Source organism: Pseudomonas sp. GW821-FHT09C09, from assembly GCF_059418105.1.
In genome coordinates this window covers 1-57,671 of record NZ_JBWKPF010000008.1, presented here as the reverse complement: position 1 = coordinate 57,671, position 57,671 = coordinate 1, and the positions used below count along the sequence as shown (strand labels likewise).

Here is a 57,671-nt window from a genome sequence, read left to right as displayed (position 1 = left end):
GCGCAGCAATACGGCCGAATTCGATGGATTCGATCTTTTCTTCGACGACGTCACCGACCTTGGCACCAGGATGCGTTTCGGCAACCTTGCTTGGCCAGGTTTCGATGGCCGGATCATCGAGATCATTCTCTTCGACGACCGTCCAGCGACGGAAAGTTTCGTAAGAACCGGTGTGGCGATTGATTTCCACACGCAGATCAACTTCGTCTTCAAAACGCTTTTTGGTAGCAGTGGCCAGAGCCAGCTCCAGCGCTTCAAAAATTACGCTTGCCGGTACGCCCTTTTCATTGGATACCGACTCAACAACCAGCAGTACTTCTTTGCTCATCGTACGCCTCGCCTTTCGCAAGCCATTGGATCCGCGGGATCCGCGTCTCAGTCAAAACTGGGAATAATGTTGGCCTTGTCGATCAAATCGATCGGCAACAGGAACTCATGGTCATCTACCTGCACCACGACATCCTGTTCTTCTACACCGCGCAGAAGGCCCTGAAAGTTGCGTCGTCCTTCAAAAGGCGAGCGCAGCCTGATCTTTACTTGTTCACCGGCAAATTTGGCAAACTGCTCAAGAGTGAACAGTGGGCGTTCCATGCCAGGCGAGGAAACTTCAAGGGTGTATTCAACGGAGATCGGATCTTCAACATCCAGCACACCGCTGATCTGACGGCTGACGATGGCGCAATCGTCCACCAGTACGCCGCCTTCCTTATCGATATAAACGCGCAACATTGAGTGACGACCTTGAGCCGAGAACTCAATACCCCAGCATTCATAGCCCAGGGCCACGACCACCGGGGCCAACAAGGCCTGCAACTCTTCTAGCTTGCTCGACACCTGAACCCCCTCGTGCATGTATGTGCATGCTTTGCAAAATAAAAAAATGGGCGAAACGCCCATCCTTGAAACGCCGTCGAACAGCGGCGTTGAAAGTGTCCAGCTAACAAAAAGCCCCTTAAAAGGGGCTCCTTAAACTGGTTGCGGGGGCCGGATTTGAACCGACGACCTTCGGGTTATGAGCCCGACGAGCTACCAGACTGCTCCACCCCGCGACAAAGCTGGGGCGGAAGTATACGACCGATCCCCAATAGGGTCAATGTAACCTTCCACCTGCAAGAAAGCCCGCAACAGCGGGCTCTCCTGACTAATTGGTACCGAGAAGGGGACTCGAACCCCTACACCCTATGGGCACAACCACCTCAAGGTTGCGTGTCTACCAATTCCACCACCTCGGCAATACTACGTTTGAAACTCTTCTTACTTCTGCTCTTGAGCTGGAGGCACGTCAGTCGCTGGAGTAGCCGACTTTTGCTCTTGAAGCACCGGGACATCATCAGAAGCCGGTTGTTGCCTTGGAACTTCCAACACTGCCGGATTTGGCAAACCTGCTTGAGTCAGCTGATGAGCCTTCTCTTTAGCAAAGTATCCTAACCCCAAGCTGGTTATGAAGAAACCGGCGGCAAGTATAGCAGTAAACTTACTAAGAAAGGTAGAGGAACCTTGGCTTCCGAACACAGTATTTGAAGCACCTGCTCCGAAAGACGCGCCAGCGTCCGCACCCTTACCCTGCTGCAGCAAAACCAGAGCAACTACGCCCAATGCACCCAGCAGATGAAAAACGACTACGACTGTTTCCAGCATTTTTTCAGTTTCCCGCGGCGCGACAGATCGCACCGAACTCATCTGCATTCAGGGAAGCTCCACCAATGAGCCCCCCATCGATATCCGGCATGCCGAACAGTTCGACCGCATTGGCCGCCTTCACGCTGCCGCCGTATAGAAGCCGCACACCTCGCGCGACTTCAGAATTCTCTGCCGCCAACTGCTCGCGAATGGCTTTATGCACATCCTGAGCCTGCTGCGGCGTTGCAGTCAGCCCGGTACCAATGGCCCAGACCGGCTCGTAAGCGATCACTGCATTGGCAAAAGCACCGACACCCAGCTCCTCGATGATGCTGCCCAGCTGACGCCCGACAACCTCAAGAGTTTTTCCGGCTTCGCGCTGCTCCAGGGTTTCCCCTACACACAACACCGGAATCAAGCCACATGCCTGTGCCGCTGCGAACTTGCGATTCAGCATTCCGTCTCGCTCGCCCATGATCTGGCGGCGTTCGGAGTGCCCGACAAGCACCAGGGAACAACCTGCATCCACCAACTGACTCGGTGCAATTTCACCGGTCAACGCACCTTGCATCGATTCCACCGCAGAATTCTGCGCGCCGACCGAAATCGACCTTCCTTTCAAGCCATCAATCACTTGATTGATATGCAGGCAAGGCGGGAATACCGCGACATCAACACCGCTTGGCAAGGCCAGATGACGAAGGCCGTTGATCAGCTCAGCGACGCTGGCGCGGGTACCGTGCATCTTCCAGTTACCAGCTACCATAGGGCGACGCATGCTGTACCTCGTCGGTCAAAGTGGGCGCAGATGTTACCCAACACAATCATGGCTGGCAAGCCGTATCAGGCAGAAACTTCAGTTACCAGTTTTGCCAGTTCTTCGGCATAGCTGCGAACCTGGGTTTCGTCCTCGCCTTCGACCATGACACGCACCAGAGGCTCTGTCCCGGACTTGCGCAGAAGCACACGCCCACGACCCGCCATCGCGTCGGTAACACGCTTGCTGGCTTCCTTGACAGCCGGGTGATCGAGCGGACTGTCGCCGCCACCGAAACGGACATTGATCAACACCTGAGGACACTTGCGCAACGCCTGACGGGTTTGCGCCAGGCCCTCGTTTCGGGTTTTCAGCGCCATCAACACCTGCAGGGCCGCGATGATCGCATCACCTGTCGTGGTGTGATTGAAGCAGACAACATGCCCCGAGTTTTCACCACCCACCAGCCAATCGCGCTCAAGCAGCTCGGCAATCACATAACGGTCGCCGACATTTGCACGCACGAAAGGAATACCGAGATCCGCCAGCGCCAACTCCAGGCCAAGGTTGCTCATCAGCGTACCGACCACGCCACCCTGCAATTTGCCACGCTCATGCAGGTCACGCGCAATAATGAAGATCAGCTCGTCACCATCAACAATTGCACCCGTGTGATCGACCATCAGTACCCGGTCGCCATCACCGTCGAATGCAATCCCCAGATCAGCGTGCTCGGCCAGCACCGCCGCCTGCAACGGCCCCATATGAGTGGAGCCGCAGTTGTCGTTGATGTTCAGACCGTTCGGCTGCGCGGACAGCACCACGACGTCAGCGCCCAGCTCGCGGAACACACTTGGCGCGACTTTATAGGTCGCTCCGTGTGCACAGTCGATCACGATCTTGAGACCTGCAAAACTGGTATTGGTCGGCACACTGCTCTTGCAGAACTCGATGTATCGGCCAGACGCGTCGTTGATTCGCGAAACCTTGCCGATCTTGCTCGACTCGACAACGGTCATTGGCGTATCGAGCAACTCCTCGATCATCAGCTCCAGCTCATCCGGCAACTTGGTGCCTCTGCCGGAGAAAAACTTGATGCCGTTATCGTCGTGAGGGTTGTGCGATGCACTGATCACAATGCCGGCTTCAGCCTGGAAGGTTCGCGACAAGTAGGCGATAGCCGGCGTCGGCATCGGACCGAGCAGCATCACATCAGCACCCGCCGATGTCAGGCCGGCTTCCAGCGCCGATTCGAACATGTAACCGGAGATTCGCGTGTCCTTGCCGACGAGCACCTTGCAGGCACCCATTTTTCGGAAGGCCATGCCCGCAGCCCAGCCGAGCTTGAGCATGAAGTCAGGAGTAATCGGGTATTCACCGACACGACCACGAATGCCGTCGGTACCAAAGTATTTCTTGCTCATAAGTGCTCCATCATTCTTATTCGGCTGATTCCACGGCGGCGATCATCCGCACAACATCCACCGTCTCCGCCACGTCATGGACGCGCAATATACGCGCCCCCTTGACGGATGCCAGCGCCGCCAGGGCCAAACCACCATGCAGACGCTCGCCCACAGGGCGATTCAGGGCCTGTCCAATCATGCTTTTTCGCGAGACACCAACCAGCAGAGGCCGCCCCAATGCATGAAGGGCATCCATGTGCTTGAACAAGCTTAGATTGTGCTGCAGGGTTTTGGCGAAGCCGAAGCCAGGATCAAGAATGATCCGCTCGGCAGGAATGCCAACCGAAGCGCATCGCTCCATACGCTCGGCGAGAAACTCACTCACTTCCCGGGTGACATCCTGATATTGCGGATTGTCCTGCATGTCACCTGGCTCACCCAGCATGTGCATCAGACAGACCGGCAACCCGGTGGCTGCAGCGGCATCCAGTGCACCGTCACGCTGCAGCGACCTCACGTCATTGATCAACCCGGCACCCAGTCGCGCAGTTTCCCGCATGACCGCCGGAGTCGAGGTATCGACAGAGATGATCACATCCAGCTCGCGATTGATCAGCTCCACGATCGGCGCCACACGCTCCAGCTCTTCGAGTGGCGAAACCGCTCGCGCACCAGGCCGTGTGGACTCTCCGCCAACATCGATCAGCGTCGCACCGGCCAACACCATTGCCTCGGCATGACGCAGGGCCGCATCAAGCTGGCTGTATCGGCCACCATCGGAGAAGGAGTCGGGAGTGACATTGAGAATGCCCATGACATGCGTCCGGGCCAAATCAAGAACCCGGTTGCCGCAAGGCAACCGGGTCAGGGACTGTACAGAAGTCATTTCAAACCTTAAACGTCAGCAGCCGGACCGCCAATCGGTGTTTCCGGACGCTCATCCTGAACCACCGGAGGAGGCGTGCCAGTTCCGGTACCACCCGACCAGTCACGAGGTTCGCGAGGCGTGCGACCCGCCATGATGTCGTCGATCTGCTCGGCATCGATCGTCTCGTACTTCATCAAGGCATCTGCCATGGCATCGAGCTTGTCACGATTGTCGGTCAGGATCTGCTTGGCGGTGCCGTAGCACTGATCGATGATGCTGCGCACTTCCGAGTCGATCAGCTTCGCGGTTTCGCCCGAGAAGCTGGCGTTCTGACCGCCACCGCCACGACCGAGGAACACCTCGCCCTCTTCTTCTGCATACATCAACGGACCGAGTTTTTCAGACAGGCCCCACTTGGTCACCATGTTCCGTGCAATCTGGCTGGCACGCATGATGTCGTTGGAGGCGCCGGTGGTCACACCGTCGAAGCCCAGGGTCATTTCCTCAGCGATACGACCGCCATACAGCGAGCAGATCTGACTGATCAGCGCGCGCTTGGACAGGCTGTAGCGATCCTCTTCCGGCAGGAACATGGTCACACCCAACGCACGACCGCGCGGGATGATCGAAACCTTGTAGACCGGATCATGCTCGGGCACAACGCGACCGACGATAGCGTGACCCGCTTCGTGATAAGCGGTGTTCTGCTTTTCCTTCTCGGACATGACCATGGATTTGCGCTCGGCGCCCATCATGATCTTGTCCTTGGCCAGCTCGAATTCCTTCATCTCAACGATGCGTTTGCCGGCACGGGCAGCGAACAGCGAGGCCTCGTTGACCAGGTTGGCCAGGTCAGCACCGGAGAAACCCGGAGTACCACGTGCGATAACGGCCGGAGCAACGTCATCACCCATTGGCACTTTACGCATGTGCACCTTCAGGATCTGCTCGCGACCACGGATATCCGGCAGACCGACCACTACCTGACGGTCGAAACGGCCCGGACGCAGCAGCGCCGGGTCCAGCACGTCAGGACGGTTGGTTGCAGCGATGACGATGATGCCATCATTCATTTCGAAGCCGTCCATCTCCACCAGCAACTGGTTGAGGGTCTGCTCGCGCTCGTCGTGACCGCCACCCATGCCGGCGCCACGATGGCGACCAACGGCGTCGATCTCGTCGATGAAGATAATGCAGGGTGCGTGTTTCTTGGCTTGTTCGAACATGTCGCGAACACGGCTGGCGCCGACACCGACGAACATTTCGACAAAGTCGGAACCGGAAATGGTGAAGAACGGCACCTTGGCTTCGCCGGCAATCGCCTTGGCCAGCAAGGTTTTACCGGTGCCCGGAGGACCAACCATCAGCACGCCGCGAGGAATGCGGCCGCCCAGACGCTGGAACTTGCCCGGATCACGGAGGAACTCGACCAGTTCGCCCACTTCTTCCTTGGCTTCGTCGCAACCGGCAACGTCAGCCAGGGTGGTTTTCACCTGATCTTCGGACAGCAGACGCGCCTTGCTCTTGCCAAAGCTCATCGGCCCGCCCTTGCCGCCCGCACCGCCCTGCATCTGGCGCATGAAGAACATGAACACCGCGATGATCACCAGGATCGGGAAGCTGGCCACCAGAAGCTGGGTCCAGATGCTTTGCTGCTCGGGCTGCTTGCCTTCGACCACGACGTGATTGTCGACCAGGTCGCCGATCAGGCCATTGTCCTGGATTGCCGGACGAATGGTCTTGAAGCTGTCGCCATCGTTGCGCTTGCCGGTAATCACGTAGCCGTCGACGGCAACGCGCTCGACCTTGCCATCCTTGACCTGCTGGATGAAGTCGGAATAGTTGAGGGTCTGCGGCTCGTTAGGGCTGGAGAAGTTGTTCATCACCGTCACCAGGACAGCCGCGATGATCAACCACAGGATCAGATTCTTTGCCATATCGTTCAATTAACTACCCTCTGAAGCAAGCTCCGCTACTGGCGCGCGCTTCGCATGATATTCACCGGCCTAACTTACTACATTACCTACAGCTCTGGCAGGCGCCGTCTGTAACCCTTTGTGAAACACTTTCTACACAATATTCGCTTATGCACGCGGGGCGAAATACGAAAAACCTATCACCCCGCCAAAAAACTTCGCTTTACTCGTTACCACCGCGATAACCCCAAGCCAGCATGTACTGCTCGCGGGAACTGTCTCGGGAAGAGTCCGGCTTGATCATCTGGACCTTGTCGAATTTCCGACGAGCGTCCTTCAGGTAAACATCGAACCCCTCACCCTGAAATATCTTGATCAGGAAATTACCGCCCGGCTTGAGAATCCGCTCGGCCAGGTCAAGCGCCAGCTCGCAAAGAAACATGGCTTTCGGCATATCTACGGCAGGCGTACCACTCATATTGGGGGCCATATCGGAAATCACAAGGTCTACCTGTGAATTACCCACCGCCTCAAGGATTTGAGCGAGCACTTCATCCTGAGTGAAATCCCCCTGAATGAAGGTCACGTCCGGAATGCTGTCCATTTCCAGGATGTCCGAGGCGATCAGACGCCCCTGGCCACCGATCAGCCGACTGGTGACCTGAGACCAGCCGCCGGGCGCCGCGCCCAAGTCGACCACGCTCATGCCTGGGCGGATCAGTTTGTATTTCTCCTGGACTTCCAGAAGCTTGTAACTCGCACGCGAGCGGTAGCCATCCTTCTGCGCCTGCTTCACATAAGGATCGTTGACATGTCGTTTCAGCCAACCAAGGCTTGTCTTGGAACGCGCCATTGGGCACCTCGTTGATTAGGGTCGTGATTAATTGGGCGGATCCACGAGCCCTCGGGTAAAATGGCCGCCATTTTACAGAATCCAGACGAAAGGGTCAGATTATGCCGCTCACTCCAGAGCAGAAGAAACAGTACAAATCCATCGGCCACCACCTCAAACCAGTTTTGACGGTAGCTGACAACGGTTTGACTGAGGGTGTTTTAGCCGAACTCGAACGCGCATTGGCGGACCACGAGCTGATCAAGATCAAGCTCAATATCCTTGATCGCGAGGCGCGCCTGGCGTCCGTTGCAGAACTGTGCAAGGTCGGCAAGGCCGATCTGGTTCAGGTCATCGGCAAGATGGCACTGATCTACCGCAAGAACTTCAGCGTCAACAAGCAGCTGTCGAACGTTCATCGCTTCAAGTGATGAAAAGGGTCAAGGGTGTGCTTCGCGCACCCTGCCACTCCACCCCGGCACCGGTTGCATCACCAGAACCAGCCCGGAAAAACCCAGAACAAGATAACTGAACACCTGCCAGCGCTGCGCATCCGGCCAGCCGACACGCACTGCGACATACATCGCACTCGCATACAACGCCATCAGCAGCACTTGCCCGCGAAAATCCCGCCATAGACTGGCAAGGCCTTCGGCCCGTACCAGCACCAAAGCCTGAAAAACCACGCATACGGCAGCGAAACCCACCACCGGTACTTCAAACGCACTGGCGATTTCGTCGATCAGCAGCGGCGCCAGGCCAATCTGGCCCAGCACCGGCCGCAGACCGAGGTGCACCAGCCATAAACCGCCGACCCACAACATCTGGGTCAGCTGCCAGAGCATGGCGCCCGCCTGCAGCGGGCGCCCTGTTTCAGATGTGACGGACTTCGACAATCTCATACTCGATATCGCCGCCCGGCGTTTTCACGACGACCGTGTCGCCCTCTTCCTTGGCAATCAAGGCGCGGGCGATCGGCGAGCCGACCGAAATCTTGCCGAGCTTGATGTCAGCCTCGTCTTCACCAACGATCTGGTAAGTCACGCTTTCATCAGTCTCGACGTTGGCGATTTCGACGGTAGTGCCGAAAATCACCTTGCCGGTGTGCGGAATGGTCGTCACATCAATGATCACGGCATTCTGCATGCGACCTTCGATGTCACGGATCCGCGCCTCGACCATGCCCTGCTGTTCGCGGGCGGCATGGTATTCGGCGTTTTCCTTCAAGTCACCCAACTCGCGGGCAGTACCGATGTCCTGGCTGAGCTTCGGACGAACGACCTTGGTCAGATGAGCGTGTTCCTCTTCCAGGGCTTTCGCGCCCTGGACGGTCATTGGGTATTTATTCATGCCTTCAATCCTGCGTGTAGATCCTGCAAGCGGCGCACGGTCTTCTCGGGACCGAACTTCAGCGCTTCGCAGATGGCTTCGCCAGCAGCAATGGTGGTGGTGCAGTAGATCTTGTGCTGCAAGGCGTTACGACGAATGGAGTAAGAGTCAGCGATCGACTGACGACCTTCGGTGGTGTTGATGATCAGGGTGACTTCGTCATTCTTGATCATGTCGACCACGTGCGGACGACCCTCGGTCACCTTGTTCACGCGACGCACTTTCAGGCCTGCAGCCTCGATCAGCTTGGCAGTGCCGGCAGTGGCGACCACTTCGAAGCCCAAGTTGATCAGATCACGCGCCACACCTGCAACCAGCGGCTTGTCGTCATCACGTACGCTGATGAATGCAGTGCCGCCGGTCGGCAGCACTTCGCTCGCGCCCATCTGGGCTTTGGCAAAGGCTTCGCCGAAGGTGTCGCCGACGCCCATTACTTCACCAGTGGACTTCATCTCTGGGCCGAGGATCGGGTCAACGCCAGGGAATTTGGCGAACGGGAACACCGCCTCTTTCACGCTGTAGAAGTTCGGGATAATTTCCTTGGTGAAGCCGATTTCCTTCAGGGTTTTACCAGCCATCACGCGAGCCGCGATCATGGCCAGGGAAACACCGATGCACTTCGACACGAACGGTACGGTACGGGAAGCACGCGGGTTGACTTCGATGACGTAGATGTCTTCGCCTTGCAGCGCCAGCTGAACGTTCATCAGGCCGACCACGCCCAGCTCCAGGGCCATTTTCTTGACCTGCTCGCGCATCTCGTCCTGGATGTGCGCCGGCAGCGAGTACGGCGGCAGCGAGCACGCGGAGTCACCGGAGTGAACGCCCGCCTGTTCGATGTGCTGCATGATCGCGCCGATCACTACGTCCTTGCCGTCGCAGACCGCATCCACATCCATCTCGATGGCGCAGTTGAGGAAGTGGTCGAGCAGCACCGGGCTGTCGTTCGACACTTGCACCGCGTCACGCAGGTAACGCTTGAGCTCTTCTTCTTTGTAGACGATTTCCATCGCACGGCCGCCCAGTACGTAGGACGGACGAACCACCAGCGGGTAACCGATCTTCGCGGCAGCGCGCACGGCTTCGTCTTCGCTGCGCACGGTGGCGTTTGGCGGCTGACGCAGATTCAGACGCTCAACCATTTGCTGGAAGCGCTCACGGTCTTCGGCACGGTCGATCGCGTCAGGGCTGGTGCCGATGATCGGCACGCCGGCCGCTTCGAGGGCACGAGCCAGTTTCAACGGAGTCTGGCCGCCGTACTGGACGATCACGCCTTTCGGCTTCTCGACGCGGCAGATTTCCAGCACGTCTTCCAGAGTGACCGGCTCGAAGTACAGACGGTCGGAAGTGTCGTAGTCAGTGGAAACGGTTTCCGGGTTGCAGTTGACCATGATGGTTTCGTAGCCGTCTTCGCGCAGGGCGAGAGCGGCGTGTACGCAGCAGTAGTCGAACTCGATGCCCTGGCCGATACGGTTCGGACCGCCACCCAGAATCATGATCTTGTCGCGGCCGGATGGCGCGGCTTCGCACTCTTCCTCGTAAGTCGAGTACAGGTAAGCGGTGTCGGTGGCAAACTCGGCGGCGCAGGTGTCTACGCGCTTGTAGACCGGGAACACTTCCAGCTTTTGACGGTGAGTGCGCAGGTTCTTCTCGGTCACACCCAGCAGCTTGGCCAGACGCTGGTCGGAGAAGCCTTTGCGCTTGAGCTTGAACATCAGGTCGCGGTCGATAGCGGACAGACCGAGGGTCTTGACCTTCTCTTCGTCCTTGATCAGATCTTCGATCTGCACCAGGAACCACGGGTCGATCATGTTCATGCCGAAGATTTCTTCGACGGTCATGCCGGCGCGGAAAGCGTCCGCCACGTACCAGATACGCTCGGCGCCCGGCACGGTCAGTTCGCGCTTGAGCACGCTCATGCTTTCAGGGTTGCTCAGGTCGACTTTCTCGTCCAGACCGCAAACGCCCACTTCCAGACCGCGCAGGGCTTTCTGCAGGGATTCCTGGAAGGTACGGCCGATGGCCATGACTTCACCAACCGACTTCATTTGAGTGGTCAGGCGAGCGTCAGCGTTGGCGAACTTCTCGAAAGCGAAGCGCGGCAGCTTGGTCACGACGTAGTCGATGGACGGTTCAAAGGACGCCGGGGTCTTGCCGCCAGTGATGTCGTTCGACAGCTCGTCGAGGGTGTAGCCGACTGCCAGTTTGGCCGCAACCTTGGCAATCGGGAAACCGGTGGCTTTCGAAGCCAGGGCCGACGAACGCGATACACGCGGGTTCATTTCGATCACGACCATACGGCCGGTGTCCGGGCAGATACCGAACTGAACGTTGGAACCGCCGGTCTCTACGCCGATCTCGCGCAGTACCGCCAGCGAGGCGTTACGCAGGATCTGGTATTCCTTGTCGGTCAGGGTCTGAGCCGGGGCAACAGTGATCGAGTCACCGGTGTGCACGCCCATCGGGTCAAAGTTTTCGATCGAGCAGACGATGATGCAGTTGTCCTTTTTGTCGCGGACAACTTCCATTTCATATTCTTTCCAGCCGATCAGCGATTCGTCGATCAGCAGTTCCTTGGTCGGCGACAGGTCCAGACCACGGGCGCAGATTTCTTCGAACTCTTCACGGTTGTAAGCGATACCGCCACCGGTGCCGCCCATGGTGAAGGACGGACGGATGATGCACGGGAAGCCCAGGCGTTCGAGCACCGCGTTGGCTTCTTCCATGCTGTGGGCGATACCGGAACGCGGGCATTCCAGGCCGATGGCTTTCATCGCCTTGTCGAAACGCGAACGGTCTTCAGCCTTGTCGATAGTGTCGGCGTTGGCACCGATCATCTCAACGCCGAACTTCTCCAGAACGCCTTCACGCTCCAGGTCCAGGGCGCAGTTCAGAGCGGTCTGGCCGCCCATGGTTGGCAGCACCGCATCCGGACGCTCTTTTTCGATGATCTTGGCAACTGTCTGCCACTTGATCGGCTCGATGTAGGTGGCGTCGGCCATGTCCGGGTCGGTCATGATGGTGGCCGGGTTGGAGTTCACCAGGATGACGCGGTAACCCTCTTCGCGCAGGGCTTTGCATGCCTGGGCGCCGGAGTAGTCGAATTCGCAGGCCTGGCCGATAACGATCGGGCCAGCGCCGAGAATCAGGATGCTTTTAATGTCTGTACGTTTTGGCATGGGTTTGTCACTCAAATCCGCAGGTCAGTCGGCAAGCCGTCTTGATCGATTTCTGAAGTCCCGAGGGGGCCGCCGGTTTCGGGGCCGCCCTCGAGGGGCTTCTCGCTACAGTCTCAAGGCGAGCGCTTAGCGTCGCTTGGCCATCTCGTTGATGAAGCGGTCAAACAGAGGGGCCACATCGTTCGGGCCCGGGCTCGCTTCAGGGTGACCCTGGAAGCTGAACGCGCTCTTGTCGGTGCGCTCGATGCCTTGCAGGGTGCCGTCGAACAGCGATTTGTGGATCGCACGGACGTTGGCTGGCAGGGTCGCTTCGTCAACCGCAAAACCGTGGTTCTGGCTGGTGATCATCACGACGCCAGTGTCCAGATCCTGAACCGGGTGGTTGGCACCGTGGTGACCGTGGCCCATTTTCAGGGTCTTGGCGCCGGAGGCCAGAGCCAGCAGCTGGTGACCGAGGCAGATGCCGAACACCGGAATTTCGGTTTCCAGCACTTCCTTGATCGCCTTGATCGCGTAGTCGCAAGGCTCCGGATCGCCAGGGCCGTTGGACAGGAACACGCCATCCGGATTCAGGGCCAGCACGTCGGCAGCCGGGGTTTGCGCCGGCACTACGGTCACGCGGCAACCGCGCTCGACCAGCATGCGCAGGATGTTGACCTTGACGCCGTAGTCGTAGGCAACCACGTGGTATGGCAGCTCGGAGGCTTCGATGGTCGCGTGGCTGTCGGTTTTCAGATCCCAGACAGTGGAGCGCCATTCGTATTGGGTCTTGGTGCTGACGACTTTCGCCAGGTCCATGCCCTTCAGGCCCGGGAAGCCTTGCGCAGCGGCGATGGCCGCTTCTTCGGAGATGTTGTCGCCGGCCATGATGCAGCCGTTCTGTGCGCCTTTTTCACGCAGGATGCGGGTCAGGCGACGGGTGTCGATACCGGCGATTGCCACAACATTGTTGGCTTTCAGGTAGTCGGACAGGGACATCGTGTTACGCCAGTTGCTCGCTACCAGCGGCAGGTCACGGATGACCAGGCCAGCGGACCAGACGCGATTGGACTCGGCGTCTTCCGGCGTAGTGCCGGTGTTGCCGATGTGCGGGTAAGTCAGGGTAACGATCTGTTGGGCGTAGGAAGGATCGGTAAGGATTTCCTGATAGCCGGTCATTGCGGTGTTGAACACCACCTCACCAACGGTCTGACCGTCGGCTCCAATGGCTTCGCCGCGAAAAATGCTGCCATCAGCAAGGGCGAGTATGGCTGGCTTAGTCAAGAAGACCTCCCGTAAATAACGCATGAAAGGGCAATCGCAGGTTGTAAAAAAGCGGAGTGACGTATGGACACGTCACCCCGCTTCTTCACTGAATTATTCTGCGCGCTTTTAGTGGACACACTAAAGCTGTAGCTTACAGAAAAAGGGATTTTTGGTCTACCGCCAATGAGCCCGAAAGGCCGGAGAATGCGACAGGGCGTCGCCAGGCGGAGCAAAACCGGCACAAACAGGGCGTTTGCGCCGGGTTCAAACAAGGCTCAACGCAGGTCGAGCACGTCCTGCATGTCATAAAGACCCGGTTCGCGAGCATCCAGCCACAACGCCGCACGCACCGCACCCTTGGCGAATGTCATGCGGCTCGAAGCCTTGTGGGTGATTTCCAGACGCTCGCCCTCGCAGGCGAACAGCACCGTGTGATCACCTACCACATCACCACCGCGAACAGTGGCGAAACCGATGGTTTCACGCTCACGCGCACCGGTGTGGCCTTCGCGACCATAGACCGCGACCTTCTGCAGATCACGATCCAGTGCACTGGCAATCACTTCACCCATGCGCAGGGCCGTACCCGACGGCGCATCGATCTTGTGACGGTGATGGGCTTCGATGATTTCAATGTCCGCATCATCACCCAGCACCCGTGCAGCCATGTCGAGCAGCTTCAGCGACAGATTGACGCCAACGCTGAAGTTGGCGGCGAACACGATCGGAATATCCTTGCCCGCCTCGGCCAGCAACTGCTTCTGGGCAGCGTCCAGCCCGGTCGTGCCGATCACCATCGCCTTGCCGGCCTTGCGGCAGAAGGCCAGGTTTTTCAGCATGACTTCCGGCAGGGTGAAGTCGATCAAGACATCGAACTCTTCTGCGACCGATTCCAGATTCCCGGACAACGGCACGCCGATTCGACCGAGCGAAGCCAGCTCACCGGCATCCACCCCGATCAGCGTACTGCCAGGGCGGACAATTGCAGCCGTCAAACCGGTCAGCGGCGCGCGCTGCTGCACGGCCTCGACCAGAATCTTGCCCATGCGCCCGGCGGCGCCCATCACAGCTATACGTCGCATGCCGACTCCTTACAGATCGCCGAAGAAGCGCTTCACGCCATCGAACCAACCGGTGGTTTTCGGCGAGTGGCTGTTGTCATCCGCCAGAGAGCTGCGGAATTCTTCGAGCAATTCACGCTGACGACGGTTCAGATTGACCGGGGTCTCGACCGCCACACGGCACATCAGGTCGCCCGCACCACCGCCACGCACCGGCGCCACGCCTTTGCCGCGCACGCGGAACTGCTTGCCGGTCTGAGTCCCTTCCGGAATCTTCAGCTTCACGCGACCGTCGAGGGTCGGGATTTCCAGCTCGCCACCCAGGGCAGCATCGACAAAGCTGATCGGCACTTCGCAGAACAGATGCTTGCCGTCACGCTGGAAGATCGCGTGCTCGCGCACATTGATCACAACGTACAGGTCGCCGGTCGGGCCACCCTGAGTGCCCGCCTCGCCTTCGCCGGACAGACGAATGCGATCACCGGTATCGACACCGGCCGGTACTTTGACGGAGAGGGTTTTGTATTCTTCGACGCGACCGTCACCGTGGCAGGAGTCGCACGGATCGGAAATGATCTTGCCCTGGCCATGGCAACGCGGGCAGGTCTGCTGCACCGAGAAGAAGCCTTGCTGCATGCGCACCTGGCCGATGCCGCCGCAAGTCGGGCAAGTCGATGGCGACGAGCCTTTCTTGGCGCCCGAACCATCGCACGGTTTGCAGTTGACCAGTGTCGGAACGCGGATATTCACGGTGGTGCCGCGCACCGCTTCTTCCAGGTTCAGCTCCAATGTGTAGCGCAAATCGCTGCCACGCTGGGCGCCACCACGGGAACCGCCGCGACCGCCACCGAAGAAGTCACTGAAGACATCACCGAAAATATCGGAGAAGTTCTGACCGCCGAAACCGGCACCGCCGCCACCCATGCTCGGGTCGACACCGGCATGGCCGTACTGATCGTACGCCGCACGCTTGCTGGAATCGGACAATACTTCGTAGGCCTCGTTGGCCTCTTTGAACAGTTCTTCCGACGCTTTGTCATCGGGATTACGGTCCGGGTGGTGCTTCATCGCCAGACGGCGATAGGCCTTTTTCAGGTCCGCTTCGCTTGAGCCGCGCTCAACACCCAACACTTCGTAATAGTCACGCTTTGCCATAAGTCTTTGCACTCTTAAGGACGTTCGGCAAACCCCTCCTGAGCTTCGCCAAACTCGTTGAGCCCCAATACAGGCCCGGACCCAACTCACGTCAATTCAACGATCCTGGTCTTTGATTCATGCGGTATTTGCGGCGCGAAAAGCAGGAGCATTTCCGGCCATACCGCCAACACGCGAAGCTTGTCGCATGCTGTAAAAATTCGCGTATTCCAGATACGCCAACGCGGGAGCAAGCTCCCGCGCGGCGACATCCTACCAGTCAGTGCCCAAAGGCAGTCAACCGGCCGACCAACAACTTACTTGTGGTCTTTGACTTCTTCGAACTCGGCATCGACAACATCGTCAGCCTTTTCAGCTTTCTCTGCGTGCGGTGCCGCGCCATCGGCAGGCTGAGCCTGTTCGGCGTACATCTTCTGGGCAACCGGCGCGGAGACTTTCGACAGCTCTTCAACCTTGGCGTCGATGGCAGCCTTGTCGTCGCCTTTGACGGCAGCTTCCAGGGCAACCACGGCTGCTTCGATTGCAGTCTTCTCTTCTGCAGTCACTTTGTCGCCAGCGTCAGCGATCATCTTGCGAGTCGAGTGAACCAGTGCATCACCCTGGTTACGGGCAGCGGCCAGCTCTTCGAACTTGCGGTCTTCCTCGGCGTTCAGCTCGGCGTCGCGCACCATCTTCTGGATTTCTTCATCCGACAGACCGGAGTTGGCCTTGATGGTGATCTTCTGCTCTTTACCGGTCGCCTTGTCTTTCGCGCCGACGTGCAGGATGCCGTTGGCGTCGATGTCGAAGGTCACTTCGATCTGTGGCACACCGCGTGGCGCTGGTGGAATCTCGGCCAGGTCGAACTTGCCCAGGGACTTGTTCTGTGCGGCTTGCTTGCGCTCACCTTGCAGGACGTGAATGGTCACGGCGCCCTGGTTGTCGTCGGCAGTCGAGAACACTTGCGATTTCTTGGTAGGAATCGTGGTGTTTTTCTCGATCAGCGCGGTCATCACGCCGCCCATGGTTTCGATACCCAGGGTCAGCGGGCTGACGTCGAGCAGCAGAACGTCTTTCACGTCACCGGCCAGAACGGCGCCCTGGATGGCAGCACCCATGGCAACGGCTTCGTCCGGGTTCACGTCTTTACGAGCTTCTTTACCGAAGAAATCGGTAACTGCCTTCTGCACCAGAGGCATACGAGTCTGGCCACCGACCAGGATCACGTCGTCAATTTTGCTGGCGTCGATGCCGGCGTCTTTCAGAGCGATGCGGCATGGCTCGATGGTACGGTTCACCAGATCTTCGACCAGCGACTCGAGCTTGGCACGAGAAATCTTCACGTTCAGGTGCTTAGGACCGGTTGCATCTGCAGTGATGTACGGCAGGTTGACGTCGGTCGACTGAGAAGAAGACAGCTCGATCTTGGCTTTCTCAGCGGCTTCTTTCAGACGCTGCAGGGCCAGTGGATCGTTCTTCAGGTCCATGCCGGACTCTTTCTTGAACTCGTCGACGAGGTAGTCGATCAGACGCATGTCGAAGTCTTCACCACCCAGGAAGGTGTCACCGTTGGTGGCCAGTACTTCGAACTGGTGCTCGCCGTCAACTTCAGCGATTTCGATCACGGAAACGTCGAAGGTACCACCACCCAGGTCGTAAACGATCACGGTGTGATCGCCCTTGGCCTTGTCCATACCGTAAGCCAGAGCAGCTGCGGTTGGTTCGTTGATGATACGTTTTACGTCCAGACCGGCGATGCGACCGGCGTCTTTAGTCGCCTGACGCTGGCTGTCGTTGAAGTAGGCCGGAACGGTGATCACCGCTTCGGTCACGGCTTCGCCGAGGTAGTCTTCAGCGGTCTTCTTCATCTTCTTCAGGACTTCGGCGCTGATTTGCGGCGGAGCCATCTGCTTGCCGGAAGCCTCGACCCAAGCGTCACCATTGTTGGCCTTGACGATCTTGTAAGGCACCAGCTTGATGTCTTTCTGCACGACTTCTTCGTCGAAGCGGCGGCCGATCAGGCGCTTCACCGCGAACAGTGTGTTGTGCGGGTTGGTCACAGCCTGACGCTTGGCGGACTGGCCGACCAGGATTTCGCCATCGTTGGCGTAAGCGATGATCGACGGCGTGGTACGCGCGCCTTCGGCGTTTTCAATAACTTTGGCTACGCCGTTTTCCAGTACGGAGACGCAGGAGTTGGTAGTCCCCAGGTCGATACCGATAATTTTGCCCATGTTCACTCTCCCGAAACTTTGGATTTGGTTGCCGCAGCAGTGGTGGCTAACTGCGGTAATACTTAAACGCTTGACTTCTAAATGGGGGCCTTGCGGCTAATTTCAAGCCTTCTCGTCAATCGAAGGCGAAACTGGCGCCGGCGCCTTGCTGACCACGACCATCGCCGGACGCAGCAGGCGACCGTTGAGCTGGTAACCCTTCTGGAACACCTTCAGAACGCTGTTCGGTTCCAGGTCAGCACTTTCCTGCATGGCCATTGCCTGATGTTCCACGGCGTTGAACGGCTCGCCTTCCTGCGGACTGACGGCTACAAGCTGATAGCGCTTGAGGGTGTCCTGGAACATTTTCAGGGTCAGCTCGATACCTTCACGCATCGGACGGATGCTTTCGTCGTCCGGGCTCGACAGCTCAAGGCCGCGCTCCAGACTGTCGACGATCGGCAGCAGGTCGCCGGCGAATTTTTCCAGTGCAAACTTGTGAGCCTTTTCGACGTCCTGCTCGGCGCGGCGGCGGACGTTCTGCAGATCGGCAGCTACGCGCAGAGATTGATCCTGCGCGGCGGCCAATTGCTCTTCGAGCACTTGTACACGGGTCGCCAGGTCATCACCCGAAGCCTCGGGCGCCTGATTGGCTTCTGGATTTTGCGTATCTACTGTCTGTTCGTCAGCCATAGAATTCTCCTTTCAATATCGTCCGCGAGTTCGATTCGCGCTTCTGCCCCGGTATATGGGGCCGCAAAATCAGGCTTCAAGGGCTGACAATAATTAACCCTACAAAAAAGTGCTGCATTGTCATTCCCGGGCGCGATAAGCATTTGATCGGATCAAGCCAATCGAGCTAAGCGAGGGCATTGTCAGGCCGAAACAAAACACTGTATAAATAACCAGACCTAAAGCCTGGGAGCGGCCTTTATGCTGGTGCACCTGTCCGTACACAACTACGCCATCGTTGAACATCTCGATCTCGAACTTGATCGCGGGATGAGCGTGATTACCGGGGAAACCGGCGCCGGCAAGTCGATCATGCTCGACGCCCTCGGCCTGACCCTTGGCGATCGTGCCGACAGCGGCGTGGTTCGCCCGGGCGCCGACAAGGCCGATATCCTGGCGACCTTCGACCTCATCGACATTCCCGAAGCGAGCGCCTGGCTGGCCGAACGCGACCTGGAAATCGACGGCCCGTGCATCCTGCGCCGGGTCATCACCTCGGAAGGCCGCTCCCGCGGCTATATCAACGGCACGCCCTGCCCGCTCGGCGACCTCAAGGCCCTCGGCGAGCTGTTGATCGACATCCACAGCCAGCACGAACACCAATCCCTGCTCAAGACGGACACCCACCGCCGCCTGCTCGACGAGTACGCCGGCGCCACCGATCTGGCCCGACAGGTACAACTGGCTGCCCAGCGCTGGCGCCAGACCCGCCAGGAGCTGGAGCGCCTGTCCAACTCCGGCGACGAGCAACGCGCACGTCATCAACTGCTCAGCTATCAGCTCGAAGAACTGGAAAACCTCGGTCTCGGCGAGAACGAACTGGAAGACCTTGAGCAGGAACACAAGAACCTGACCAACGCCGAAACCCTGCTGGGCATCTGCCGGCAAGTGGTCGAACAATGCAGCGAAAGCGATTCCGGCAATGTGCTGAATGCGCTGACCGCAAGCCTTAATCGCCTGTCCAGCGTGAACAACTCGATTGGTGCCCTGGGTGAAGCCAGCAGTTTGCTGACCAGTGCGCAGATCCAGGTCGAAGAGGCTGTCGGTGAACTCAATCGTTTCCTCGACAACTTCGACGCCGATCCGGCGCGCCTGCAGTATCTGGAAGAACGCCTGGACGCCATTTACACCCTGGCGCGCAAGCACCGGATCCAGCCGACCGAAGTCGCCGAGATGCAGCAAAAACTGCTGGATGAAATCGAAACCCTGAATGCCAACGATGAATCCATCGAGCGTTTGGGCGAAGAGCTTGCTTCGTATGCCCGTCATTATCAGGAAAAGGCTCGCGAGCTGAGCGATCTGCGCCATCAGGCTGCGGGCAGTCTGGCCAGCGCAGTCGAACAGGAGATTCAACGCCTCGGCATGCCCGGCGGACGCTTCACCATCGAACTGCGCCCCAACGCCAGCGGCGAACTCCTGCCCAACGGCCTCGAACAGGTCGAACTGCTGGTCAGCGCCAACCCTGGCCAGCCATTAAAGGCCTTGGCCAAAGTGGCCTCCGGCGGTGAACTCTCGCGGATCAGCCTGGCGATTCAGGTCATCACCGCCCAGACCTCACGCGTGCCGACACTGGTATTCGACGAAGTGGACGTGGGCATCGGCGGCCCGACGGCCGAGATTGTCGGCCAGTTGCTGCGACGTCTGGGCGAACGTGGCCAGGTCCTGACCGTTACTCACTTGCCGCAAGTGGCCGCGCAGGGTCATCAACATTTATTTGTGCACAAGGTGCGGGGCGATCAGGCGACTCACACCGCTGTCTCGAAGCTGAGCAAGAATGACCGTATAGAAGAAGTCGCACGAATGCTCGGCGGCATCGATCTGACCAAAGAGTCTCTGGCACACGCCAAGAAGATGGTCGTTACCGCAAAGGTTTAGGCACGACAGAAAGCACGAAGGCGACCCTTGGGTCGCCTTCGTTCGTTTCGCGAACCTGAAATTCGCGCGACATGCTTACTTTTTCTTGCGTACGTACAGCACCAGGTTGTGATCCACCAACTCGACACCGTGCTCTTCGGCAATTGCCTTCTGGAGCTTTTCGATTTCGATGCTGACGAATTCGACAACCTCACCGGTTTCCACGTTGACCATATGGTCGTGGTGGCCACCGTCGGCCAATTCGAATACCGCGTGACCGCCGTCGAAGTTGTGACGGACCACGAGGCCAGCCGCTTCGAACTGGGTCAGAACACGGTAAACCGTGGCCAGACCGACGTCCTCGCCAGCTTCCATCAACGCCTTGTAGACGTCCTCGGCACTCATGTGACGCTGCTCGGTAGAGTCGAGCATTTGCAGGATCTTGACCCGTGGCAGGGTCACTTTGAGGCCGGCTTTGCGTAGTTCGCTATTTTCAACCATGGTCAGCTTTCTCGCGATGCTGCTTCGCAGCTTCTCTTAATGCGGGTATGATCGGCGTTTACGTTGTCCCAGCCAAGATAGTGGAAGTCGCCCACCGATGCAAAACACCAAGCTCTTGCTAACCAGTTTCACCTTTGTGGGACTGCTCGCACTCGCCGGTTGTTCATTCCCCGGGGTTTACAAAATCGACATCCAGCAGGGCAATGTCGTCACGCAGGACATGATAGACCAGTTACGCCCGGGAATGACCCGGCCGCAAGTACGGTTTATCATGGGCAACCCTCTGCTTGTCGACACGTTCCATGCCGATCGCTGGGATTATCTGTACAGCCTGCAACCTGGTGGCGGTGAACGCCAGCAGGAACGCATGAGTGTCATTTTCGACTCTAACGACCGCCTTGTCAGCCTGTCCGGTGACTTCATGCCGGGCGTGAGCCGTGACGAAGCCATTCTCGGCAAGGACAGTGGCACCAGCGTGACCGCTCCTGCCGAAAACGCCGAGAAGCCAAAACCGGAAAAACCGGTCAAGCCAGGTTCCCTGCTGGATCAGATCCAGAAGGACGTCGATGGTGTGGAAACCGTTCCGGTTCCGACACCAGAGCCGCTGGACACCTCGCCGCAATAATTTGCGACGCAATAAAAAACCCGGAAATTCCGGGTTTTTTATTGCCTGCAGATCAGCGCAATCACTGTTTTCCGGCTTTAGCCTCGGCAGCCTTGGCGGCCCGCAATCGGCGCACCTCTTTCGGATCAGCCAGCAGCGGTCGGTAGATTTCGAGGCGATCCCCCGCCTGAACAACCCGCACATCCGGATCGGCAATCACTTTGCCGAAAATCCCGACCGGACAACCCGCCAGATCCAGCTCGGGAAAGTCGGCATCGATGCCGCTGGCCGACAGCGCAGCACGCACCGTCGAACCTTCTGCCACGCTGATCGTACGCAACACCTGACGATCAACCGCCGCGTACACCACTTCTATTTCGATCACCGGCTCAACCATGCATCTGCTTGGCGCGCTGGCAGAAAGCATCCACCAGAGTGTTCGCCGCCTGATTGAACAGCGGCCCGAGCGTGGCGCGTACCAGCGGGCCGGCATAATCGAAGGACAGATCGAGGCTGATCTTGCAGGCCTTCTCGTTCAGCGCCTTGAACACCCAGACCCCGTGCAATTGATTGAACGGACCTTCCTCAAGGTTCATCTCGATCGACTGCCCCGGCACCAAGGTATTGCGCGTCACGAAGTGCTGGCTGAGGCCGCCCTTGGCCACACCGACACTGGCGCGCATGTGTTCAGGCGAGCTTTCCAGGACTTCCGCGGACGAACACCACGGCAGAAACTCCGGATAACGCGCCACGTCATTGACCAGGTCGTAGAGAAATTGCGCCGGATAAGGCAGCAGCGCTGATCGTTGAATATGTGTCGTCATGTAAGCGTCACTTCCAGAGCTGGGTGGCAAACACTACAAGAATGCCGATGGGCGCCACATAGCGCATCAAGAACAGAGACAGGGCGAACAGCGCCGGGCTGCGAATCGACAATTCGTCACGCACCGCTTCACGCCCCATCACCCAACCGGCAAACAGTACAAAGCACAGCCCGCCGAGCGGCAGCATGATCCGCGAGGTGAAGAAGTCGATCACACCAAAGAAGTCCAGACCGCCTGCGGCACCCCATTGGTAGAGATGGAACATCCCGCCTTCGTTCACGAAAAATTTCGCTTCCTTCCAGATATTGAAGGAAAACACCGTGCCCAGGCCGACAAACCAGCAGGTGAACGCCAGCCAGAATGTCACCCACGCACGACTGATTTTAGTCCGCTCGACCAGATAGGCGACCATCGGCTCCAGCAGGGAAATCGCCGAACTCCAGGCAGCGATCGCCACCAGAACGAAGAACACCACGCCCATCAACTGGCCGAACAGCACGTTACCGAACGCAAATGGCAGGCTGACGAACATCAGCCCCGGACCTTCGCTCGGGTTCAAACCGCCGGCGAACACAATCGGAAACAACGCCAGACCGGCGACCAGCGAAACGAAGGTGTCGAGCAGCGCCACCCCCACGACGGTGCCGGAAAGCGAGGCTTCCTTGGTCATGTAGGCGCCGTAAATCATGATCGAGCCCACGCCCACGCTCAGGGAGAAGAACGCGTGCCCCATGGCCGGCAGCAAGCCGTCGAGGACTTTCTCCGGGTGGAAGTCGAACATGAAGTGCACGCCCTCCATGAAATGCCCGGTGGTCATGCTGTAACCCAGCAACACCAGCACCATCACGAACAGCAACGGCATCATGATCCGCAGGCTGCGCTCAAGCCCGGCGACCACGCCTTTGGCGATCACCACCGCCGACAGCAGCATGAACACTGTGTGCCACAGTGTGATGCGCCAAGGGTCGGCGATGACATTACCAAAGTAGGCGCCCACCTGATCGGCCGTCGCCCCCTGGAAATCCCCACGCCCCATATCGATGATGTAATCCAGCGACCAACCGCCGACCACACTGTAGAAAGACAGGATCAGCAACGCCGTGATCATCCCGGCGAACGCGCCCCACGACCACTTGCCCGAGTGCCCGGCCTCCAGCGCCAGCACCTTCAGGGCATTCGCCGGACTCTGGCGGGCACGCCGGCCGATCAGGGTTTCGGCGAGCATCACCGGAATGCCGATCAGGGCGATACAGGCCAGAAACATCAGCACAAAGGCGCCGCCACCGTAGACCCCGACCATGTAGGGGAACTTCCAGATGCTGCCCAATCCCACGGCCGAACCGGTCGCGGCGAATATGAAAACCCAGCGGCTAGCCCAACTGCCGTGGACAGAAACCTTGTCTGTCGACATCGTTTATCACGCCCAAGCGTTAGAAAAAGAGGCCGCATTGTCCGGGATTCACTCAACCTGCTCAAGCACGCAGCATCACCGTAGCCGACAGCCGTTTATCTCCATATAATGCCGCCCCTATGGCTAAACAGAAGAAACACCCAACAGGGACCATCGCGCAGAACAAAAAGGCGCGACACGATTACTTCATCGAGCACAAGTTCGAGGCTGGTCTGGTCCTGGCCGGCTGGGAAGTAAAAAGTCTGCGGGCAAGCAAGCTGCAACTGGTCGACAGTTACGTCCTGCTCAAGGACGGCGAAGCCTGGCTGCTCGGCAGTCACATCACGCCGTTGATGACTGCCAGCACCCACGTCATCGCCGACCCGGTCCGCACCCGCAAGCTGCTGCTCAACCGCCGCGAGCTGGACAAGCTGGCCGCCGCCGTGCAGCAGAAGGGTTATGCCTGCGTGTGCCTGTCCTGGTACTGGAGCAAGCACATGGTCAAGTGCGAAATCGCTCTGGGCAAGGGCAAGAAGGAATACGACAAGCGTGATACCGAACGCGAACGCGACGCTGGTCGCGAGCTGCAGCGTGCGGTGCGCAACAAGGGCAAGGAAGACTGATTCCTCTGCCTGAATGACCGTTCCCGCGCCCGGCACGGGAACGGTCATGCTTACATCCCTTTGCGCCGCTCGGCCCGAGCCATGCGCTGTACTTCCTGACGCACTTCTTCCAGCACTTCCTGTACATACAGAATGTGTCGGCTGGACACCTCTCGCGCCTGCTCCGCACGCCCTTCGATAATCGCCTGATACAGTTCCCGATGCTGCGTGATCAGCATGTCGCGGGTTTCCGTGCGCTGTTTGTACATGCCGCCGATGTTGGTCACCACGTTGCGCTTGAGCAAGTCGAACAACCCGCGAATGGTGTGCAGCAACACAGCGTTGTGGCTGGCCTCGGCGATGGCCAGGTGAAATTTAGCGTCCGCCGCGCCCTCTTCCGCCCGACTCACTTCGTCATGGCGCGAGTAGCAGTCCTGTAGCTCTTCGAACGCGGCGGTCAGTCGCTCGCGATCCACATCCGTGGCACGCAATGCTGCGTAATAAGCGCACGATGCCTCCAGTGTGTGGCGAAATTCCAGCAGATCGCGCTGGGCTTCAGGATTGCTTTCCAGCAGTTGCAGCAACGGATCGCTGAAGGTCGAGCCCAGGCTTTCCACCACGTAATTGCCGCCGCCCTGCTTGCTGACCAGCAACCCCTTGGCCGCCAGTTTCTGGATTGCCTCGCGCAACGAAGGTCGGGAAACACCGAACTGCTCCGCCAATGTGCGCTCGGCCGGCAGGCGCTCGCCAGACTTCAGCGTGCCTTCGAGGATCATCCCCTCGAGCCGCTCGACAATATCGTCAGACAAACGGCGCTGACGTATCTGATCAAACCCCATCACTCAATTCTCCACGAGCCCGACCACTCGCCGGGCTCTCTATTCTGGCCTATCGGCGCCTTGCCGACACCTGCCAGATGAAACGCCCCGGACCGGATCAGATCGAGTCTGCACCGGTGATTCGACGAAAGTTTCAGGGCGGCAAATTGACACACCGACATCAAGGCTTTTACCCTAGCCAACAGCGATTGTAAATTGGTCTTACCAATTAACCAAGAACGCTGACAGTGCCTGACCAACAACAATTAGGGGCCACCCCATATGCAAACCTGGCAACAGCTCTACAGCCCGCTCGGCAGTCTCGGCGTGTCCGCACTCGCGGCCGTCATTCCTATCGTTTTCTTCTTCCTCGCCCTGGCGGTGTTTCGCCTCAAAGGCCATGTCGCCGGCAGCATCACGCTGGCGCTGGCGATTCTTGTGGCGATCTTTGCGTTCCAGATGCCGGTGGACATGGCGTTCGCCGCCGCCGGTTATGGTTTCGCCTATGGCCTGTGGCCGATTGCCTGGATCATTGTCGCGGCGGTGTTCCTCTACAAACTGACGGTCAAGAGCGGTCAGTTCGAAGTCATCCGCAGTTCGGTGCTGTCGATCACCGACGACCAGCGTCTGCAGGTGCTGCTAATCGGTTTCTGCTTCGGTGCGTTCCTCGAAGGTGCGGCCGGTTTCGGCGCGCCAGTGGCGATTACCGCTGCACTGCTCGTAGGACTGGGCTTCAACCCGCTGTACGCCGCCGGCCTGTGCCTGATTGCCAACACCGCGCCGGTCGCGTTCGGTGCCTTGGGGATTCCGATCATCGTCGCCGGGCAAGTCACCGGTATCGACGCGTTCAAGATCGGCGCCATGACCGGCCGCCAACTGCCGCTGCTGTCGCTGTTCGTGCCGTTCTGGCTGGTGTTCATGATGGACGGCCTGCGCGGCGTGCGTGAAACCTGGCCAGCGGCGCTGGTTGCCGGCCTGAGCTTCGCCGTGACCCAGTACTTCACTTCGAACTTCATCGGCCCGGAACTGCCGGACATCACCTCAGCCCTGGCCAGCCTGATCGCACTGACCCTGTTCCTGAAAGTCTGGCAGCCAAAACGCACTGCGGGCGCACAGATTGCCGGTGCAACGTCGAACGTGGCGGTCACTGCCAGCGTCGGCGGTTTCGGCCAGAAACGCACCACCATCGAATCCCCTTACAGCCTCGGGGAAATCTTCAAGGCCTGGTCACCGTTCCTGATCCTCACCGTGCTGGTCACCATCTGGACCCTCAAACCGTTCAAGGCGATGTTTGCCGCTGGTGGTTCGATGTACGCCTGGGTGTTCAACTTCGCGATCCCGCACCTGGATCAACTGGTGATCAAGACTGCGCCTATCGTCGCCACACCGACGGCCATCCCGGCGGTGTTCAAACTCGACCCGATTTCCGCCACCGGCACGGCGATTTTCTTCTCCGCGCTGATCTCGATGGTCATCCTGAAGATCAACTTCAAAACTGGTCTGACCACTTTGAAAGAGACCTTCTACGAACTGCGCTGGCCAATTCTGTCGATCGGCATGGTGCTGGCGTTTGCCTTCGTGACCAACTATTCCGGCATGTCTTCGACCATGGCTTTGGTGCTGGCAGCGACCGGCGCGGCGTTCCCGTTCTTCTCGCCGTTCCTCGGTTGGCTGGGGGTGTTCCTCACCGGTTCCGATACCTCGTCCAACGCGCTGTTCAGTTCGCTGCAAGCGACCACCGCGCACCAGATCGGGGTCAACGACACCTTGCTGGTGGCGGCCAATACCAGCGGCGGTGTGACCGGCAAAATGATTTCGCCGCAGTCGATTGCCGTGGCCTGCGCCGCGACCGGGCTGGTGGGCAAGGAATCCGATCTGTTCCGCTTCACCCTCAAGCACAGCCTATTCTTTGCAACGATTGTCGGCCTGATCACTTTGGCTCAGGCCTACTGGTTCACCGGCATGCTGGTGCATTGATAACGACAAGAAGACTACCAGAAGCATGGAAATAACCGACGCCGGTTCGTGATTCCGGCGTCAGCAATTCACGACCCGGTCTGTAAGGCTGCTGAAAGCAACACGCTCTATATTCGGCAGCCTCACAGACGGATAACCGGGCCCACCCGGAGACACGCCTGATGAGCGAGCTTTTTTACAACGCAGTGCCCAACGCCACTCGCGTCGCACCGCCACTGCCAGAACCCCGGCAGTACCCGAACGAGAAACCGTCGCGGGTCTACCTGTTCGGCACTTGCGTGGTCGACCTGTTCTACCCGGAAGCCGGGATGGACGCGATCCACTTGCTGGAACGCGAAGGCATTCGGGTCGACTACCCGCAAGGGCAGAGCTGCTGCGGACAACCGGCCTATACCTCGGGTTACACCGAGCAGGCGCGGACGGTGGCGCGCTCGCAACTGGCGCTGTTTGCCGGGGATTATCCGGTGGTGGTGCCGTCGGGTTCCTGCGCGGGAATGATCCGTGAGCATTACTCCGACTTGTTCAAGGACGAGCCGGAAACGTTGAAACAGGTTCAGGCCCTGGCGGCCCGCACCTATGAGCTGGCCGAGTTCCTGCTGTTCGTCTGTAAGGTGCAGCTCAAGGACAGCGGCGAACCGGTGAAAGTGGCGCTGCACACCTCGTGTTCGGCGCGGCGGGAAATGAACACCCACCTGCACGGCCGCGAGTTGTTGGCGCAGTTGAGCAACGTGGAACGGGTCAACCATGACCATGAAAGCGAATGCTGTGGCTTCGGTGGGACATTCAGCGTCCGTATGCCAGACATTTCCGGCGCGATGGTGGCCGACAAGACCCGGGCGTTGAAGGAATCCGGCGCGCATCAGGTACTCAGTGCCGATTGCGGCTGCTTGATGAACATCAACGGCTCGCTGGAAAAACAGCAGGAAGCGCTGCGCGGGCAACACCTGGCAAGTTTCCTCTGGCAACGAACCGGAGGTGCGCGATGAGCACTTCCACGATTATTCCTACGATTGCCGTAGAAGAAGATTTCCGCACCCGGGCGCACAACGCCCTGGGCGATTCGCAGTTGCGGAACAACTTCCGCACCGCGATGGATTCACTGATGACCAAGCGGGCAGCGGCTTTCAGCGATGCCCACGAAAGAGAACACCTGCGTGAGCTGGGCAATGCAATCCGTGCCCGCGCGCTCTCCAAGTTGCCCGACCTGCTCGAGCAACTGGAACAGAACCTGACCCGCAACGGTGTGAAAGTGCACTGGGCGGAAACGGTGGACGAGGCCAATGGCATCGTCCTTTCGATCATCCGTGCTCATGAGGCGCGGCAAGTGATCAAGGGCAAATCGATGGTCAGCGAAGAGATGGAGATGAACCATTTCCTCGAGGCTCGGGACATTGAATGTCTGGAGTCCGACATGGGGGAGTACATCGTCCAGCTCGACCACGAGAAGCCTTCTCACATAATCATGCCGGCAATCCACAAGAATGCCGGTCAGGTCGCGTCCTTGTTCCACGACAAACTTGGCGTGGAATACACCAAGGACGTTGACCAACTCATTCAGATCGGTCGTAGGGTCCTGCGGCAGAAATTCTTCGAAGCGGATATCGGCGTCTCCGGTGTCAACTTCGCCGTGGCCGAAACCGGCACCCTGCTGCTGGTGGAAAACGAAGGCAACGGGCGCATGACCACCACCGTGCCGCCGGTGCACATCGCCGTTACCGGCATCGAAAAAGTCGTGGAAAACCTGCGCGACGTGGTGCCGCTGCTGTCGTTGCTGACCCGCTCGGCGCTGGGCATTCCGATTACCACCTACGTCAACATGATCTCCGGCCCGCGCAAGGAACACGAACTCGACGGCCCGCAGGAAGTGCATCTGGTGCTGCTCGACAACGGCCGCAGCCAGGCGTTTGCCGACAGCGAACTGCGCCAGACCCTGAATTGCATCCGCTGCGGTGCCTGCATGAATCATTGCCCGGTCTATACCCGCGTCGGCGGCCACACCTACGGCGAGGTCTACCCCGGCCCGATCGGAAAAATCATCACCCCGCACATGGTCGGCCTGGCGAAAGTCCCGGATCACCCGAGCGCCTCTTCGTTGTGCGGCGCCTGCGGTGAAGTGTGCCCGGTGAAGATTCCGATCCCCGCGTTGCTGCGTCGCCTGCGCGAAGAAAACGTCAAAGCCCCCGACAGTCCTCACCAAGTGATGCGCGGCCAGGGCAGCAAGTATTCGCGCAAGGAACGCTTTATCTGGAACGCCTGGGCGCAGCTCAACAGCTCGCCGACGTTGTATCGACTGTTTGCATTTTTCGCCACGCGCCTACGCGCCCTTGCGCCGAACAACATCGGCCCGTGGACGCAGAACCACAGCGCTCCCAAACCCGCCGCCCGCTCACTGCATGACATGGCTCGCGAGCACCTGGCCAAACAAGGAGACCGTTGATGAGCGCCAAGCAAAACATCCTCGGCAAGTTGCGTAAAAGTCTGACGGGTACCACACCGATTGCCGACAACTTCGATGTCGATCTGGTGACGCAGCCTTACACCTACAGCGCCGAACAACGGATCCCGCAACTGCGCAAACTGATGGAAGCGGTGCACACCGAAATCCATCTGACGTCCGCTGAAGCGTGGCCGGCGGTGCTCGCGCAATTACTGCGCGACCGTCAGTTGCCGAGCCTGTTGATCGCACCGACTACGCCTCACGGGCAGCGCATCACACAACACTGGGCGAACAATCCTGATCTACCGACACTGAAATCCTACGACCGACCGATGGAAGACTGGAAAGCCGAGCTGTTCAATGACACCCCGGCCAGCCTCACCGGCACCCTCGGTGCCATTGCCGCCACCGGCAGCCTGATTCTCTGGCCGACCCGCGAAGAACCACGGCTGATGAGCCTGGTGCCGCCGGTGCATTTCGCCCTGCTCAAGGCCAGCCAGATCCGCGACAACTTCTATCAAGTGCAACAGGAATTCGAGTGGGCCCAGGGCATGCCGACCAACGCGTTGCTGGTATCCGGCCCGTCGAAAACCGCCGACATCGAACAAGTGCTGGCCTACGGCGCCCACGGCCCGAAAGACCTGGTGGTGTTGATCCTGGAGGACCAATGACCCTACCGGCGACTTTCCTGCGCGATGCGCAGCAACTGATTCCTGCCGAACGGCGGTTCGACGATCCATTGTCGACCCTGGCCTTCGGCACCGATGCCAGTTTCTACCGGCTGATTCCACAACTGGTGATCCGCGTCGAATCCGAAGATGAAGTGGTGGCGCTGCTGAAACTGGCCCAGCGCGATCAGGTGCCGGTGACCTTCCGCGCCGCCGGCACCAGCCTGTCCGGCCAGGCGATCAGCGATTCGGTGTTGATCGTGCTTGGGGATAACTGGAATGCCCGTGAAATTCGCGGCCAGGGCACGCAGATCCGCCTGCAACCGGGCGTGATCGGTGCCCAGGCCAACGCCTGGCTCGCGCCATTCGGGCGCAAGATCGGTCCGGATCCGGCGTCGATCAACGCCTGCAAGATCGGCGGCATCGTCGCCAACAACGCCAGCGGCATGTGCTGCGGCACCGCGCAAAATACCTATCACACGTTGGCCGGGATTCGTCTGGTTTTGGCCGACGGAACCCGACTCGACACCGAGGACGCTTCCAGTGTCGCGGCGTTTCGAACGAGCCACGCTGAACTGCTGGAACGCCTGGCGACATTGGGCCGAGAGACCCGCGCCAATGCCGAACTGGCCGCACGAATCCGCCACAAATACCGTCTGAAAAATACCACCGGCCTATCACTCAATGCGCTGGTGGATTTCGATGAGCCTGTGGATATCTTGAGTCACTTGCTGGTTGGCTCCGAAGGCACACTCGGCTTCATCAGCGCGGTAACGTACGACACAGTGATCGACCACCCGAACAAAGCCTCGGCACTGATCGTGTTCCCCGACGTGGAAACCTGCTGCAACGCCGTCACCGTGCTGAAAAATCAGCCCGTGTCCGCCGTGGAACTGCTCGACCGCCGCAGTCTGCGCTCGGTGCAGAACAAACCCGGCATGCCCGATTTCGTACAGCACCTGTCGAACAACGCCTGCGCGTTGTTGATCGAATCCCGCGCCGCCTCTTCCACGTTGCTGCAAGAGCAACTGGCGCAGATCATGGCCTCGCTCAGCGACTTCCCGGTGGAAAAACAGGTCGATTTCACCGAAGACCCGGTCGAGAACGCCCGCCTCTGGGCCATCCGCAAGGACACCTTCCCCGCCGTCGGCGCCGTGCGCAAGACCGGCACCACGGTGATCATCGAAGACGTCACCTTCCCGGTGGAACAACTGGCAATCGGCGTGAACCGTCTGATCGAGCTGTTCGACAAACATCACTACGACGAAGCGATCCTTTTCGGACACGCGCTGGAAGGCAATCTGCATTTCGTCTTCACCCAAGGCTTCAACAGCCCGGAAGAAGTCGCACGCTATCAGGCGTTCATGGACGACGTGGCGCAACTGGTGGCCGTGGAGTTCGGCGGCTCACTGAAGGCAGAGCACGGCACCGGGCGCAACATGGCGCCGTTTGTCGAGCTGGAATGGGGCAGCGACGCCTATCAATTGATGTGGCAGCTCAAGCGCCTGCTCGACCCCAACGGCATTCTCAATCCGGACGTGGTGCTCAGCGAAGATCCGCAGATTCACCTCAAGCACCTGAAGCCGCTGCCGGCGGCCGACGAGATTGTGGACAAGTGCATCGAGTGCGGTTTCTGCGAGCCGGTTTGCCCATCGAAAGGCCTGACCCTGAGTCCGCGTCAGCGCATCGTGATCTGGCGCGATATTCAGGCGCGAAAACGCGCCGGGATCGACACCACCGAACTGGAAAAAGCCTACGAATACCAGGGCATCGACACCTGCGCCGCGACCGGTTTGTGCGCGCAGCGTTGTCCTGTAGGCATCAACACCGGCGAGTTGGTGAAAAAGCTTCGCAGCCGTCACGCCACGCATCAGAAAGCCGCCAACTGGATCGAAGGAAATTTCGCCACCACCCTGCAAGGGGCGCGCTTCACCCTGCACGTGGCTAACGGTGCGCGGATGTTGCTGGGGGCCCCGCGTCTGTCGAAACTTTCGGCGACGCTGACGCGCCTGTCCAAGGGCCAGGTGCCGCAGTGGACCAATGCCATGCCTCAGCCGGAAAAAGCCATTCGCCTCAGTCCGACCGTCTCGGACGAACGCCCGCGCGTGGTGTATCTGGCAGCCTGCGTATCGCGGGTGATGGGACCGGCAGCGAGCGACAAGGAGCAAATGTCGCTGTACGACAAAACCCGTGGCCTGCTGGAAAAGGCCGGTTATCAGGTGGTGTTCCCGGACAATCTGGACAACCTCTGCTGCGGTCAGCCTTTCGCCTCCAAAGGCTACGCCGAACAGGCCGAGCACAAGCGTCAGGAACTGATCGGCGCCTTGCTGCACGCCAGCCGTGGCGGGCTCGATCCGATCTATTGCGACACCAGCCCCTGCACCTTGCGACTGGTGCAGGATGTGGGAAATGTTCGCCTGGATCTGTATGACCCTGTGCGTTTTATCCGTACGCATCTGATGGATCGTCTGGATTTCACGCCGCAGGAAGCACCGATTGCCGTTCATGTGACGTGCAGCACTCAACACCTGGGGGAAAGCCAGGCGCTGATCGAACTGGCGCGCAAGTGCAGCAAGAACGTGGTCATCCCCGAGGGCATTCATTGCTGCGGCTTTGCCGGCGACAAGGGTTTCACCACGCCGGAGCTGAACAGCCATTCCCTGCGCACCCTCAAGGATGCGGTTCAGCATTGCAGTGAAGGGATTTCCACCAGCCGCACCTGTGAGATCGGTCTGACACAACATGGCGGCATCGACTACCACGGACTGGTCTATCTGGTGGATCGAGTGACCCGGGCCAAACCCCGTGAAACCGCCATCTGAAGAAAAATAGAACCCCTGCGAACGAGAGCAGTCCACAGAACAGGCCCCGAACAATCGGGGCTTTTCCTCCATTCGGTTGCCCGTCCTGACGGCCAGCGAAGTCGGGATCCCTCAGTTCAAGGAGATTCATATGAAACGTTCTGTACTGTTAGGTCTGTTCGTTACTGCCTCGATGATGGCTACCACGTCCTTTGCTGCAGACAAGCCTGCCGACCTGTGCGATGCCAACATCCAGACCATCAACAATGCCAAGGGGCAGCTGTCATCGTCGCCCGAACTGAGTCAGCGTGCTGAAACCAGCGTGCAAAAGGCTCAGGCGCTCAAGGCCCAGGGCAAGATCGATGACTGCGTTGCGGAAACCTCGCAAACCATTCTGGAACTGCGCAAATCCAGTGGCACCAACAATTGATCCAGGCCCGGCCAACCTTCGGGTTGGCCTTGCGGGCCGTTTGGCGTACACTGCGCGTGCTTGTTGCTCGAACAGATGTACCGGGCAATGAGTTCGGGGCCGTTTAGGATTCGACGCCGGTTGCGAAACTCTAGGTGCATGCCGACTTGGTAACAGAAGTCGTAAATCCACTGTTGCAACTTCTTATAGTTGCCAATGACGACCAATACGGTGCTGCTCTCGCTGCTTAATTGCAGCTGACATGCACTCCTGGTGCCTTCGGGCCCAGCAATCATCAGGGGATGTCTGTAAACCCGAAATGATTGTCATATAGAACAGAATCGCCGTGCAGTACGTTGTGGACGAAGCGGCTAAAACTTACACAACTCGCCCAAAGCACCCTGCCCGTCGGGTCGCTGAGGGTTAACTTAATAGACACGGCTACGCATGTAGTACCGACAGCGGAGTACTGGCGGACGGGGGTTCAAATCCCCCCGGCTCCACCAACTCTCAACGACAAGGCCCGCCAAGTGCGGGCCTTGTTGCATCTGGGGATTTATATCCGGAGAGCTCATGCGCCAGGCCCTGCTGGTCATAGACGTCCAACCCTGCTTTTCCCCGCCGCTATGGCTGGTCGAAGGCATCCGGCCGCTCATCGGCACGCTGCCCAGCATCGCCACGGTCGAGCGCCATGATGAAACCCGCACACCGTTCCAACGCCAGCTCGGCTGGCACCCGGCGGCAGACGATGAATGCCTTATCGCCGCAGACCGCATCTTCATCAAATATGGCTACGCGCCCTCCCCGGACACAATTGAATACCTCAAAAGCCTGAACCTGGATCGCGTGCTGGTCTGTGGTCTGCAGACCGAGACTTGCTGCCTCGCCGCCGGTTTTGCGCTGTTTGATGCTGGGTTGCAGCCGACGTTGCTGACGGATCTGACGATGGGTTCGTCGCTGGATCGTTCGGGTGGGCTGGGTGTGCGGCTGTGGGAACACCACTTCAAGCACACACTGACGTCGAGCGAACTTCGCTCCTGTTTGCAGGCGTCCTAGGAAATTTCCCACAGCACGCATCGACTTTTATGAATTGGTTCAGGATGCTTCCGAGCTCCAGTCTTCGCGCTCCACTGCAATCAGGAAGATGGTTTACCAAAGGAGCTCGCCGGGAGCCTGAAATCATGGAGCCTCGTCATAAGAACGACACTCGAAGACAAATGGGAAAGGGGTCCTCACAAGATTTCAGCTTTTCGATCGGCGCCGATTGGGGTTTCTCGAGATTTCGTACAGAGCCTAGTCCGCAGCAAGGATGTGATGGCATTATGTCGAGTTGGAGGGAAGCCCCACCTTACCAGACGTGACTTCTTTGAGATGGCTCGGGCGCAGCAAGGATGAGGCTCAGAGAACGGGCTGATATCTCAGAAGCGTAAAGACACTTTGGAAATTGCTATCTGCTGATGTCCTACACGATGATCTGGCAGACACCCTTACAAGCTTGTGAAGGTAGGTCTGAGGAGCTTCTTGAGCATGAGTCCCAAGGCAGATTACTGGCGAATGTGGAAGAAACTCGGACAAGTGTAGATTTAGGGCTTGTTTATGGATTGGGGGTTTATATGGCTACTAGGCAAACCGGCCTATGTGGTAACACGGATAAAAAATCAGCAGAGCTGCGTCGTCGATTGTCATCACGGACTGACTGCGATAGCAACTTTTGGGCATTTTCTGAGCTGAGAAGCAGATCTGGAAATCATGCTCTCTTTCAGTATCCCGCTATGATGGTTCCTGAGCTGCAAGGAGCACTGCTGGATGACTTGATCGCTGTGGAAAACGATATTTCTCTAGTGTACGACCCCTTTTCGGGCTCAGGCACTGTTATGTTAGAGAGCTTATATAGAGGGATTAACTATTACGGAAGTGATATTAATCCAATGGCCATATTGCTGTGCGAGGTAAAATCTACTCCGCCGGATGTTGATACCGCCTCGAAAGCTGTTTCTCTTGTAGTCACTTTGGCAAAAGCTTCGCCGTCTTGTGCTTTTGACTTTCCCAACATAGACAAGTGGTTTAAACCTGAAATAAAAGATGGCTTGAGCAGGTTGCGCAAATCAATAGTTGAGCACCCTAGCAAAGCTGTTCGGAAGTTTCTATGGGTGTGCCTTGCTGAAACCATAAGATTGGTATCAAACTCTAGGGTTTCAACTTTCAAATTACACACATATAGCCAGGAAGATATCGCAAAGCGAGAAACTGATGCTATTAAAGTTTTCAAGATAGTCAGTGAACAAAATCTCTCTCGATTAAAGTTGCACTGGTCAAGGATTTCGACAAGGCCAAATCAAGAAGTATTTCCTCAGGCCGTGCTAACATCCGGCCCAGTTTCGGGCATATGCAAAGCCCCAAAGCTTGCAGATGTATTAATGACTTCACCACCATATGGAGACAACAAAACCACAGTTCCATATGGACAGCATAGTTACCTTGCACTTCGCTGGATTGATCCGATTGATCTACATGATGGATTTGATCCTTTTCTATTGGGCTCTACATCGCGAATTGACACATTAAGCCTGGGTGGTTCGTTGAGGTATGCTGATCTTGCAAGAGACGAACTTTGCACAGCTTCGCCTTCACTGAATAGCTTTATAACCAAAATCGAGCATACTGATCACCTTAGGAAGAAAGCTTTATCTTTTTGCCGAGACTATCGCGAATCACTAATGATGATTAGCCCTAGACTAAAGCTTGGTGCATTCTGCTTTTTCACCCTCGGAGAAAGAAGAATAGGAGGTAAAACTTTTCCCCTGGTAGATATAACTAAAGAATTTCTTACCGCGAATGGGCATGAAATAGTTACCATTATAGAGCGTGTGCTGCCCAGCTCCCGTAAAAGGATGGCATCGAAAAACAGTGAAGGCTCAACTATGGCTACCGAGTGGATTTTAGTAACTCGCTCATGGGGAGGCGTATGAGAGTTGCGGGTAAAAAGGTGTCGCCCAGGGCAGCCACCGTCGGTAAGGTTCTGCTTGAGGCTCGCCCCTCCATGTTACTTAAGTTAGATTCAAATCTGATAGCTGACGGCGATGAGTAAAGAGAAAGGTTGACCTGACAAGCCTCAGAGCAACCACCCACCGTCCATGAATGTGCTCTCATCTGTAAAAAAGGAATTTAATATGTCGGAAGCCTCTTTGAAATTTGGCGGAAAGTTAATCGAAGAGTTGTCACAGAAAATACCGTCAACACTGTTCGCACTTAATGAACTGATAAAAAACTCTTATGATGCCTTTTCGCCAGACATTACAATAAAAGTGGAGACTTCAAAAAACACTGTAACCATTATTGATAATGGGAACGGAATGGGAGTTGATGAAATTGAAAACCTTTTCCATATATCACAAAGCTCTAAAAAATACGGCCACATTATTAAACAAAATGGCTATAGCAGAATCACTCAAGGCTCTAAAGGCTTAGGCTTTCTTGCAGCATTTAAGTTTGGCAATGAAGTTCAATGGATTACGTGCAAGGATGGAGTGCAGAGCAACTTTTCTCTGAAAAAATCAGACTTGGTTAGTAAGCAGGATCTTTCAGGGACTAGGATACCCATTATAACGAAGGCTCAAGAAGGGAAAGGAACAACGATCATTATTTCCTCAAGCCAAAAAGAAATTGAGGTATTGCTTGAAGATCTAAACAGTGAAAAGGTTTCGGAAAAACTTGCTGCTGCCATCGTAGATGAAAACTTTGACATAAAAATCCAGATAGAAAACCAGGCAACTAACTATTCGACCAGAAACCTCAAAAGCTTCAAGCTAGAAAGTGACAACGATCAACTGTTTTATGTTTCCTTTGATTCAGAAGACAACAATATTGAATTTTATCACAAAGGAGAGTTAGTAAAGTCTATTCCTGGCCTACCTGAGCCCATGCGTAGAACTGACTACTCAATAAATCTAGAGCTGATTATTTTTCATTTTGAAAGAGGCAGGAATTCAAAATCTATTTCCCCACTGAATAAAAGGGTGCATGATGACGCTCTGTACCCCCTTGTCTATTTCAATCGAAACCTCTTTAATAACATTGTCATTTTCGATCCGGAGCTGCTCAGAAAAACCAGCTCGGGAAGTTCGTTGCCTCAGATGATCGGACGGGTTAACTTAAGAAGCCAAAGTGAAGAGGTTGAATTCAACTCGGACAGAACAAATTTTGTCGAAAACTCTCTAACTAAAAGCCTGATCAAAAACCTCAAGACCCTCAACGAACTTATTCAAACTAACGGCTCTGAATTAAAGAGAGAGTTGCAGAAGGAAGGCTACAAGCAAAAAGTCCCCACAGGCAAGGCTGCCCCAGCTTCGAAGCCGGGCGAACAGAAAAAAATGGCGGCATCAATATCAATCAACAGAAAGATGCCTTTGGAAATCTATACACCCTCGAATCAAATTGAGTTGGATAAGTATATTTTTCAAGTTAAAAATAGCCTTGGTTTAGAAATCAACAAAAGTGAAGTGGAAATTTTTGTTGATGGCACACCATCGAACAATGGGGTCTTGCATTCAATTGAAGAGCCCTGTGAGAAGACAATCGGCTTTCGATATCGAGACCCTCATACAAGCTTGGTGTCTACTGAGATAAAGTTGCAGTTTAGTAAGAAAATCTCCAATGTCACTGGCTCACCACAACGATCTATTTTTACTATTGAATCGGAAACTGGGTATCGTATTAGCCAGGGTGTTATTTCAAACCTAATTCATGCGATAGACAAAGCCTATCAATCTCGCAATAGAGATGAGTATCTACCTTTAATAGCTTGCTCTATCAGGTGCATTTTCGATGTTTCTTGGATAAAAATATCCAAAACTAAAAAAAGTTGGTTTAACAAAATTGACAAGGGAAGTATGAGTACTGGATTAAAAAAGGAACTAAATTCGACATTAATGCTTGGAGTCATGCACGTCTTAATTCTTTTAAAAAAGAATCAAAATCTTCTAAGCGAAGTTTCCAATGCCTCTGGAATCACATTCAACACAATCAACAACTTACTGGATCTAGCGGCTTTTGGAAACGCTGTAAAACTTTCAAATGTTGGCGCCCACTCCTCTTCCAGCTATTTATCCAAGCCCAAGCTAGAAGAGTGCGCCGATAAGTGCGGATTATTTGCAGTAATATGTGACATACTAATCAATCTAGATACCAATAAAGCAAGCACTCTAAATATCGTAAAACTTGAAGAAAGTGACTTTGAGAGCTACATGGGTCGATAACTTACATCAATAGATTCTTGACATATAAACTTGCAAAACCATCACACTGATAAATGAAAGGTAAAGCAAGGTTGTTAGATCGATTACAAGCGCGGGTCCATAGCGTGGCTATCACGCGAGTTTTTACTGGTATCCAATAAAAACAAGATATGAGCATTTACCATAATAATCATAGTGTAATAGGCGAATTCAGATTACCCCCCTACTCTCAACGACAAGGCCCGCCTAGCGTGGGGCCTTGTCGTATCTGGAGACTCACTTCAGTAGAGTGCCTGTGCCAAGCACTCCTAATCATCGACATCCCCCCCTGCTTCTCCCCGTACAATGGCTAATCAACGGTATTCAATCGTTCCCAGCATCGCCACGGTCGAGCGTCATGACGAATCTCGCCCACCGTTCCAGTGCCTGCAGGCGTCCTAGGAAATTTCCCGCAACCCGCGTCGACTTTCATGAACTGGTTCAAGATGCTTCCAAACGCTAGTCTTCGCGCTCCGCTGCAACCCGGCAGATGGTTTACCAAAGGGATTCGCCGGGAGCCTGAAACCATGGAGACTCGTCATGAAAAAAGACACCCGAAGCCTGCCTGATCAAACACCGTCTCACGAAACCGAATCGAAAGAGCCGGCTGTGCTCGCCCAGCCTCTGGAATACGTGAGAAAGCCGCGTCGAACCCTGCCTTTCAACGAGATTTTCTCCGTGCGCACCGATGTGGACACGGCCACCCTGCTGACCCATGCCTGCGAAACCCTGGCGGCGCTCAACATGGTGACGGCCAACATCGCCGATGATTTCACAGGCTCTCAACGCAGCCGATTGCTGGCGATCCGGCAGCTGTCGATCATGACCGAAATGCTGGTCAATCGTGCCCTGGAGAGCCTGGATCCGGCGAACCTCGTGCCCCGTACGACGGAGCCTGTCGTGCACTGAAAAACGGCCGCTCGTCGATGACGCAAGTCGTTCATCGACATGAACTTTTCTTCACCCCGGCGGCGGTGATGGCCGTGTACATTGCCCTCGCTCATTCAAGAAACTACGGTTCGCCCGCTCTCCTGCGGGCTTTTTTTTGCCCGGGATTTGGCGGCGAAGCGATACACATAGGTGTCTTGCACGCCGTGGTGCAGCGAATGCCGGGCCTGTGGATGAATCCTGACCAACACGAAGCCAGCAGCAGCGGCCAGACGCTGACTACGCCGGTTGACGGAAGACGTGGTCAGGTAAAACGTGGCATCGGGAAATCGGCCCAGCACTTCAGTCAGCGCGGCAGACATATAACCCTTACCCGAATGTTCACTATTAGCCCAATAACCAACGACGTAACGATTACGCCCCCGCGGTTTCAAGCCGATGCAACCGATGATCGCCGCCCCGTCGGCGGTAACAATGAAAAACCTGCGTTCACCGGTTTCGCTGTCGAACTCATCACGAGCCTTGTGCAAGAACTCCAGCGCCTGCTCCTCGGTCGTGTGCGCACGGGCCCAGGACAAAAACTCCGAATGCTCCGGATAGCTGACGTTCAGCGCTCGCTGAAACGCAAGGTACAACGCCGGATCCGGGGATCTGACCCTCAGTGGCTCGCCCCCTGTCATAAACGCAAACTCCATCGCATCCTCCTTGAATAGGCCCTTAAAACACGGCAACCAATACCTGTTTGTGCAGCGGATAGCGCAAATTTATAGATCGAGCCAAACCACCCGCGATTTGTGTTTTCCCACCCACCGCGCAATTCTGGCGATCAACCCCGCCCCCCGGAGCCCCCAATGCCGCTGTTGACCCTCCCCTGCCAACGCCTGACGCTCGCGGTGCTCGACCCGGATCAGGCGTCTTTGGAAAGCGACTTCTACCAACGCAACCAACGCCATCTCGCCCCCTGGTCACCGATTCGCACCACCGATTATTTCTCCACCGAACAAATCCGCCGACGCCTCGAAGTCCAGGCCAGCGCCTTCGAAGCCGGACTGGCGGTGCATATGGCGCTGCTGACTCCGGACGGTCAGCAAATGATCGGCGCCTGCAATTTCAGCGGGATCATTCGTGGCGCGTTCCAGGCGTGTTATCTGGGTTATCACACCGATGCAGTCCATCAGGGTCAGGGTTTGATGCAGGAAGCGCTGGAGTCCGCAATCGCATATATGTTCGAGGCCCAGAACCTGCACCGGATCATGGCCAATTACATTCCCGGCAATGAACGTAGTGCGCGGCTGCTTGAGCGCCTTGGGTTCGAGAAAGAAGGCTACGCCAAGGCCTACCTGAACATCGCCGGGCGTTGGCAGGATCATGTGCTGACGGCTCTGGTCAACCCGGGGTTTGAAGCGCCGGATCAGCGCTGGTCGCGACGACTCGCGTGAGTTTCACAATTTGTTAAGCATTGACGAAGTATGCTCACGCCTCTCGCCCCTTCCGGTTAACTGAAACCTATGTCGTCGCGTGCCGTCACTTCTCTGTTCCTGCTTGCCGCCCTGCTGTTTTTCTTCGCGTTGGGTAACCATCAATTGCAAGGCTCCACCGAGGCCCGCGTCGCCGGGATCGCCATGGAGATGCATCTGGACGATGACTGGGTGACGCCCCGTCTGTTCGGTGAACCGTTTCTGGAAAAACCACCGCTGAGTCTGTGGCTGGACGCCGGTGCCATGCGCGTGTTCGGTGTTTCGCCGTGGGCGGTGCGGCTGGCGTCGGCGGTGGCCGGCCTGCTCAGTGTGATGATTCTGTACGGCATGCTGCGGCGCTTCGGACGGCCGAAAGCGATTGCGTGGACGGCAGGGATTCTGCTGGCGACCATGGCCAGTTACTGGAGCAACGTGCGCGGGGTTGGCGAGGATGCGTTGCTCGCGCTCGGCGTGACCACGGCGTTGCTGGCGTTTTTCCAGGCGCAACGCGCTTCGACGCCGGGTAATTCGTTGCTGTTTATCGTCGGGATTGCCATCGCTACCCTGAGCAAAGGCGTGCTCGGTCTGGCGATGCCGGGGGTGGTGATTTTCGCTTATCTGCTGGCGGACAACCTGATGGACAAGCGCTTCAAGCTGACCGAGTGGTTGCGGCCCGGTTTGTTGACCGCGCTCGGGCTGATTCCGCTGCTGATCTGGCTCGCGGTGCTCTATCAGCACGGCGGCGCCCAGGCGGTCAGAGAAGTCTTGCTGACCAACAGCGTCGGGCGCTTCAGCGGTTCCTTCGTCGAGGCCGGGCACTATGAGCCGTTCTACTACTACATCGCCAAACTGCCTGAAGCGTTCCTGCCCTGGAACATTCTGGTGTACCTGGGGCTGTGGCATTTCCGTAAACAATTGAAGGCCAATCGTTACCTGCTGTTTTTCAGCCTGTGGATCGTTGCGCAGTTCATCATGCTGACTCTGGCCTCGAGCAAGCGCACGGTGTACCTGATGTCGATGACGCCAGCAGCGGCAGTGATTGCGGCGGAATATGCGAGCGTACTGTTCGACAGGTTGAAGGACCGTAACAGCGGTTTTGTAGGATGGATCGCCCGTCATCGTCAGGCATTGGCGGCAGGGATACTGACGGTGGTGATCGCCAGTTACCTCGGTGCCGCACAATGGGCGCTGCCGAAGGCGGACAAGGAATTGTCGTTCCTGCCACTGACCGAACATATCCAGAGCCTGCAAGCCAGCGGCCATCAGGTCGCGCTATTCCAGGCCAACGAACGCGTTGGCGGCGCCAGCGTGTTCTACACCCAGAGCGTCCTCAAGGGACTGGATACCGATGCGCAATTGAAGGATTTCCTCAGCGCCTCTCCTTCGAACATCGCGGTGATGTCGGGGGACAGCGAGCCCGCCGCCCCGTTGAAAGTCCTCAAGACCATGATGGTCGGGCGCCAGGCGTACTACTTCGTAGGCTATTGATACAGCGATGCACCAACAAAAAACCCGCCAGTGATGGCGGGTTTTTCATTTCAATCGCGACGCTTCAGAGAGCAGCCTCAGGCTGTCCACTGAACACCTGTCGCTCACGCTTGCTCAGCACCGGCAGTTCCAGACGCGCCCGTCCATAAAACGCCAGCGCCGTCAGCAAACACGCCAGCCACACGAAGATACCGGCCCAGAACGTGTGGGACATGTAGTGCCAGCCCTGCAGGACGCGTGTGGTGCCGTAGACGAAACCGAGCAGCAGCGAGCCCCACAACAAGGCGCTGGAGAAGCGCCACTGATAACGCCGCGCTACGAAATACAACGCCAGCATGGTGAAGCCGCCGGAAGCGTGCCCACCCGGCCAGCAACGGCCGTCACCGGCTTCATGGAACAGCTGGAAATTGTTGTACCACTCGATGTGCGCCATCTTGCCGCCGTACAGCGTCGTCTCGATCGGGCAGTAAACGCTGGTGTGGGCCTTGAGGAAGTGAATCACGCCGGTACACACCGCGAACGCCACCACCACAAACAGAAAATCCCGTCGATGGTCAGCGGCAAAGCGCAGCACCGGCGCCACTTTGCTGCGCTCGAGAAACCCGGCGAGGCCCGGGCGCTTCTGCGGATTGACCAGCGGCCAGACCACCGACAGCATCGCACCGACCAAGGCAATTTCAGCGGTCCAGTTCGGAATGATCCGCGCCCACTTGTGGGTCAGTTTTTCAAAGAAGTGAATCTTGTCGAGGGGGAAGGTATTGGTCAGGGGATCGAACAGCAGATTACTGAAGGCAATGTCGATGTTCGTCATGTCGAACATCAGAAACACCACAGCAGCACAAAACAGCGGGATACCTAAGTTGTAAGCGTAAAAGCGAGCACTCATCGGGTGGACACCGTGCGCCAGTCGGAGGCCTCGATGAAGCCGAGCATTTTCGGAGCCGCCGGGTTGGCCGCGGAAACGAACAGCGAGGACCCATAACCGAGGGTCGAGGCCGGCACCTTGAGGTCTTTTTCCAGTTGCGCCATGCATTCGCTGTGGGTGACCAGGATCAGGTTGCGCCCCGGGACCTTGTGCGCGAGCGCATCCTGCAACATGCGTCCCTTGCAACTGATCAGCCAGTCTTCGCCGGTCGTCGCGTGGTTGAACATGTAGCCGGCGGTCTGCACGGTGCGGGTCATCGGGCTGTTGTAGATGTCGGCATGGTTCAGGCCCAGGTGCTCGAACTGTGCGCCGACGGCGACCGCGACACTGCGCGAACGGTCGGTGATGCCGTCATTGCCGCTCAGGCACGGCGCCGGGGAGTGATCGCAGCGCTCGACATGACGCACCAGCACGATCATGTCGCCCTTGGCCCAACCGGCCGCCAACGCCTGTGCGCCGGGCACATTGCCATGGGCCAGATCAGGCACCGCCGCCGGGGCAAGCAGCCACAGGGTCAATGGCACCACCAGCGCCAAGGTCGCCAGAACAACCCCGGCGTTCCGAAAACGGGCCAAACCGCTCAGGTCGATCGAGCGTTTGACGCCGAACAGACTCAGTCTCAATTCCACAAAAATCCGCCTCGCCAGCTCGCAGCACTGTCATTTGATCCGGCGAAGGTACAGAGGCCCCCGTGGGCAGCCAGTGAAAGTCATGTGAAAAAAGTCTTGGGATCCCTTGTTACAAATTCCGTCGGACAAAATCCTTTCAGCTCTCGGATTTGCGGCCGATACAGTCCTGCTAACACCCTTGCTGGCTCAAAAAAACAACAATCTTCCAGCCTGACCGACGATCAAGACGCACAACGTTTTCTGGAGGAATTGTGATGAATAGCTGGTTCGGCAACATCAGCGTGAACCTCAAACTGGGGCTGGGTTTCGGTCTCGTCCTGGCCCTGACCTGCATCCTTGCCCTGACCGGCTGGACCAGCCTCGGCGGCCTGATTGACCGCAGCAACTGGATGAGCGACATCACCCAGCTGAACGCCGGCCTGACCAAGCTGCGCGTGGTGCGCCTGCAATACATGCTGACCAACGGCGATGAAACCGCCGCGCAGAACGTGCAGACCACCCTCGACGGTTTCGCTGCACAGCAACAAGCGCTGATCGGCAAGTTCAAGAGCCCGGAGAACGTCAAGCTGCTCAAGGAGCAGGCGGCGACCATCGCCGAGTACCAGACGTCCCTGAACAAAATGCGCAACGCCTACCGCACCGGCAACACCGCGCGCGACACCATGGCCGCCAATGCCGAAACCGCGTACAACCTGATCGAGTCGATCAGCAACCGCGTGCAGCAAATGCCGCTGAGCGATGCGCGCTTCGAACAGTTCCAGGCCATCACCGAAGCCAAGGAAGCGTTCATCCTGGCGCGCTATGAAGTGCGCGGCTACACCGCCACGGCCAATGCCGACACCGAGCAGAAAGCCGTCGGCCAACTGGATGTGGCCATCGCCAGCCTGAAACAGCTGAGCGTGCATTTCTCCAGCACCCAGCAAGACACTCTGCGTCAGCTGGAAACCGCGCTGACCAACTACCGCAGCGCCTTGCAGGCGTTCAAGAACGCCAACAGCGAAGCGGTGCAGGCACGCAAGGAAATGACCGATCAGGGCGCCACCATCGTGACCCTGAGCGAGCAGATGTATCAGATCCAGCTTGATCGTCGTGACATGGAAAGCGCTCAGGCCCGCACCCTGCAACTGATCAGCACTCTGCTGGCGTTGCTGGTGGGCGTCATCGCGGCGTTCATCATCACCCGCCAGATCACCCGTCCGCTGCAGGAAACCATGGCTGTGGTCGAGCGCATCGCCAGCGGCGACCTGAGCCACAACGTGATCGTCACCCGCCGCGACGAACTCGGCGTGCTGCAACAAGGCATCGCGCGCATGGGCGTGACCCTGCGCGACCTGATCAGCGGCATCCGCGACGGCGTGACCCAGATCGCCAGCGCCGCCGAAGAGCTGTCGGCCGTCACCGAACAGACCAGCGCCGGCGTGAACAGCCAGAAGGTCGAGACCGATCAGGTCGCCACCGCCATGCACGAGATGACTGCCACCGTGCAGGAAGTCGCGCGCAACGCCGAAGAAGCCTCGCAAGCCGCAGCCGCCGCTGACGGCGAAGCCCGCGAAGGCGACAAGGTGGTGAACGAAGCTATCGCCCAGATCGAGCGTCTGGCCAGCGAAGTGGTGCGTTCCACTGAAGCCATGAGCGTGCTGCAACAGGAAAGCGACAAGATCGGCAGCGTCATGGACGTGATCAAGGCTGTGGCCGAACAGACCAACCTGCTGGCCCTCAACGCCGCCATCGAAGCCGCCCGTGCCGGTGAAGCCGGTCGCGGTTTTGCCGTGGTCGCCGACGAAGTCCGTGGCCTGGCTCAGCGCACGCAGAAATCCACCGAAGAAATCGAAGGCCTGGTGGCCGGTCTGCAGAACGGCACTCAGCAAGTCTCGGCCGTAATGAACAACAGCCGCGCCCTGACCGACAGCAGCGTCGCCCTGACCCGCAAGGCCGGCGACTCCCTGGAAAACATCACCCGCACGGTGTCGAACATCCAGTCGATGAACCAGCAGATCGCCGCAGCCGCCGAACAGCAAAGCGCCGTGGCCGAAGAAATCAGCCGCAGCATCATCAACGTCCGCGACGTGTCGGAGCAGACGGCAGCGGCGAGTGATGAGACTGCCAAGTCCAGTGTTGAACTGGCGCGGTTGGGTGGGCAGTTGCAGCAGATGGTGAGCCATTTCCGCGTCTGACCTACAGTCAGCGCTGAAGCGAAATCCAATCGCGGGCAAGCCCGCTCCCACAAGGTTCTGAGGCGTGCACAGATACTGTGTTCGACTCTTTACCTGTGGGAGCGGGCTTGCCCGCGATTGCGATGTAACTGCCTATGAAGATAGGTCCTGCAAAAACCTGTGCCGTATCAGCGTAAAGGCAACTCCAATTCAACCCCGCCAAAACGTCTAAACCGTTCGTGGATTCGAGTTCCCAAGCCACCGGTAGATTGATTCTGCTCCAGCGCATTGCGCAACATCGCACACGCCTGCTCCTCAATCGAGCGACCATTGAATCTTGCAGTGGACTCCAGCTTTTTATAGAGCTGATAGTCAACATTCCTGATGATTAAACTCGCCACAATCCCTCCAAACTATTGGCCCCTGAAGCATCGAGGCTAGCATGCAGCGTTCGATGCAAGGTTTCAGGTTGTAACAGCGGGATGGAAATCGGGTTTTGCCCAATCACCGCGTCCCCCGCTGCCGCAACGCCGACGGCATGAAATACGAATCCTCCGGCACCGGTTGCGAGAAGTCGACGGTGGAGGCCTCTTCGTTATCCAGGTTCTGCACGTAGTACCGACGGGCCTGCAAGTCGTGGAAGACGTCGAGTGCGCTCCAGGTGGTGGGCAGGTCGTAGAAGTTTTTCAGGTAGGCCATCGACACGCGCCACAACTCTCCTCGCCCGTCGTACTGGTCCACCAGCGCGGCGCCCCAGCTGTCTTCGTCGAGAAACAGCACTCGCTTGGAATAGACATGCCGCGCGCCCGGCTTGAGCGTGCCTTCCACCACCCAGACCCGGTGCAGTTCGTAGCGGGTGTATTGTGGGTTGAGGTGGCCGGGGGTGAGCAACTGGGCGTATTTCACGTCGGGGCTGCCGACTTTGTAGTTGTTGTAGGGAATGTAGATCTCTTGCTTGCCCTTGAGCTTCCAGTCGAAGCGGTCGGGGGAGCCGTTGAACAGGTCGGTGTCGTCTGCGGTGCGCAAGCCATCGGAGGAAGCGATCGGCGTGTCGTACGCGAGGTTCGGTGCGCGGCGGACGCGGCGTTGGCCGGCGTCATAGATCCAGGCCTGGCGCGGGTCCTTGAGTTGGTCCAGCGTCTCGTGCACCAGCGCTGCTCCACCGGCGAGGCGCGCCGGGCTTTTCACGAAGGCGAGGTAGTAGAACAGGATGTTTTTCAGGTCGGCGAACTGGCCGCCCGGGCGGTAGTAGTTGAAGAAGCCTTCCTGCTGCGAGGTCACCAGCGCGAAGCTGCCGTTGCGTTGCACCGGCGCTTCGGAAGCGCGACGTACGACGTAGATGCCGCGATAGCGAGTGATGTGATTCCACAGCACTTCGACGCCATCCTTGGGTACCGGGAACGGCACGCCACCATAGGCATCGGCGAACCCGCTGCCGCCCTCCAGTAGTTTGGCCGAGGTCGCATTTTTCAGGGTGTTGTCATACAGCCACTGCGGCGCCGAACCGGATCGGCGCGAGGGATAGACCGGCATCTGGAAGGTGTCGGGGTAGCTGTTGAACAGCGCGATCTGACCGGGGCTGAGATGCGCCTTGTACTGATCGAGATTGGCCTTGGTGATGGTGAACAGCGGTTTGTCCGCCGCATACGGATCGGGGTGATGCTGGCCGGGTTTGTAGCCGGCCGGCGCCTGGGTGATGCCGCCGGTCCAGGCCGGAATGGTGCCGGCAGCGTTGCCGGCGCGCTCGGCGCCCATGGGGGTCAGCGTGGTTTTCAGTTGTTCGGCCTGTTGGGGCGAGATAGCGGCCAGTGCGCTTGCGGCGGTGAGGCTCAAGAGCAACGCCAGTGTGGTCTTGGTCAGTCGTGATGCAGGAAACATGTTCGTTCTCCGAATTCAAAAAACCTGTGGACTCACAAGAAATACTTGAGGTTGAACCCGACGTTGTCGCGGTCGCGAATGCCGTTGTTCTGCCCGCCGCCCCAGAACTCGGTGTACTGCAGTTCGGCTTCGAGCTTGTTCTGGTAGTTGGCCTTGACCCCCAACGTGTACGCCTTGCGCCCGTCGATGGCGTTGCCGGCCTGGTAGCTGTTGCCCTTGAAGTCGTCCTTGTAGACGACGTAGGGCGAGACGTTGATCCCGGCGTACACGTCGTTCCAGGTGCCGTTGAACATCACCGTGTAGCTGTAGGAATTGCGGTTGACCTGATCGTCGCGATCGCCACCGGACACGTACGAAGTGTTGCCGGTGCCGGCGTAGTAACGGGTGCTGCCGTCGTAGGCGGTGTATTGCAGGCTGCTGCCGCGCAGGTGCTCGGAGGCCAGTTCGAAGATGCCGAACATCGAGTCGAACGACAGCGTCGGGCCGAAGTTGTAGATGCTGCCCAGCGAGGTGTTGAATGCTTCGACCCGCTCGGCGTTGTTGATCTGGCTGTCGAGGGTGACCATTTGCCCGCCGACGTTGATGGCCTTGCCGGACACCGCCGCCGCAGCGCCGTTGGCCAGGTCGCCGATCAAATCGTTGGTGGCGGCGATGCCGATGGGCAGGTTCGGTCGATAGGCCAGCTCACCGAACACCGAGGCATTGCCCAGCGTGGTGTTGAAGCTGAAACCGTACATGCGGATGTCTTCGGCATACCGCCGATGAGCCTGGATGTTGCCCATCACATCGGCAGTCGCCAGCCCGTTGGCGAGGGCCCCGGCCTGACTGCCGGCAACGCTGGAGAGCATGTTGGTCAGGGCATTCATGTCGATGCCCTTGTAGCCACCGAGGTCGGCGGCGATGGTCGGTTCCTTGGCGTGGTAGTTGACCATGTACAGGCCGAATTCGGTGCTGTTGAGCTCTTCGGCGATGTAGCGAAAGGCAAAGCCGAACTGGCCGTCGTTGCGTGCGTTGTAGTCCTTGCCGATGGACGCCACCTTGAGGGTGTTGCCGTAGGCCGGGGTCACGCCGTTGGCATAGAGACCGGTGGACTTCAGCGCCGGGCCCAGCATCGGGTTGTTGCCCAATGCGCTGTACAGACCGATGACATTGCCGAATCCCGGCACCGGCGTGTCGAGGGCAGTGCCGCTGAAGTTGTTGTATGCGGTGTTGCCGCCGTCGGCGAACAGGTCGGTCTGCGAGTAGAAGGTGCCGACCGGATCGATGCGGGTTTCCTTCCAGTTGGTCTGGTAGAAACTTTCCATGGTCAGGCTGTCGGTCAAACCGATGTTGAAGCTGACCGCCTCCACCGGCATCAGCACTTCCTTGACCTCGGCGCCGGGCAAGCGGTACTTGGCGGCGTCCACCGGGTTGGTGGTGTTGATCCCGCCGCGATAGAAAATCCCCTCGCCCCAGTTGAACACCTGACGCCCCACCCGCGCCGTCACCGGCATTTGCGCGACGTCCCAGCTGCCGTGGACGTAGGCGTCGAGCATCTCGATCCGGCTGCCGGCGATGTCGCGGGTCTGGCTGGTGAAACGATCGTCCTGGGGATAACTCTGGCTCGGCTGCGACGGGCTGTTGTTGTGGTAGTAGTCGTTGCGCTTGTCCATCAACTGGGTGTCGTAGAACGCGGTGCCGCGCAGGAACATACCGTAGTTCTGGTAGTTGGCCTCCAGCTCCGAAGTGATCTTGTACACCTCGGAAACCAGCCCGGAGTCGAAGTTGCGATTGCCGTCGTTGGTGTTGACGTCATCGTTGTTCTTGTCCCGGCCCTGCACCCGCCACAGGCGGCCATAGGACAAGGTCGTGTCGAGCGAGCCGGTAACCTGATTGTCCAGCACGCTGAACTCGGCGGCCTGCACCGCATCGACTGCGCAGAGTTGCAGCAGCCCTGCCAAACCGACACCGGGGAGCGCTACGCCAGACAGGCGCAATCGAGTGTTGATCATCTGTTCCTCCTTCCCTGTTCTTATTGTTGTGTGTTGCCGCGATGCTCAGGGCGCCAGCCCCGCACGGACATAAATCCGGCTGTGGGCGCCGAAATGGCCGAGCAGTCTGAGTAGTTGCCGATTCAGTTCCGGATGGTCGAAATTCTCTTGCTGCAACTGATTGCCGGCACTGAAATCGCTGGTCACCGGGGCCGTCTCCAGCCATTGGCCGATGGCCTCATCGAAGGCAGCGGAGTCGTCGACGGACTCGGCACTCACCACCTCGCGCAGGTAGTCCACCGAGTACGGCGGGTAATGCGCGTCCCCGGCGACATCGGCGTAAGCATCGAGCATCGGATGCGGCTGACCGGCGCGCAGCACGCGACGCAGCCAGGTCGACTGGTATTTCTCGACTTCCATGTGGCGGGTCGCGACCCGTTCGATGGACGCCTGTTTATCCTCCGCAAAACCGGCCAGCGCCTTGCCTTCCAGCAGCAGAAGGCTCGGCAGTTCGACGCCGGGCAACGGCTTGGCGTGATACGGCTGGGTCAGGTCCTGAACGTGGTGCAGGCCCCAGCCGAGAAAGCGATAACCCCAGTAGGAATGCCCCGTGGCAAACGCCAGTCGCGCCAGCCCCATGTATTGATACGCGCGCCAGTCCGGCCAGCTGCGCTCAAGGAATCCGGCGGCCGCGTAGACCACCGGGCTCTCATGGAAGAAGCCCATGTGGAACGGCGCCTGGGAGCTGTACTGAAAGCGCGCATCGCCAAACGGCTGCGGGCCGAAGCCGTACAACGCGGCGACTTCACCGGGGTTGTCGCTGAACAGATTGATGTCGTGGCCGTAATCCGGCTCATCGGCGGCGCTGGCCAGCACGGCGAGGGGCGCGACTTTTTCGTGATCGGCCACGCGGATGAAACGCTGGCGATTCCACGGCGAAAGCGTCTGCTCGACCATCACTTGATCGGCCTGCAGATGCTCGCGTTCGGGCAGGTCCTTGCCCGGCAACGGCTGAATGACCATCGCCAGATGAATCAGCGGATTGATCCGCAGTGCAGTGAGAAAATCGTGGCGCAGATTGTCGCTCGGCACCGCCGGCAATTTCAGATTGTCGGGGCGCGGCGGGTATTGCTTGAAGTGTTCGCGGGCGAAGCGTTCCTGCTCATCGAGTAACGCGACGATGGCCGGGTATTGCTCGGAGAGAAACTGTTCCAGCGGTTCGACTTCAACGGGCGATGCATCGCGCAACGCCGGCAGGTCCTGCAACGCCAGGTAGCTGCCCACCGTATGGTTCGACCAGCCCCACGCCGTCGGGGCCATTGCGCAAAGCAGCAGGAGGGAGATCAGCTTCATTGCTTCTGGTTCTTGTTATGTGTGCCGTGGGGATCGAGCCTAACAATCGACCCCGCCCCTGACACTGTCCGATCTCACCAGAAAAGTTCTCCGATAGCGCCACGTGCGCTGTTCGTTCAGGCCGGGTAACCGGTGATCTTGCGGATGCTCTGGTACAACGGCTTGAGCTGCCGGTACATGCGCAGATAGACGTCCTTGTACAGTCGCTCGTAGACCTTTTGCGCCTCGGGCTGCGGCATGAACACCGCGCCGACCCGGGTCATCGCCGCTATCGCCGTGGGGAAATCCGCGTGCAATCCCAACCCCACCGCACAACAAATCGCCGCGCCCAGACCGGACGCTTCATAGACGTGCGGACGCTCCGCCGGCAGGCCGAAAATGTTCGCCGTGAGTTGCATCGCTGCATCACTTTGCGAGCCACCACCCGCGACCCGCAAACGGGTGACGGAGATCTTCGAGCGCTTCTCGATTTTCTCCATGCCTTGGCGCAAGGCGTAGGCCAGGCCTTCGAGGATTGCCCGATAGATATGCGCACGGGTGTGCACGTCGCCGAAGCCGATCATCGCGCCTTTGGCTTCGACACCCGGTTCGCGAATGCCCGGTGACCAGTAGGGTTGCAGCATCAATCCCATCGAGCCCGGGGGCACCGCCTCGACCAGCGCGTCGAACAGTTGCTCGGGCTCGATGCCCTGCTCCTTGGCCTGCTGCATTTCCCGCAGGCCGAATTCGTTCTTGAACCAGCTGACCATCCAGTAGCCGCGATAAATCATCACCTCGCAGTTGTACTGATCCGGCACCGCCGACGGATACGGCGGAATCAACGGGACGATTTCCAGATAGCGCGAGCGGGTGCTGGTGATGGTCGCCGTAGTGCCGTATGACAGACACACTGTGCCCGAATCGACAACACCGGAACCGAGCACTTCACAGGCCTTGTCCGCCCCAGCCGCGATCAGCGGAATGCCTTCGGGAATACCGGTGTGAAGACTCGCTTCGGCGCTGATATGGCCAAGGGTTTCACCGGGTTTGTGCAAGGTCGGCAGTTGCTCGGGACGCACCGCCAGCGCCTGCCATTTCCAGTCACGGGTTGCGGCCCAGCGCAGGCGTTTGAAGTCGAATGGCAGGTAGCCGACGCAACAGCCCACCGAGTCGACGAAGCGCCCGCAGAGGCGATGGGTGAGAAACCCGGAGAGCAGCAGAAACTTGTCGGTCGCCGCCCACACATCAGGCTGATGGCGGGCGATCCAGTTGGCCTCGGCCTGAGCGCGAAAGTAATCCACGGTGGCCTGCGCGCCGGCCAGTTTGAACAGCCAGCCCCACGGACCCTTGATCCCGCCTTCGACTTCGCTCTGACGCTGATCGAGCCAGAGAATCGCCGGGCGCAGCGGCTTGCCCTGGGCATCGACGTTGATCACCGTGCCTCGCTGGGTGGTCAGGGAAACGCCGGCAATCTGCGAGCGATCGATGCCGGTTTGCGCCCACACCTGTTGGCAGGCCTCGCCCAGTTTCGCCCAGTAATATTCCGGGTCCTGCTCGGCCCAGCCCGGTTGCGTCGAGTAATAGGCCTGCAATTCAACCTTGCCCTTGCCGAGCAGATTGCCCTGCAAATCGAAGAGCAGCGCGCGCACGCTCTGGGTGCCATTGTCGATGGCCAGCAGGTAACGCTTGTTCGGGTGGTTGTCCATGGAGCTCTCTTCGAGGGGCATCACTGCGCGATATCCGGCAGGCCGTGATGGCGTTGCCATAACGCCTGATAGCGTTGCTGTTCCTGTTGCCAGTGTTCGTCGTCCCAGCCCAGACGTGGTTGGCAGAGCCGGCGAATGGCCGGAAAATAATCGGCGCCGCCACGGGGCAGCAACAGGCCCAGACGGGTTCGACGCAGCAGCAGGTCATCCAGATGCAGGACCATTTCCGCCTCGCAGGCGAAGGTCAGTTCTGCCCACAAGGTGTCGGTGGCGCCGACCGTTTCATGGCCCAGTTCGGCGAGCAGTTGCGCCAGCCTCGGCAGGTCCCGGCCATGTCGCCCGGCCAGGCGTCGCCACTGACCGGGACTGAGGCCGGGAATTGTCAGTGGCGGCACGGCAGCAAACACCGGCGCAGCATCATCATCGAAAGACCGGCCGAGCATGTCGGCGCAGGCCTTGAGCACTTCGATGGCCTGCGGGCGGAACGTCGTGAGTTTGCCGCCGGCCAGGGTGACGCAACCCGGCTCCTGCCACAGCACATGTTCACGGGTTTCGTTCGACGGTTTGTCCTGATGCTCACCCGCCGCACTGCCCACCACCGGGCGCACGCCGGACCAGGTTGAAAGCACGTCGGCTGCAACCACTTCAGCGCCGGGAAACTGCTGTCGGCAGGCGGCCAGCAGGTAGTCGAGTTCGTCGGTGCTGATGCTCGCGCTCTGGTCCAGATTCTCGCGGTGATCGAGGTCCGTGGTGCCGACCACCGTGGCGCCTTCCCACGGGAAAACGAACACAGGACGCCGATCCTGCTCGTGCATAAACGTAAAGGCCTGCGCCACCGGCAAGCGCCAGCCCGGCAGCAGTAAATGACTGCCACGCAACGGGCGCAACTGCCGTGGCGCCTCGGGCGGACGCAAGCGTTCGGCCCAGGCGCCGGTGGCCACCGCCAGCACACCACATCGTAATTGCAGCGACGAGCCGGCCTCGCAATCTTCGACCTGAACTCCACACACCCGCCCGTTTTCCCGCAGCAGATGTTCGACGCGCACGCCGTTGAGCACCACCGCGCCGTCGGCCCGTGCTTCGCTCAACACGCGCATTACCAGTCGCGCGTCATCGGTCAGCGCATCGACAAAACAGGTGCCGCCGAGCAGGTCATTTTCTTTCACGCCCGGCGCCAGATATCGCAGTTGCTGCGCGTCATGGAAACGATGGTCGCGCCGCCCCGCCAGTGCGTCATAGATCGATAGCAAGCCGCCCAGCACCCGAGGCCCGGGAAAGCCGCCGCGATAGTGCGGCATCATGAAACTCATCGGCTCCACCAGCCCCGGCGCCTCGTCGAGCAGACGCTGGCGTTCGCGCACCGAGTCGCGGGTCAACCGCCACTGGCCCTTGGCGATGTAACGCAATCCGCCATGGACCATTTTCGAGGAGCGACTGGACGTGCCCCAAGCGAAATCACGCTGCTCCAGCAGCAGGCAACGCCAGCCACGGCGCGCGGCTTCGCGCAGGATGCCGGCACCGCTGATGCCGCCGCCGATAACGATCAAATCCCAGGTCACACCCGCCAGCGTCGGCAGGACTTGCTGGCGCCATTCGGCGTTCCAGTCCGCGCTCATGGCGGTCACTCCTGCAACAACGTGCCGGGGTTCAGGCGCCCGGCCGGGTCGAAGTGCCGGCTCAGCGCCTGCAGGGTGTCCATCGCCAGCGCGCCCTTTTCGCGCGGCAGGTACGGCGCGTGATCCTTTCCCACGCCGTGCTGGTGGCTGATGGTGCCGTGGTTGTCGACGATGGTCTGGCTGGCCGCGTGTTTGAGGGCCTTCCAGCGGGCGAGCGTCGCGGGATAGTCCGCCGCCGGGCGAAACACGTAAGTGGTGTAGATGCTCGAACCTTCGCCATAGACGTGGGACAGATGGGTGAACACATGCACCCGTTCGCCCTCGGCCGCCAAGGCATCCCGCAGGCTGTTTTCGATCCGGTTGAGCAGGTTGTCGACGTTGCTCCAGTCGGTGGCGGTTTCGAGGGTGTCGACCACATAACCGGCGTTCCACAGGTTCTCCCGCAGATACGGAAAACGGAAGCGGTTCTGCGCCCACTTCTTGCCCAGCAGCGTGCCGGTGAACACACCGCCGAATGCCTTCAGATGCTGGCGGGCCTGACTCAGGGACAATGCATTCTGCTTGCGATTGCCGGTCACGCCGAAGGTCAGCAGGCACTTGCCTTGCCCGGCGCCGCGCAGGCTCAGGTATTTTTCCAGCCAGGCGATCTGCTGCGGATGACCGGCCAGCGCCAATTGGGTTTCGGTTTCCACCGCGTTGGACAGGCGCAGCATCGACAGCGGCACCCGCGCTTGCGCCAGTTGCCGAATGGCTTGCAGCGCCTTGCTCCAGCTGGGCAGAAACACGCCGTAGAAACGCTCATCGGCCGGCAACGCACTGACCCGCACCTTGACCTCGGAAATGATCCCGAAACGCCCCTCGCAACCCAGCACCACTTCGCGCAGATCCGGGCCGGCCGCCGAGGCCGGGAAGGTTGGAATCTGTAGCGGCCCGGCAAAGGTTTCCAGGGTTCCGCCGGCGAACAGTTGCTCGATCCGCCCATAACGCAGCGACTGCTGACCACTGGAACGACTGGCCACCCAACCGCCCAGCGTCGACAGCTCCCACGACTGCGGAAAATGCCCCAGCGTGTAGCCACGAGCGCGCAACTGGCTCTCTACCTGCGGGCCACTGGCGCCGGGGCCGAAAGTCGCCAGCAGGCTTTGTTCGTCGAGGTCGATCAGGCGATTCATCCGCGCCAGGGACACCGTCACCACGGGCCGTGCAGAGTCGGGCGGGTTGATGTGCCCGGCCACCGACGTGCCGCCGCCGTAGGGAATCAGGCACAGATCCTGCGCCTGGGCGAGCGCCAGCAACTGGCGGATGTGTTCGGCGGTTTCCGGGAACGCCACGGCGTCGGGATAGTTACCCAGCGCCCCCTCGCGCAGCGCCAGCCAGTCCGGCAGGCTCTGGCCACGGGCATGCAGCAGACGCTCATGGGCATCGATGCTGTACAAGGCGTGTTCCGCCAGCCGCGAGAACGGCACGCGAGCCAATGCTGCTTCAAGCGTTGCGTCGGGCAGCGCTCGACCTTCCCCTAGCCGTTCATGAAGAAAACTTGCGCCCTGGGCCGGCAGTTCGACCACCGTGGTTGCATCTCCCCAGCCGTTCCAGCGTCGCATGCGTGTGTCCTTCTGTGCAGTCTGATCAGTGAGATTTCAGGCCCTCATACTAGTCAGCCGGCGGAAAGTGTCACGGTCGCATCCGGCCAGTTCGAGTAGCCAATTGAGTCAAACGTCGCGCAAGCGTCAGCCATTTACTTTAGTCGTGGATTCAAATTACCTTTCAGGGCGCTCATCCGCCCGTGGCGGCCTCGATCAAGGGAATTCGGTCATGCAATCGCTCGGCTTCACCTCCGTTCCGCCGCTGCTCAAGTACCTGCGTCATGCCGAACATCTGGGCCTGGCCATCGAGCCTGCGTTGGCGGCGGCGGGATTGCAGGCGCAGCAGTTGAGCGACAACAGCCTGCGCCTGCCGGGTGAAACCCATGAACGATTGCTCGATTATTTCTGCGAGCACTCGGGCGATCCGTTGTTCGGTCTCAACGCGGCGAATTTCGTGCTGCCCAACTCCTGGAGCGTGCTGGGCTACATCACCATGAACTGCGCGACACTGGGCGACGCCATGAGCCGCATCATGCCGTTCGAAAAACTGGTGGGCGACATGGGCGTCAGCCGCGCCGAGGTGCAGGACAGCCACGTGCACCTGATCTGGAGCTGCCGCTTCGAACGCCCGCGGATTCGCCGGCATCTGGTGGAAAACGTGCTCGGCTCCTGGCTGCAATATGCACGCTGGATCGCCGACACACAGTTGTCGCCGGCCGCCGTGTGGCTGGAGCACTCACGCCCGGCGGACACGACGCTGGAGCAGTACGAACAGTTTTTCGAATGCCCGGTGCTGTTCGATCAGCCGTATTCCGCGCTGATCGTGCCGTTGCCGTATTTGCAGTTGCCGTTACGCCAGGCCGATGCGCATTTGCTGCGCACGCTGGAAGAACACGCGCAAAGTCTGATGGCGACACTGGAGGATGCGTCGCTGGAGCAACGGGTCAAAAGCATCCTGCGCCAGTTGCTCAAGGAAGGTCTGCCGCGCAAGGAACAGGTGGCCGAGCATCTCGCCGTGTCCGTGCGCACCCTGCAACGCCAGTTGCATCAGGCCGGCACCTCGTATCAGCAGATTCTCGATGATTTGCGCCAGGAACTGGCCGAGCATTACCTGCTCAACAGCACGTTGCCGATTCAGGACATCGCCCAGTATCTGGGCTTCACCGAACCGCGCTCGTTTCACCGTACCTTCAAGAGCCGGCGCGGCATGCCGCCCGGCGAGTTTCGGCAGACTCACCGGGTTAGTGGTGGTGCCGAATAAGTGTTCGACTCACAGCCCCCCTCACCCCAGCCCTCCCGAAACGTCGGACCGCCCAGAGGGAGAGGGAGCCGACCGAGAGATGCTAACGATCTACGCTGACCTGAAAGAACTTTTGTGAATCCATAATCGCCACGATCTTTCAGGTCGATGTATGGCGATAAACACCTCGGTCAGTCCCCTCTCCCCTGGGAGAGGGTTAGGGTGGGTAAAGACCGGGTACATCCTTTACGTTTGAGACCGGGGACATGGTTTACAGGTATCAATATTGGTCAGGA

General features: G+C 58.6%; 49 protein-coding genes, 2 tRNA genes, 1 other RNA gene and 1 pseudogene (1 of these 53 running past the window's edge). 20 read left to right on the top strand and 33 right to left on the bottom strand.

Annotated features, from left to right (window positions below):
• The 10 genes from nusA to rlmE form a co-directional block, all read right to left on the bottom strand.
• Positions 1-328: the beginning of a transcription termination factor NusA gene (gene nusA / locus AC07NR_RS23245; RefSeq protein WP_003221546.1), read on the bottom strand. 1,154 nt of this gene lie to the left of the window's left edge; 328 of the gene's 1,482 nt are visible here — the first part of the coding sequence; it begins with the start codon at positions 326-328; the stop codon falls past the left edge of the window.
• Between the two features lie 47 nt (positions 329-375).
• On the bottom strand, positions 376-834 hold the full coding sequence (gene rimP / locus AC07NR_RS23240; protein ID WP_495079673.1) for a ribosome maturation factor RimP: 459 nt from the start codon (positions 832-834) through the stop codon (positions 376-378).
• Positions 835-972: 138 nt separating this feature from the next.
• Positions 973-1,049, bottom strand: a tRNA-Met gene (locus AC07NR_RS23235).
• A 97-nt stretch (positions 1,050-1,146) separates the two neighbouring features.
• Positions 1,147-1,232 (bottom strand) — tRNA-Leu (locus AC07NR_RS23230).
• A gap of 22 nt (positions 1,233-1,254) precedes the next feature.
• Positions 1,255-1,638, bottom strand: coding sequence for a preprotein translocase subunit SecG (secG, locus tag AC07NR_RS23225; RefSeq protein WP_495079672.1), 384 nt, complete (start codon positions 1,636-1,638; stop codon positions 1,255-1,257).
• Between the two features lie 4 nt (positions 1,639-1,642).
• Positions 1,643-2,398 (bottom strand): triose-phosphate isomerase, encoded by a 756-nt coding sequence (tpiA, locus tag AC07NR_RS23220; RefSeq protein ID WP_495079570.1) that lies wholly within the window; start codon positions 2,396-2,398, stop codon positions 1,643-1,645.
• A gap of 65 nt (positions 2,399-2,463) precedes the next feature.
• Complete coding sequence (glmM, locus tag AC07NR_RS23215; protein ID WP_248738351.1) at positions 2,464-3,801, bottom strand: phosphoglucosamine mutase; 1,338 nt, start codon at positions 3,799-3,801, stop codon at positions 2,464-2,466.
• 16 nt (positions 3,802-3,817) lie between these two features.
• Positions 3,818-4,669, bottom strand: a complete 852-nt coding sequence (gene folP / locus AC07NR_RS23210) for a dihydropteroate synthase (protein WP_248738352.1) — start codon at positions 4,667-4,669, stop codon at positions 3,818-3,820.
• An 8-nt stretch (positions 4,670-4,677) separates the two neighbouring features.
• Positions 4,678-6,588, bottom strand: coding sequence for an ATP-dependent zinc metalloprotease FtsH (gene ftsH / locus AC07NR_RS23205; RefSeq protein WP_085711849.1), 1,911 nt, complete (start codon positions 6,586-6,588; stop codon positions 4,678-4,680).
• A gap of 202 nt (positions 6,589-6,790) precedes the next feature.
• Positions 6,791-7,420, bottom strand: coding sequence for a 23S rRNA (uridine(2552)-2'-O)-methyltransferase RlmE (rlmE, locus tag AC07NR_RS23200; RefSeq protein WP_134825455.1), 630 nt, complete (start codon positions 7,418-7,420; stop codon positions 6,791-6,793).
• Positions 7,421-7,521: 101 nt separating this feature from the next.
• Here rlmE and AC07NR_RS23195 point away from each other — a divergent pair, with 101 nt between their 5' ends.
• Positions 7,522-7,830 carry a YhbY family RNA-binding protein gene (locus AC07NR_RS23195; RefSeq protein ID WP_011332401.1) on the top strand — a complete coding sequence of 103 codons (309 nt, stop codon included), beginning with the start codon at positions 7,522-7,524 and terminating at the stop codon, positions 7,828-7,830.
• 9 nt (positions 7,831-7,839) lie between these two features.
• Here the strand turns inward: AC07NR_RS23195 and AC07NR_RS23190 are convergent, their stop codons facing one another.
• From AC07NR_RS23190 to grpE, 8 genes are all read right to left on the bottom strand, one after another.
• Positions 7,840-8,244: an MFS transporter gene (locus AC07NR_RS23190; protein ID WP_495079569.1), complete on the bottom strand. Its 405-nt coding sequence runs from the start codon at positions 8,242-8,244 to the stop codon at positions 7,840-7,842.
• Between the two features lie 28 nt (positions 8,245-8,272).
• Positions 8,273-8,749: a transcription elongation factor GreA gene (gene greA, locus AC07NR_RS23185; protein ID WP_085711852.1), complete on the bottom strand. Its 477-nt coding sequence runs from the start codon at positions 8,747-8,749 to the stop codon at positions 8,273-8,275.
• Entirely contained in the window at positions 8,746-11,967 is a 3,222-nt protein-coding gene (gene carB / locus AC07NR_RS23180) for a carbamoyl-phosphate synthase large subunit (protein WP_085711853.1), read from the bottom strand. The genes greA and carB overlap by 4 nt, the downstream gene beginning before the upstream one ends.
• Before the next feature lie 126 nt (positions 11,968-12,093).
• Positions 12,094-13,230: a glutamine-hydrolyzing carbamoyl-phosphate synthase small subunit gene (gene carA, locus AC07NR_RS23175; protein ID WP_085711854.1), complete on the bottom strand. Its 1,137-nt coding sequence runs from the start codon at positions 13,228-13,230 to the stop codon at positions 12,094-12,096.
• 257 nt (positions 13,231-13,487) lie between these two features.
• Complete coding sequence (dapB, locus tag AC07NR_RS23170) at positions 13,488-14,294, bottom strand: 4-hydroxy-tetrahydrodipicolinate reductase (RefSeq protein ID WP_114881376.1); 807 nt, start codon at positions 14,292-14,294, stop codon at positions 13,488-13,490.
• Positions 14,295-14,303: 9 nt separating this feature from the next.
• Positions 14,304-15,428 carry a molecular chaperone DnaJ gene (gene dnaJ, locus AC07NR_RS23165; protein ID WP_085711856.1) on the bottom strand — a complete coding sequence of 375 codons (1,125 nt, stop codon included), beginning with the start codon at positions 15,426-15,428 and terminating at the stop codon, positions 14,304-14,306.
• 296 nt (positions 15,429-15,724) lie between these two features.
• Positions 15,725-17,641: a molecular chaperone DnaK gene (dnaK, locus tag AC07NR_RS23160; RefSeq protein WP_495079568.1), complete on the bottom strand. Its 1,917-nt coding sequence runs from the start codon at positions 17,639-17,641 to the stop codon at positions 15,725-15,727.
• Between the two features lie 102 nt (positions 17,642-17,743).
• Positions 17,744-18,313 (bottom strand): nucleotide exchange factor GrpE, encoded by a 570-nt coding sequence (grpE, locus tag AC07NR_RS23155; RefSeq protein ID WP_085685597.1) that lies wholly within the window; start codon positions 18,311-18,313, stop codon positions 17,744-17,746.
• Positions 18,314-18,553: 240 nt separating this feature from the next.
• Here grpE and recN point away from each other — a divergent pair, with 240 nt between their 5' ends.
• Positions 18,554-20,227 (top strand): DNA repair protein RecN, encoded by a 1,674-nt coding sequence (recN, locus tag AC07NR_RS23150; RefSeq protein ID WP_248738354.1) that lies wholly within the window; start codon positions 18,554-18,556, stop codon positions 20,225-20,227.
• Positions 20,228-20,302: 75 nt separating this feature from the next.
• Here the strand turns inward: recN and fur are convergent, their stop codons facing one another.
• Positions 20,303-20,707, bottom strand: a complete 405-nt coding sequence (fur, locus tag AC07NR_RS23145; protein ID WP_064119476.1) for a ferric iron uptake transcriptional regulator — start codon at positions 20,705-20,707, stop codon at positions 20,303-20,305.
• 97 nt (positions 20,708-20,804) lie between these two features.
• On the opposite strand from fur, the gene AC07NR_RS23140 reads away from it, so the two are divergent.
• Complete coding sequence (locus AC07NR_RS23140; RefSeq protein ID WP_085711859.1) at positions 20,805-21,332, top strand: outer membrane protein assembly factor BamE; 528 nt, start codon at positions 20,805-20,807, stop codon at positions 21,330-21,332.
• A 61-nt stretch (positions 21,333-21,393) separates the two neighbouring features.
• Here the strand turns inward: AC07NR_RS23140 and AC07NR_RS23135 are convergent, their stop codons facing one another.
• The 3 genes from AC07NR_RS23135 to AC07NR_RS23125 are packed head-to-tail and all read right to left on the bottom strand — an operon-like array spanning position 21,394 to position 23,546.
• A complete protein-coding gene (locus tag AC07NR_RS23135) occupies positions 21,394-21,708 on the bottom strand; it encodes an RnfH family protein (RefSeq protein WP_085711860.1) in 315 nt (104 codons plus the stop codon).
• Entirely contained in the window at positions 21,701-22,135 is a 435-nt protein-coding gene (locus AC07NR_RS23130) for a type II toxin-antitoxin system RatA family toxin (RefSeq protein WP_003221509.1), read from the bottom strand. Before AC07NR_RS23130 ends, AC07NR_RS23135 begins: the two co-directional genes overlap by 8 nt.
• 7 nt (positions 22,136-22,142) lie before the next feature.
• Positions 22,143-23,546 carry a sodium-dependent transporter gene (locus AC07NR_RS23125; protein WP_114881374.1) on the bottom strand — a complete coding sequence of 468 codons (1,404 nt, stop codon included), beginning with the start codon at positions 23,544-23,546 and terminating at the stop codon, positions 22,143-22,145.
• A 119-nt stretch (positions 23,547-23,665) separates the two neighbouring features.
• Here AC07NR_RS23125 and smpB point away from each other — a divergent pair, with 119 nt between their 5' ends.
• Positions 23,666-24,148 (top strand): SsrA-binding protein SmpB, encoded by a 483-nt coding sequence (smpB, locus tag AC07NR_RS23120; RefSeq protein ID WP_007953781.1) that lies wholly within the window; start codon positions 23,666-23,668, stop codon positions 24,146-24,148.
• A 50-nt stretch (positions 24,149-24,198) separates the two neighbouring features.
• Here the strand turns inward: smpB and AC07NR_RS23115 are convergent, their stop codons facing one another.
• A complete protein-coding gene (locus tag AC07NR_RS23115) occupies positions 24,199-24,966 on the bottom strand; it encodes an FCD domain-containing protein (protein WP_085729535.1) in 768 nt (255 codons plus the stop codon).
• A gap of 261 nt (positions 24,967-25,227) precedes the next feature.
• Here AC07NR_RS23115 and AC07NR_RS23110 point away from each other — a divergent pair, with 261 nt between their 5' ends.
• The 11 genes from AC07NR_RS23110 to AC07NR_RS23060 all read left to right on the top strand — a co-directional run bounded on the left by AC07NR_RS23110 (position 25,228) and on the right by AC07NR_RS23060 (position 39,419).
• A complete protein-coding gene (locus AC07NR_RS23110; RefSeq protein WP_085729534.1) occupies positions 25,228-26,922 on the top strand; it encodes a lactate permease LctP family transporter in 1,695 nt (564 codons plus the stop codon).
• 161 nt (positions 26,923-27,083) lie between these two features.
• Positions 27,084-27,908 carry a (Fe-S)-binding protein gene (locus AC07NR_RS23105; RefSeq protein WP_495079567.1) on the top strand — a complete coding sequence of 275 codons (825 nt, stop codon included), beginning with the start codon at positions 27,084-27,086 and terminating at the stop codon, positions 27,906-27,908.
• Positions 27,905-29,359: a LutB/LldF family L-lactate oxidation iron-sulfur protein gene (locus AC07NR_RS23100; protein WP_495079566.1), complete on the top strand. Its 1,455-nt coding sequence runs from the start codon at positions 27,905-27,907 to the stop codon at positions 29,357-29,359. Before AC07NR_RS23105 ends, AC07NR_RS23100 begins: the two co-directional genes overlap by 4 nt.
• A complete protein-coding gene (locus AC07NR_RS23095) occupies positions 29,359-30,030 on the top strand; it encodes a LutC/YkgG family protein (RefSeq protein ID WP_495079565.1) in 672 nt (223 codons plus the stop codon). Before AC07NR_RS23100 ends, AC07NR_RS23095 begins: the two co-directional genes overlap by 1 nt.
• Positions 30,027-32,849 carry an FAD-binding and (Fe-S)-binding domain-containing protein gene (locus AC07NR_RS23090; protein ID WP_495079564.1) on the top strand — a complete coding sequence of 941 codons (2,823 nt, stop codon included), beginning with the start codon at positions 30,027-30,029 and terminating at the stop codon, positions 32,847-32,849. The genes AC07NR_RS23095 and AC07NR_RS23090 overlap by 4 nt, the downstream gene beginning before the upstream one ends.
• A 130-nt stretch (positions 32,850-32,979) precedes the next feature.
• Positions 32,980-33,258, top strand: coding sequence for a PA2433 domain-containing protein (locus tag AC07NR_RS23085; RefSeq protein ID WP_495079563.1), 279 nt, complete (start codon positions 32,980-32,982; stop codon positions 33,256-33,258).
• A 95-nt stretch (positions 33,259-33,353) separates the two neighbouring features.
• Positions 33,354-33,743: a transfer-messenger RNA gene (gene ssrA, locus AC07NR_RS23080) on the top strand.
• Positions 33,744-33,810: 67 nt separating this feature from the next.
• Positions 33,811-34,293, top strand: coding sequence for an isochorismatase family protein (locus tag AC07NR_RS23075; RefSeq protein WP_495079562.1), 483 nt, complete (start codon positions 33,811-33,813; stop codon positions 34,291-34,293).
• A 401-nt stretch (positions 34,294-34,694) separates the two neighbouring features.
• Positions 34,695-36,206, top strand: coding sequence for a TRM11 family methyltransferase (locus AC07NR_RS23070; RefSeq protein WP_495079561.1), 1,512 nt, complete (start codon positions 34,695-34,697; stop codon positions 36,204-36,206).
• A gap of 201 nt (positions 36,207-36,407) precedes the next feature.
• On the top strand, positions 36,408-38,492 hold the full coding sequence (locus AC07NR_RS23065; RefSeq protein WP_495079560.1) for an ATP-binding protein: 2,085 nt from the start codon (positions 36,408-36,410) through the stop codon (positions 38,490-38,492).
• Positions 38,493-39,050: 558 nt separating this feature from the next.
• Positions 39,051-39,419: a DUF6124 family protein gene (locus tag AC07NR_RS23060; RefSeq protein WP_495079559.1), complete on the top strand. Its 369-nt coding sequence runs from the start codon at positions 39,051-39,053 to the stop codon at positions 39,417-39,419.
• Between the two features lie 95 nt (positions 39,420-39,514).
• Here the strand turns inward: AC07NR_RS23060 and AC07NR_RS23055 are convergent, their stop codons facing one another.
• Entirely contained in the window at positions 39,515-40,093 is a 579-nt protein-coding gene (locus AC07NR_RS23055) for a GNAT family N-acetyltransferase (RefSeq protein ID WP_495079558.1), read from the bottom strand.
• Between the two features lie 156 nt (positions 40,094-40,249).
• Here AC07NR_RS23055 and rimJ point away from each other — a divergent pair, with 156 nt between their 5' ends.
• Positions 40,250-40,837 carry a ribosomal protein S5-alanine N-acetyltransferase gene (gene rimJ / locus AC07NR_RS23050; RefSeq protein WP_495079557.1) on the top strand — a complete coding sequence of 196 codons (588 nt, stop codon included), beginning with the start codon at positions 40,250-40,252 and terminating at the stop codon, positions 40,835-40,837.
• A 69-nt stretch (positions 40,838-40,906) separates the two neighbouring features.
• A complete protein-coding gene (locus tag AC07NR_RS23045; RefSeq protein ID WP_495079556.1) occupies positions 40,907-42,343 on the top strand; it encodes an ArnT family glycosyltransferase in 1,437 nt (478 codons plus the stop codon).
• A gap of 64 nt (positions 42,344-42,407) precedes the next feature.
• On the opposite strand, the gene AC07NR_RS23040 is transcribed toward AC07NR_RS23045, so the two are convergent.
• Positions 42,408-43,229 carry a phosphatase PAP2 family protein gene (locus AC07NR_RS23040; RefSeq protein WP_495079555.1) on the bottom strand — a complete coding sequence of 274 codons (822 nt, stop codon included), beginning with the start codon at positions 43,227-43,229 and terminating at the stop codon, positions 42,408-42,410.
• A complete protein-coding gene (gene pmrG / locus AC07NR_RS23035; RefSeq protein WP_495079554.1) occupies positions 43,226-43,897 on the bottom strand; it encodes a lipopolysaccharide core heptose(II)-phosphate phosphatase PmrG in 672 nt (223 codons plus the stop codon). Before pmrG ends, AC07NR_RS23040 begins: the two co-directional genes overlap by 4 nt.
• Positions 43,898-44,151: 254 nt before the next feature.
• Here pmrG and AC07NR_RS23030 point away from each other — a divergent pair.
• Together AC07NR_RS23030 and AC07NR_RS23025 are read left to right on the top strand one after the other, a co-directional pair.
• A pseudogene (locus tag AC07NR_RS23030) lies at positions 44,152-45,165 on the top strand (methyl-accepting chemotaxis protein); the annotation flags it as partial.
• Positions 45,166-45,207: 42 nt separating this feature from the next.
• Entirely contained in the window at positions 45,208-46,071 is an 864-nt protein-coding gene (locus tag AC07NR_RS23025; protein ID WP_371321019.1) for a methyl-accepting chemotaxis protein, read from the top strand.
• 167 nt (positions 46,072-46,238) lie between these two features.
• Here the strand turns inward: AC07NR_RS23025 and AC07NR_RS23020 are convergent, their stop codons facing one another.
• The 7 genes from AC07NR_RS23020 to AC07NR_RS22990 all read right to left on the bottom strand — a co-directional run bounded on the left by AC07NR_RS23020 (position 46,239) and on the right by AC07NR_RS22990 (position 56,153).
• Positions 46,239-46,451: a FitA-like ribbon-helix-helix domain-containing protein gene (locus tag AC07NR_RS23020; protein WP_495079553.1), complete on the bottom strand. Its 213-nt coding sequence runs from the start codon at positions 46,449-46,451 to the stop codon at positions 46,239-46,241.
• 103 nt (positions 46,452-46,554) lie between these two features.
• Positions 46,555-47,928, bottom strand: coding sequence for a DUF1329 domain-containing protein (locus AC07NR_RS23015; protein WP_085713224.1), 1,374 nt, complete (start codon positions 47,926-47,928; stop codon positions 46,555-46,557).
• A gap of 32 nt (positions 47,929-47,960) precedes the next feature.
• Complete coding sequence (locus AC07NR_RS23010; RefSeq protein WP_495079552.1) at positions 47,961-49,919, bottom strand: DUF1302 domain-containing protein; 1,959 nt, start codon at positions 49,917-49,919, stop codon at positions 47,961-47,963.
• A gap of 45 nt (positions 49,920-49,964) precedes the next feature.
• Entirely contained in the window at positions 49,965-51,251 is a 1,287-nt protein-coding gene (locus AC07NR_RS23005) for a phospholipase (RefSeq protein WP_495079551.1), read from the bottom strand.
• A 116-nt stretch (positions 51,252-51,367) separates the two neighbouring features.
• Entirely contained in the window at positions 51,368-52,936 is a 1,569-nt protein-coding gene (locus AC07NR_RS23000; protein ID WP_495079550.1) for an FGGY-family carbohydrate kinase, read from the bottom strand.
• A gap of 20 nt (positions 52,937-52,956) precedes the next feature.
• Complete coding sequence (locus AC07NR_RS22995) at positions 52,957-54,552, bottom strand: glycerol-3-phosphate dehydrogenase/oxidase (RefSeq protein ID WP_495079549.1); 1,596 nt, start codon at positions 54,550-54,552, stop codon at positions 52,957-52,959.
• Positions 54,553-54,557: 5 nt separating this feature from the next.
• Positions 54,558-56,153: an FAD-binding oxidoreductase gene (locus AC07NR_RS22990; protein ID WP_495079548.1), complete on the bottom strand. Its 1,596-nt coding sequence runs from the start codon at positions 56,151-56,153 to the stop codon at positions 54,558-54,560.
• A gap of 211 nt (positions 56,154-56,364) precedes the next feature.
• Here AC07NR_RS22990 and gliR point away from each other — a divergent pair, with 211 nt between their 5' ends.
• On the top strand, positions 56,365-57,396 hold the full coding sequence (gene gliR / locus AC07NR_RS22985) for an AraC family transcriptional regulator GliR (protein WP_438300636.1): 1,032 nt from the start codon (positions 56,365-56,367) through the stop codon (positions 57,394-57,396).
• Positions 57,397-57,671 lie beyond the last annotated feature (275 nt).

Bases quoted from the DNA above. Each gene is read 5' to 3' on its own strand.
- AC07NR_RS23100 (WP_495079566.1), top strand. From the start codon at position 27,905: ATGAGCACTTCCACGATTATTCCTACGATTGCCGTAGAAGAAGATTTC.
- AC07NR_RS22990 (WP_495079548.1), bottom strand. From the start codon at position 56,153: ATGCGACGCTGGAACGGCTGGGGAGATGCAACCACGGTGGTCGAACTG.
- AC07NR_RS23115 (WP_085729535.1), bottom strand. From the start codon at position 24,966: ATGGGGTTTGATCAGATACGTCAGCGCCGTTTGTCTGACGATATTGTC.
- AC07NR_RS23110 (WP_085729534.1), top strand. From the start codon at position 25,228: ATGCAAACCTGGCAACAGCTCTACAGCCCGCTCGGCAGTCTCGGCGTG.
- AC07NR_RS23040 (WP_495079555.1), bottom strand. From the start codon at position 43,229: ATGAGTGCTCGCTTTTACGCTTACAACTTAGGTATCCCGCTGTTTTGT.
- dnaK (WP_495079568.1), bottom strand. From the start codon at position 17,641: ATGGGCAAAATTATCGGTATCGACCTGGGGACTACCAACTCCTGCGTC.
- AC07NR_RS23000 (WP_495079550.1), bottom strand. From the start codon at position 52,936: ATGGACAACCACCCGAACAAGCGTTACCTGCTGGCCATCGACAATGGC.
- gliR (WP_438300636.1), top strand. From the start codon at position 56,365: ATGCAATCGCTCGGCTTCACCTCCGTTCCGCCGCTGCTCAAGTACCTG.
- AC07NR_RS23075 (WP_495079562.1), top strand. From the start codon at position 33,811: ATGCGCCAGGCCCTGCTGGTCATAGACGTCCAACCCTGCTTTTCCCCG.
- AC07NR_RS23055 (WP_495079558.1), bottom strand. From the start codon at position 40,093: ATGGAGTTTGCGTTTATGACAGGGGGCGAGCCACTGAGGGTCAGATCC.
- smpB (WP_007953781.1), top strand. From the start codon at position 23,666: ATGGCTAAACAGAAGAAACACCCAACAGGGACCATCGCGCAGAACAAA.
- AC07NR_RS23085 (WP_495079563.1), top strand. From the start codon at position 32,980: ATGAAACGTTCTGTACTGTTAGGTCTGTTCGTTACTGCCTCGATGATG.
- AC07NR_RS23130 (WP_003221509.1), bottom strand. From the start codon at position 22,135: ATGACGACACATATTCAACGATCAGCGCTGCTGCCTTATCCGGCGCAA.
- AC07NR_RS23135 (WP_085711860.1), bottom strand. From the start codon at position 21,708: ATGGTTGAGCCGGTGATCGAAATAGAAGTGGTGTACGCGGCGGTTGAT.
- AC07NR_RS23045 (WP_495079556.1), top strand. From the start codon at position 40,907: ATGTCGTCGCGTGCCGTCACTTCTCTGTTCCTGCTTGCCGCCCTGCTG.
- AC07NR_RS23005 (WP_495079551.1), bottom strand. From the start codon at position 51,251: ATGAAGCTGATCTCCCTCCTGCTGCTTTGCGCAATGGCCCCGACGGCG.
- dapB (WP_114881376.1), bottom strand. From the start codon at position 14,294: ATGCGACGTATAGCTGTGATGGGCGCCGCCGGGCGCATGGGCAAGATT.
- AC07NR_RS22995 (WP_495079549.1), bottom strand. From the start codon at position 54,552: ATGAGCGCGGACTGGAACGCCGAATGGCGCCAGCAAGTCCTGCCGACG.
- AC07NR_RS23015 (WP_085713224.1), bottom strand. From the start codon at position 47,928: ATGTTTCCTGCATCACGACTGACCAAGACCACACTGGCGTTGCTCTTG.
- grpE (WP_085685597.1), bottom strand. From the start codon at position 18,313: ATGGCTGACGAACAGACAGTAGATACGCAAAATCCAGAAGCCAATCAG.
- ftsH (WP_085711849.1), bottom strand. From the start codon at position 6,588: ATGGCAAAGAATCTGATCCTGTGGTTGATCATCGCGGCTGTCCTGGTG.
- AC07NR_RS23105 (WP_495079567.1), top strand. From the start codon at position 27,084: ATGAGCGAGCTTTTTTACAACGCAGTGCCCAACGCCACTCGCGTCGCA.
- AC07NR_RS23025 (WP_371321019.1), top strand. From the start codon at position 45,208: ATGGGCGTGACCCTGCGCGACCTGATCAGCGGCATCCGCGACGGCGTG.
- AC07NR_RS23010 (WP_495079552.1), bottom strand. From the start codon at position 49,919: ATGATCAACACTCGATTGCGCCTGTCTGGCGTAGCGCTCCCCGGTGTC.
- dnaJ (WP_085711856.1), bottom strand. From the start codon at position 15,428: ATGGCAAAGCGTGACTATTACGAAGTGTTGGGTGTTGAGCGCGGCTCA.
- carB (WP_085711853.1), bottom strand. From the start codon at position 11,967: ATGCCAAAACGTACAGACATTAAAAGCATCCTGATTCTCGGCGCTGGC.
- glmM (WP_248738351.1), bottom strand. From the start codon at position 3,801: ATGAGCAAGAAATACTTTGGTACCGACGGCATTCGTGGTCGTGTCGGT.
- AC07NR_RS23190 (WP_495079569.1), bottom strand. From the start codon at position 8,244: ATGCTCTGGCAGCTGACCCAGATGTTGTGGGTCGGCGGTTTATGGCTG.
- AC07NR_RS23065 (WP_495079560.1), top strand. From the start codon at position 36,408: ATGTCGGAAGCCTCTTTGAAATTTGGCGGAAAGTTAATCGAAGAGTTG.
- AC07NR_RS23140 (WP_085711859.1), top strand. From the start codon at position 20,805: ATGCAAAACACCAAGCTCTTGCTAACCAGTTTCACCTTTGTGGGACTG.
- AC07NR_RS23125 (WP_114881374.1), bottom strand. From the start codon at position 23,546: ATGTCGACAGACAAGGTTTCTGTCCACGGCAGTTGGGCTAGCCGCTGG.
- AC07NR_RS23090 (WP_495079564.1), top strand. From the start codon at position 30,027: ATGACCCTACCGGCGACTTTCCTGCGCGATGCGCAGCAACTGATTCCT.
- rlmE (WP_134825455.1), bottom strand. From the start codon at position 7,420: ATGGCGCGTTCCAAGACAAGCCTTGGTTGGCTGAAACGACATGTCAAC.
- AC07NR_RS23060 (WP_495079559.1), top strand. From the start codon at position 39,051: ATGAAAAAAGACACCCGAAGCCTGCCTGATCAAACACCGTCTCACGAA.
- fur (WP_064119476.1), bottom strand. From the start codon at position 20,707: ATGGTTGAAAATAGCGAACTACGCAAAGCCGGCCTCAAAGTGACCCTG.
- AC07NR_RS23095 (WP_495079565.1), top strand. From the start codon at position 29,359: ATGAGCGCCAAGCAAAACATCCTCGGCAAGTTGCGTAAAAGTCTGACG.
- greA (WP_085711852.1), bottom strand. From the start codon at position 8,749: ATGAATAAATACCCAATGACCGTCCAGGGCGCGAAAGCCCTGGAAGAG.
- tpiA (WP_495079570.1), bottom strand. From the start codon at position 2,398: ATGCGTCGCCCTATGGTAGCTGGTAACTGGAAGATGCACGGTACCCGC.
- AC07NR_RS23070 (WP_495079561.1), top strand. From the start codon at position 34,695: ATGTCCTACACGATGATCTGGCAGACACCCTTACAAGCTTGTGAAGGT.
- folP (WP_248738352.1), bottom strand. From the start codon at position 4,669: ATGACTTCTGTACAGTCCCTGACCCGGTTGCCTTGCGGCAACCGGGTT.
- rimJ (WP_495079557.1), top strand. From the start codon at position 40,250: ATGCCGCTGTTGACCCTCCCCTGCCAACGCCTGACGCTCGCGGTGCTC.
- secG (WP_495079672.1), bottom strand. From the start codon at position 1,638: ATGCTGGAAACAGTCGTAGTCGTTTTTCATCTGCTGGGTGCATTGGGC.
- AC07NR_RS23195 (WP_011332401.1), top strand. From the start codon at position 7,522: ATGCCGCTCACTCCAGAGCAGAAGAAACAGTACAAATCCATCGGCCAC.
- recN (WP_248738354.1), top strand. From the start codon at position 18,554: ATGCTGGTGCACCTGTCCGTACACAACTACGCCATCGTTGAACATCTC.